The organism is Streptomyces sp. NPDC049541 (genome assembly GCF_044465725.1).
Classification (GTDB): Bacteria; Actinomycetota; Actinomycetes; order Streptomycetales; family Streptomycetaceae; genus Streptomyces.
The window spans coordinates 1-55891 of record NZ_JBITLY010000002.1 but is presented as its reverse complement, the minus strand read 5'-3'; the positions used below and the strand labels follow the sequence as shown (position 1 = coordinate 55891).

Genomic DNA, 55891 nt, shown 5'->3' with positions numbered 1-55891 from the left:
GCGCTCGGCGTAGCCCTTGTAGGTGTCGTTCCTGACGAGCTCGGCCTTCTTGCCGTCCTGGTACGACTGGAGGGTGTACGGCCCGGAGCCGTCGATGCTGTCGCCCTTGCGCAGGGATCTCTCGGGGTACTCCGCGGGGTCGACGATCGACATGGCGGGGGTGGCGAGCACGAACGGGAAGGTGGCGTCGGGCTTGTTGAGGTGGAAGACGATCTCCCGGTCGCCCAGCGCCTGCACCCGGGCGAGGCTGCCGAGCAGTCCGGCGGGCCCGCCGTTGACGTTGATCTTCAGGATCCGGTCGATGGAGTACTTGACGGCCTTGGCGTCGAGCGAGTGCCCGTTGGAGAACTTCAGGCCCTCGCGCAGCTCACAGGTGTACGTCGTGTTCGAGCTGTCGGAGAAGCGGCAGCTGTCCGCCGCGTCCGGCTGCGGGGTGGTCGCTCCGGAGGGGTAGCTGAGCAGCGTCTGGTAAATGTTGCGGAACAGTTCCCAGGACTGGTCCCAGGAGGCGGCGGGATCCAGTGTGCTGGGCGCGCTGGTCGTCCCGACCACGATGGGGCCCTTGCCGTCGGAGGAGTCCGCCGAGAGGACTCCGCATCCCGCCACCAGCGACGATATGGACGCGATGGCCGCCGCCTGCCACAGGCCTCGGTTCCGGTTGAACACGCGCTCGCTCCTCGATCTGCCGTACCAAGGGTCGGCAGACCATACCGCAGTGTCACGAGGGTTGAACCCGGTCGGTACAAGGGCCTTGATCAGCTTCTTTATGACGACGTTGTCATTCCGCCGTACCTCTCCTGTGCGACGACAAGGGCGCCGTTTCCGTCAAGGAAACGGCGCCCTTGTGCGCCCGATCGTTACGAATGCAACCGCTTGCCTCAGGCGACGCCGGCGTTGAGGAAGATGCCGCCGTCGACGACGAGCGTCTGCCCGGTGACCCAGGCGGACTGCTCGGAGGTGAGGAACGCGGCGGCGCCGCCGATGTCGGAGGGCACGCCGAGCCGGGCCAGCGGGTAGGCCGCGGCCGCCTCCGCCTCCCGGCCCTCGTACAGGGCCTTGGCGAACTGGGTCTTCACCACGGCCGGGGCGATCGCGTTGACCCGCACCTTGGGCGCGAACTCGTGCGCCAGCTGCTGGGTCAGGTTGATCAGCGCGGCCTTGCTGACGCCGTACGCGGCGATGAAGGGCGAGGGCGCGAGGCCCGCGACGGAGGCGATGTTGACGATCGCGCCGCCGTTGTCCTTCTGCCAGGCGTGCCAGGTCTTCTGCGCGAAACCGAGCGCGGAGATCACGTTGGTCTCGAAGACCTTGCGGGCCACGTCCAGGTCGAGGTCGGCGATGGGGCCGAACACCGGGTTGGTGCCGGCGTTGTTCACCAGGTAGTCGACGCGGCCGAAGGCCTCCATCGTGCGCTCGACGGCCTCGGACTGGTGCTCCAGGTCGTGCGCCTTGCCGGCGATGCCGATGACGCGCTCGGCGCCCAGCTTGTCGACGGCCTCCTTGAGGGCGTCCTCGTTGCGGCCGGTGATGGCGACGCGGTCACCACGGGCGACGAGCGCCTCGGCGACGCCGTAGCCGATGCCTCGGCTGGCGCCCGTGACGAGGGCGACCTTGCCGGAGAGGGCGGGCAGTTCAGTCATGGTGCGTGATCTCCTAGTCGAGCGGTCCGCCGGCGACGTACAGCACCTGGCCGGAGACGAAACCGGCCGCCTCGCCCGTGAAGAAGGCGATGGCGTTGGCGATGTCGTCCGGCTCGCCGACCCGGGCCACGGGGATCTGGGTGGCGGCAGCGGCCTTGAAGTCCTCGAAGCCCATGCCCACGCGCGCGGCGGTGGCGGCGGTCATGTCGGTGGCGATGAAGCCGGGGGCGACGGCGTTGGCGGTGATGCCGAACTTGCCGAGCTCCTTGGCGAGGGTCTTGGTGAAGCCCTGCAGGCCGGCCTTGGCAGCGGAGTAGTTCACCTGGCCGCGGTTGCCGAGCGCCGAGGACGAGGACAGGTTGACGATCCGGCCGAAGCCCGCGTCCACCATGTGCTTCTGGACGGCCTTCGACATCAGGAAGGCGCCGCGCAGATGGACGTTCATGACGGTGTCCCAGTCGGAGACGCTCATCTTGAACAGCAGGTTGTCGCGCAGCACGCCCGCGTTGTTGACGAGGATCGTCGGCGCGCCCAGCTCCTCCACGACCCGCGCGATCGCGGCCTCGACCTGCGCCTCGTCGGAGACGTCCGCGCCGACCGCGAGGGCCTTGCCGCCCGCCGCGGTGATCTTCTCCACGGTGTCCTTGCAGGCGGCCTCGTCGAGGTCGATCACGGCGACCGCGCGGCCCTCGGCGGCCAGTCGTACGGCGGTGGCGGCGCCGATGCCGCGCGCTCCGCCGGTGACCACAGCGACCCGCTGCTCAGTGGTGGACATTGCTGCTTCTCCTCGCCCTCGAGAAAGTACGCCCGCTTGAAAGTACGTCCGTCGTCAGTGCGCCCGCTCGGTGAGCGACCGCTTAGTACCTTCGGCAGACGTGACGCTAGAAGGCCTGGCACTCGGTGTCAACGGCACGCGGCGCGGGTGTGATCCATTACCTCACCAGCAGCTCGAGCAGGCGCTCCGTCTCGGCCGCCGGATCGGCGGTGAGCCCAGTGTGCACCGGCCCGGGCTGGAGGACCGTGGAACGCGGCGCAATCAGCCATCTGAAGCGCCGTCCGGCGTCGTCGCCCGCGGCCTGGCCGGCCGCCTCCCCGCCGCCGCACACCCGCTCGACGGCCCCGAGGGCGGCCCGGATGCCGGCCACGTCCGCCCGCGGGTCCAGGGCCAGGAGCCGCGCCTCGTCGAGGTGGGTGCGGGCGCCGACGTAGGCCTTGGCGCGGCAGTAGACGAGCACTCCGGCGTTGATGCACTCGCCGCGCTCCACCCGCGGTACGACGCGCAGCAGCGCGTACTCGAAGACGTCCCGGCCGCCGCCCTGGCCGCCGCGGATGATGTGCCGCTCGACCACCGAGCCGGCCATGTGGATGTGGCGCTCGCTCACTTGCCCCCCTCGATTCCGGTGACGCGCTCGTGGACGACGGCGGCCCGGGCCAGCAACGGCCGCGCGTAGGCCCGCCGGAGGTCGTCCGGGGTGTCGAAGCCGGGTTCACCGGCCAGCCAGACGTCCGGGATCTCGGCGGTGACCTCGGCGAGGAGTTCCTCGGTGACGCGGGGCGCCAACTCGGCGGCGGCGCCCGCGAGATCGGGGGCGAAGCGGGCGAGGGCGTGGTCCGAGGCGTCGTAGGAACGGCCCGCGGAGGCATCGGCGCCCGGCCAGTTGTGGTGCCAGATCATGGTGGCCCCGTGGTCGATGAGCCACGGATCGCCGTGCCACATCAGCAGGTTGGGGTTGCGCCAGGAGCGGTCGACGTTGTTGACCAGGGCGTCGAACCAGACGATCCGGCCGGCCTCTTCGCGGCTCACCGTGAAGGCGAGCGGGTCGAAGCCGAGGGCGCCGGAGAGGAAGTCCATCCCGAGGTTGGTGCCGCCGCTGGACCGCAGCAGGTCCTGCACCTGCTGCTCGGGTTCGCCGAGTCCCAGCACCGGGTCCAGGTCGACCGTCACGAGCCGCGGTACCCGCAGGCCGAGTCGGCGGGCGAGTTCGCCGCAGACGACCTCGGCGACCAGGGTCTTGCGGCCCTGTCCCGCGCCGGTGAACTTCAGGACGTAGGTCCCGAAGTCGTCGGCCTCGACGAGTGCGGGCAGCGATCCGCCCTCCCGCAGGGGCGTGATGTAGCGGGTCGCGATCACTTCCTTGAGCATCGCCCCAGGTTACTGGCCGACAGCGAAACGACAGCTCTGGCTTACCGCCCCCTGATCCCGAACCCGTCAAGCTCTCGACGTCGTCTGAACAACCCTTGCTCGGCGACCGTACCCCTGGACAGATCTTCGAAGCCTGCATGGAAGGGAACGTCAGCATGACCAGCGAACCGCTCCATCCCGTTCCGGCACCCGGCCGCCGTACCGTCGTGGCGGCGGTGGGCGCGACGGGGCTCGCCGTCGCGCTGACCGCGTGCGGATCGGACAACGGGTCCTCGGACTCCTCGTCCTCCAACACCGAGGCGGGCGCCGACGCGAGCGGCGGTGGCTCCGGCGCGAGCAGCAGCGCCTCGTCCGGCTCCGGCGGCGGCACCGCGCTGGCCAAGACGGCTGACATCCCGGCGGGCGGCGGCAAGATCTTCAAGGAGCAGGGCGTGGTGGTCACCCAGCCGACGGCCGGCACGTACAAGGCGTTCTCGTCGAAGTGCACGCACCAGGGCTGCGCGGTGTCCGAGATCTCCAACGGCGTGATCATCTGTCCGTGCCACAAGAGCGAGTTCTCCGTGACCGACGGCAGTGTGAAGAAGGGTCCCGCGACCCAGCCGCTGCCCGCCGAGAAGATCACCGTGAGCGGGGACTCGATCACGCTGGCGTGATCCGCCTGCGCGGGGGCCGCTTGAAGCAGCCCAGGACCTCGTCGGTGGTCACGACCGTGGCGACCAGTGCGAGGGTGTGGCGGATCATCGCGGAGGTGTACTCCGAGGGCACTCCCGCGATGGCGTCGGACGGCACGACGGCGGTGTAGCCGCGGTTCACCGCGTCGAACACGGCGTTCGGGATCGCCACATTGGCCGAGACCCCGGTCACGACCAGGGTGCGGCAGCCCAGGTTGCGCAGCAGCGCGTCGACGTCGGTGCCCTGGACCGGGGACAGTCCGTGGAGCCGTCGTACGATCAGGTCCGCCTCGGTGACCTCGATCGGGGCGGCGACGCGCACCGCCTTCGTACCGGACAGCTGCTGCACGGGAAGGCGTTCGGCGGCGCGGAAGAGGCGGGCGTTGCGGCTCGCCCCGCGGCCGTCGGGGCGGCGCTCGGCGATGGCGTGGACGACCTGGATCCCGCTCTCGTGCGCGGCCGCCACCAGCCGGGCGACGTTGGCGAGGGTCCCCGAGGAGCGTGCTTCGCGGGCGAGTTGGGGCAGCGCGCCGTCCGGGCCGACGACCCCCTGCTGGCACTCGACGGTCAGCAGCACGGTGGTCGCCGGGTCGAGGAGTTCGCTGAGCTGTTCGTACGACGGCACGGTTCCCCCTGGTCGGCGGCGGTCCGGAGCGGGCGAGCGTAACGGCCATTGCGTACGGGCGGAAGACGTCCCATCCTTTTCAGACCGTCCTTTTCTGACGTGATGTCAGAGGATCACTGGAGTTCCTCTGACACGACGTGAGAGAAGAGGGGGCCGCATGACCGTCACTCAGCGTCGGGGCCGGAAGATCATGATGACGCCCGGTGAGCTGGACGAGTTCCTCGTCACCCAGCGCACCTGCCGGGTCGCCACGGTGTCCGCGGGTGGAGCGCCGCACGTCAGCACGTTGTGGTTCGCCTGGGACGGCACCTCGATGTGGCTGTACTCCGTCGTGCGCAGCAAGCGCTGGACCGATCTGCGGCGCGATCCGCGGGTCGCGATCGTGGTCGACACCGGCGAGGAGTACGACGAGCTGCGCGGCGTCGAGCTGTCCGGAACGGTGGAGTTCGTGGGCGAGTTCCCCCGCATCGGGGAACTGTGCGCCGAACTCGACGTCCCGGAGACCCTGTTCGCGCGCAAGAACTTCAACCTGGAGGAGATGCCGCACGACGGCCGGCACGCCTGGGTGCGGTTGACCCCGGAGAAGATCGTGTCCTGGGACTTCCGCAAGCTGGGTCCGGCCTAGGCCACCTCGCGCCCTGCGTCCTGAAGCGCCTCCACCGCCGCCCGGATCGACGGGCGGCGGTCGGCGTCCGCACGCCAGACGGCGTAGACCTGGCGCCGCACCGACTGCCGCACGGGGACGGCCCGCACCCCCTCCGGAAGCGGTCCGCGCCCCAGCCTCGGTGCCACGCACACCCCCAAACCCGCAGCGGCCAGCGCGAGTTGAGTGGGGTGCTCCTCGGCGCGGTGGGCGACGCGCGGCTCGATGCCCTTGGAGCGCAGGGTGTGGATCAGCCACTCGTGGCAGAACTCGTTCTCACCCCAGGTGATCCACTCGTCGTCGGCGAAGTCCTCCAGGTCCACCTCGGTGCGGTCCGCGCAAGGGTGGTCGACGGGCATCGCGATGTCCGCGGTGTCGTCGAGGATGACGGCCTTGACCAGCCCGTCGGGCATGGGCAGCGGTCTGTTGTACCAGTCCAGGACGACGGCGACGTCGAAGTCGCCGCGCATCACGGCGAGGACGGCGGGTTCGGGCTCCGTCTCCCGCGAGGTGACGCGCAGTCCGGGATGCGCCTTGCGCAGCTGGGACAGCGCGGTCGGGAACAGACCCCGTGCGGCGGTCGGGAACGCCGCCAGCCGCAGCTCCCCCACCGCCTCCCCGCGGTGCGCCTCCAGGTCGGACTGGGCGAGCTCGACCTGCGACAGGATGCGGGCCGCGTGCTCGGCGAGCAGCCGGCCCGCGTCCGTGAGCCGCACGCCCCGCCCGTTCTTGGCCAGCAGCGGCTGCCCGACCTCCCGCTCCAGCTTGGCCAGTTGCTGGGAGACGGCCGAGGTCGTGACATGCAGCCCCTCGGCGGCACCGCTGACGGAGCCATGCCGGGCGAGGGCGTCGAGGGTGCGCAGACGCTCCAGATTCAACATGTAAGCAATGCTACGAGGTACCGCATGCAAATTCTCGATTGTGCTACGAGATGGCGTGCATCATCGTTGCGCCCATGAGCCTCACCGCACCCCACAGCCGCCCGGCCCTCGACTGGCGTCTGCGCTTCGGCGCCCTCTCGCTGATCTGGGGATTCAGCTTTCTGCTCATCAAGGTGGGCACCGAGGGTTACGCCCCCTTCCAGGTCACGCTCGGACGGCTGGTGTTCGGTACGACAGTGCTCGCGGCAGCCATGGCGGTGAAGCGGGAGCGTCTGCCGCGCGGGGCACGCACCTGGGGGCATCTGGCGGTGGCCGCGTTCCTGCTCAATGCGCTGCCCTTCTCCCTGTTCGCGTACTCGGAGCTGACCATCCCGTCCACCCTGGCCGGCATCTGCAACGCCACCTCACCGCTGTGGGGCATGGTGCTCTCCCTGGTCGCGCTGTCCGAGGACCGGCCGACCCGCGTGCGGGTGGCGGGGCTCGGCCTCGGTTTCCTGGGCGTTCTGACGGTCCTCGGTGCCTGGCAGGGCTTCCACGGGCTGGACGCCACCGGCACGGCGATGGCGCTGCTGGCCTCGCTCAGCTACCCCGTCGGCTGGATCTACGTCCGCCGTACCCTGGCCGGGGCGGGCCACTCCCATCTGTCCATGACGGGGGCTCAGTTGCTGCTGGCCGCGGTGCAACTGGGTGTCGTCACGCCGCTGTTCACCTCGCTTCCGGCGCGGTTTCCGCTGGTGCCGCTGATTGCCGTCGCCGCGTTGGGGGTGCTGGGGACGGGGCTGGCGATCCTCATCCAGTACGGACTGGTGGCCGAAGTCGGGCCCACCACGGCCCAGATGGTCACGTACTTCATTCCGGTGATCGCCACGGCTGCGGGGGTTGTTGTTCTCGGGGAGTCGTTGCGGTGGTCCACTCCCGTGGGGGCGGTGATTGTTCTGGCGGGGGCTGCACTCACGCAGGCGCGGACTCGTGGGGGTTCAGGTGCGCCTCATGGGAAGGAGGTTGAGGAGGGTGTGCGGGTGCGGGCCGTCGGTGGCTGGTCGCGCCCACGCGGCGGAGCCGCACATTGATACAGCCCCGCGCCCCTGAAGGGCGCGCCCCCGCCTAGACGTAGCTTCGGGTCGGCGAGGGGCCCAGGGCCCTGGCGATCGCGTCCGCCAGGAGGTTGACCTCCTCCGGCGCCAGGGTCGCGACCGTGACGCGGATGCCCGGTGGGGCGCTCATGCGGAAGCGGGCGCCCGGGGCGACCGCCCAGCCGGCGTGGAGGAGGGCGGCCACCGCGGTGGTTTCGTCGGGGACGGGGATCCAGACGTTCAGGCCGGTGCGGCCGTGGGCCTCGACGCCGCGTCGGGCGAGGGCGTCGATCAGGAGGTCGCGGCGGGTGCGGTAGGCCGCCGCGACCGCGCGGGTGTCCAGCGCTTCGTCGGCCCACAGCCGTACCACCGCCCGCTGGATGAGGTGGCTGACCCAGCCGGGGCCGAGGCTGTGCCGGCCGCTCACCCGGTCGACCGTGGTGGTGTCGCCGGTGAGGACGGCGAGGCGCAGGTCGGGGCCGTACGCCTTGGCGACCGAGCGCACGAAGGCCCAGTGCCGGGTGTGGCCGGCCAGGGGGTGCAGCGGGAGGTCGACGATGCCGTGGCCGTGGTCGTCCTCGACGAGGAGGATCTCCGGGTGGTCGCGGAGCACGGCGCGCAGGGCACGCGCGCGCGTGGCGGTCACCGCGGCGCCGGTCGGGTTCTGGGCGCGGTCGGTGACGATCAGGGCGCGGGCGCCGGCCCTCAGGGCCCGTTGCACGTCATCGGGGAGTGGACCCTCGTCGTCGACTCCCACCGGGGCCGTGCGCAGGCCGAGCGCCGGGACGAGGTCGAGCAGACTGCCCCAGCCGGGGTCCTCCACGGCGACGGTGTCGCCCGGTTTGAGATGCGCCGCGAGCACGCGCTCGATGGCGTCCAGGGAGCCGGAGGCGACCGTCAGCGGTCCCTCCGGCACCCCGTCGGCGTCCAGGTCCGCGCGCGCGATCCGCTCCAGCTCCGGTTCGACCAGGTCGTGTCCGTACAGCACGGGCTCGCGGTCGCCCCGCTCGCCCACGGCCGCGAACACCTTCGCCAGCGAGGGCAGCAGCACCGGGTCGGGGTTGCCGTTCGCCACGTCCCGCACACCGGCGGGCACATCCATCCGGACGTGGTCGCGTCCCGTGGTGGCGGGCTTGGGCCGCACCCTGCTGCCGCGCCGCCCGGACGTCTCGATGACCCCACGCTCCCGCAGGATCCGGTACGCGGACGCGACCGTGTTCGCGTTCACGCCCAGCTCGGCCGCCAACTCCCGCATGGGAGGCAGAAGTTGCCCCGGCTCCAGCTCGCCGGACCCCACCGTTCGCTCGACGCTCGCCGCAATCTCCGCTGCGCGTCGCCCTTCGATCCGATATCCTTCTAGCACAAAACTTATTTTGCACTAGTGCAATGGAGAGCGCAATGCAGGGGACCCAGCAGCAGCCGACGTCGCACCCCGCCGCCTACACGCCGACCGACCGCACCGTCCCCACCCGCTCCGCGGACCGGGCTTCGTACGACAAGGAGCTGGTGCACGCGATACTCGACGAGGGTTACGTCTGCCATCTGGGCTTCGTGCGGGACGGGGCACCGGTGGTGCTCCCCACGCTCTACGGGCGGGTCGGCGACCGGCTGTATGTGCACGGCTCGACGGGTTCGCGCCCACTGCGCATGACCGGCAAGGCCGACCCGGGGCTCGCCGTGTGCCTGACCGTCACGCATGTGGACGCCCTGATCCTGGCCCGCTCGGCCTTTCACCACTCGATCAACTACCGGTCCGTGGTGGTGCACGGCATCGCGCACGACGTGACCGATCCCGAGGAGAAGCGGGCCGCCCTGGACGCCCTGGTCGACCACGTCGTACCGGGCCGGGCGGCCGACTCCCGGCCGGCGAACAAGAAGGAGCTGGCCGCCACCGCCGTGATCCGCCTCGACCTGAACGAGGTCTCCGCCAAGCTCCGCACGGGCGGGGTGAACGACGAGCCCGAGGACCTGGCCCTGCCGCACTGGGCCGGCGTCGTCCCGCTGCGGAAGGGGTACGAAACCCCGGTGCCGGACGCCGACCTGATCCCCGGCATCACGCTCCCCGAGTACCTGGCGGTGCCGTGATGCTGATCCACCCGTGGGACGCGGCTCGTGACGACGCCGAGTGGCAGCAGTGGCTGGGCTCGCACGACTTCGGGCAACTCGCCGTCAACGGTCTGCCGGGAGAGCCGCCGCACGTGCAGCCGCTGCACTTCGCCTACGACGCCGAGCGCGGCGAGGCCGTCACGCACCTCGCCCGCCCCAACCCCCTGTGGCCGGCGCTGGAGGCGAACCCGGACGTCCTGCTGAGCGTGGTCGACGACTACGTGTACGTGCCCGGCCCCTGGCAGGCCCCACCGGACGCCCCGCCCGAGCACGGCGTCCCGACGAGTTTCTACACCGCGGTCCAACTCCGCTGCACGGCCCATGTCGTGGACGATCCGGCCGAGAAGGCCGCCCTGCTCAACCGCCAGGTCGGCCACTTCCAGCCCGAGAGCGGTTCCGCGTCGGCGGCGGTGGACGAGGAGCCGTACGGCAGGTTTCTCTCCGGCATCCGCGGTCTGCGGCTCGAAGTGGTCTCCGTACGGGCGAAGTTCAAGTACGCGAGTCACAAGCCGGAGCAGGTCCAGGACCGGCTGGTGGCGGAGCTCGCCGCGCGGGGCGGCTCCCGCGACGCGGCTGCCCGGGAGCACCAGCTGCGGCGGCGAGGGGTGTGGTCGGGGGCCCGGTGACGCGCCTGCTCGACGACCGTGGAAGGGGGCGGGGTCCGGTTACCGGCCCGCCCCCTCGGCCTCACACCGGCACCGGATCCTCCGCCACCGTGCCGCGTGCCTCCGCCAGTGCCAGCCCGGCCACCGAGCCCAGCATCAGCAGCGTGCCCGCGAGGGTGGCCGGAGTGAGCCGCTCGCCGAGCAGCGCGACCGCCAGGACCGCCGCGCCGACCGGTTCCAGAAGCATGATCACGGATACGGTGGCCGACCGGACGGCCGCCGCACCCGCGAAGTAGAGGCCGTAGGCGAGAGCTGTGGGGACGGTGGCGAGGTAGGCCAGCAGCCACACCGTCAGGGCGGGGTGGGCCGTGTGCGGGACGATCCCCTCGGCCAGGGCGAACGGCAGCAGACAGAGGCTGGTGACCGCGAACGCCTCCACCGACGTACTGGACGCGTCGACCTCACCGCCCCTGCCCCACCAGCGTGTGAACAGCGTCAGCGCGCTGTACCCGGCCGCGGACAGCAGGGCGAACAGCACACCCGACAGGCGCACGGTCGCTCCGCCTCCACCGAGGACGAGCACGCCCAGCCCCGCGAGGGCCCCGGCGACGGCGGTCAGACCGCCGCGGCCCAGCCGCTCCCCCATCGTCAGCCGGGCACCCAGCGCGATGAGCACCGGGCCGGTGCCGAGCGTGACGACGGTGGCGACGGCGAGGCCGGTGGCGGACACGGCCGCGAAGTAGGCGGTCTGGAACACGGCGAGCCCGACGCCGCAGACACCGGCCCGAAGCGCCCTGCGACGAAGCGGTTCGCATACGGCGGCCCGTCCGCGCGGACGCAGCAGACGGGCGACGAGCAGCAGGACGAGGCCGGCCGCGCAGCGCCAGAAGGAGAGCGCGGCACTGCCCATGTCACTGGCCCGGTAGACCAGGGAGGCGGTCGCGCCCGCGGTGCCCCAGGCGGCACCGGCGACGATCAGATAGCACAGGCCTCGCCCGACGGGCAGGCCGGAAGCAGCATTCGACGACACGAAGGTCTCCGCAGAAGTTTCGGAAGGGACCCGGCATCGGCCGGGCCGTGGACTTCTTCTGCGGGCAGCACCGTTCAGCCCGGCACCGGGCCGGGCGTTGACTCCGGAGGGCCCGCCTCAGGCGGCCGGAGGCGGAAGAACGAGTGCGTTCGAATGCATGATCACTACCCTAGGCGGCGCTTTCGCGAGAGGACAACCGCCTTTACGGGCGCCCCCTCGCCACCGGCCGCCAGGGGCCTCTTCGCAGGCGTCGACGACTGGGCGATGAACGCGCCCACCAGCACGACCACACCACCGACGATCTGCGGTGCCGACAGGTGCTCGCCCAGCAGCACCCAGGCCAGGACCGTGGCGACGACCGCTTCGAGAGAGGCCACGACGCCCGCCACCTGCGGGGAGAGCAGGCGCACGGACACCACGCCGGTGACGTAGGCGAGGACGGTGGAGATCAGGACGATCCAGGCCAGCAGGGCGACAGCGGCGACCGGGGTGCCGTTCATCCGCACGGTGCCGGTCAGCACGGACCAGTGCATGGTCCAGGGGCGGACCAGGACGCTCAGGACGAGCGCGCCGATCAGCAGGCCGTAGGCGATGACGCCGAGCGGGTCGGGCGCGTCGTCGCCGGCGTCGCTGTCCTGGTCGGACAGGACGAAGTAGCCGACCTGACAGCAGGCGGCGCCGAGCGCGAGCACCAGGCCGACGGCGTCGAAGCTCAGACCCGACCAGACCTCGACCACACAGGCGAGCCCGCCGACCGCGAGGACCACGCCGAACACGGCGGCGCGGGTCACCGGCCGCCGCTGCACGAACCGCACCCAGCCCAGGATCAGGGCGGGCGCGAGGTACTCGATGAGCAGTGCGACGCCGACGGGTATCCGGGAGAGCGCCCCGAAGTAGCAGGCCTGCACACCGGCCACCGCGAGCAGTCCGAAGCCGGCGAGCAGCGCCGGGCGGCGGCGCAGCAGTGGGCGGTGGCGCACGGCGACCGGCAGCATCACCAAGGCAGCGCCCGCCACCCGCAGCCACACCACGTGAAGCGGGTCCAGTCCCGCCTCGATCAGGGGCTTCGCCGCGACCCCGGATCCTCCGAAGGCGACCGCGGAGCCGAGGGCGAGTCCGAGTCCGACACGTTTGCCGGGGCCGGCCTGGCTGCTTTCCGAGGTGTGCACGGGCCCATGATGACAGGCGAGGACATGAGCGTCACACCAGATGACACCTGTCTCAGCGGTTGGACCACCTCGGCCGCGCCAGCCGGTTGTCGATGCGTGCGAGCACGGTGGCCGTTGCGATGCCGGCTCGGTCGAGTACCTCCACGGCCCGTGACTGCGGGTCGACGACGATCGCCGCGAGGAGGTCGATGCCGCGGGCCGGTTCGGCGCCGCGGGCGGCGGCACATTCACGGGCGTGGTCCATCGCGCCCGCGGCCAGCGGCGAGAAGCCCTCGGCCGCCGCGACCACAGGTACGGCGCCGGAGTCCTCGACGGAGCCCTGCCAGCGCAGGCCGTAACCGATGCTGCGCTGCACCAGGTAGCCGAGCAGCCGGGCGATCTCGGGCCCGTCGTCGAAGACGGCCCGCACCTCGGGGTCCTGCTCCAGGAGCGAGTGCAGCAGATGGGCCGTGTCGATCTGCCGGTCCCCGTCACGCACCGCACGGCGGCGGGCACCGGAGACCACCGCTGCCAGTTCGGCGCTGAGCCTGGCATCGTTGTCCACGCGGGGGCCGACTGCCTGCTCGCCGACCGACTGCCGGGGGATACGGGGTTGCACAACCCCCACCCCATCAATCTCCTCGCCTCCGGTCATCCCCGAGGGGGAGCATTTTCGCGTCCCACAGAGAGTGGACCCGACGGTGAGGAATCTCCTCCTTACGGATGAGATCTGGCCGTTCTGCCGACAGGGGCGCGCGCCGCCTTGCCATGCGCCCGGCGTGCAACCACAGCGCCCCGTCGCACGTCCAGGAAGTGCGTGGAGTGCGGGTGCTGGCTGGTGTCCCTGCCGGCCGTCGACGGCAAGCAGTACGTGTACCGGGTGGACGCCCCGGAGGACGCGCTGCCCGCCGACCTGTTCTGGGACGCCTGGCACTGCCACGACGAGAGCGCCCTCCCGCGCGCCTGGGATCTCTTCGACGCCGCGGTGATCCGCCGGGTCGGCTGACCGCTCGGGGGCGCACCGGAAACGCCCACATTTTCTGACGGTTCATCAGTATTGAATGTTCCAGGCCCTGCGGCTACGTTCCGCGACACCACAGCCCGACACGAAGAGGTGGTCGCATGCCCGAAATCAACGCGGAGGCACGGATCGAGGCGCCGGCCGAGAAGGTGTGGGCACAGCTGATGGACTGGCCCGCGTACGGCGAGTGGAACGCCACCCACACCAGCTTCCCGCAGGGCGGTCCGGCGGCGCTCGAAGTGGGCGGGACCTTCCAGGAGAACATGAAGCTGATGGGGTTCCCGGCCGAGGTCGAGTGGACCATCTCGGAACTGGAACCGGCCCGGGTGTTCGCCATCGAGGGCAAGGGCCCGATGGCGGTGAACGTGGCCACGCGCTACACCCTGACCCCCGACGGCGAGGCCACGAAGGTCCGTATCGACGGTGAGTTCACGGGCGCCGCGGTCACTTTGATGGCGGGCAGGCTGAAGGACTCGGGGACTGCGGCGTTGAACGAGTCGCTGCGCAAGCTGGCCGGGCTGGTGTCCTGACCGCCGGACACGGGAAGGCGCCCCGCGGAGTGCTCCGCGGGACGCCTTCGTCGCCGTAGGGACTGTCAGCCCTCGTCGGCGAGGATCAGATACAGCTTCTTGCGGGCTTCGTTGATGACCGTCAGCGCCTTCTCACGCTGCTCCTTGTCGCCGGTCTTCCAGACCTGGCCGAAGGCCTCCATCAGACCGAAGCCGGCCTGGCGGATCTCACCGAGCGCCTCGAAGTCGATACCGCGGGAGGCCTCCTCCCAGGGCGCATCCGGGCCCTCGTCGGCCGCGGCGCGGCCGGACTCGGTGAGCGAGAAGAGCTTCTTGCCACCCTCGCTCGCGCTGGTGATCAGGCCCTCGTCCTCCAGCAGCTGGAGAGTGGGGTACACCGAACCGGGGCTGGGCTTCCACGCCCCGCCGCTGCGCTCGGCGATCTCCTGGATCATCTCGTAACCGTGCATGGGCCGGTCCTTCAGCAGGGCCAGGATCGATGCCCGTACGTCACCGCGCCGCGCCCTGCCCCTCGGTCCGCCGCGCCCTCGTGGCCCCCAGGGGCCAGGGCCGAAGCCGGGTCCGCCGAAGCCGAAGCCGCCCGGACCGCCGCCGGGTCCACCCGGCCCGAAGGGGCCGAAGGCACCGCGCCGACCCTCGAAACCACCCCGCCCGCGAGGGCCGGGTCCACCGTGTCCACGTTCGTATCCATGGGAACGCATCACAATCACTCCATTCCATCGTTGATCTGTCGCGATGCTTCAACGATATATCGGAACCCTTCGCATGGCAAGACCCGTCGAAACACCTTGGTGGGCGCAAATCTCAGTTGAGCCCTGGATCCTGGCGCGTGAAGACTGTGCTGTCATGGCCATGCATGTCGACCAAGTGGACGTGACCACCGAGATCGTCGCGACCTTGATCCACGAACAGTTCCCTCAGTGGGGCGACAAGGCGGTCCGGCCCCTGTCGTCGACCGGGACGGTCAACGCCGTCTTCCGCATCGGGAACGACCTGGCCGCGCGTTTCCCCCTGCGGGTGACCGATGCCGCGGAGGCGTCGGCGGTTCTGGAACAGGAAGCCCGGGCGAGCGCTGAGCTGGCTCGGGTGTCCCGGTTCCCCGCCCCGCACCCCGTCGCCCTGGGAAAGCCGGGAGCGGGTTACCCCATGCCGTGGTCGGTACAGACCTGGCTGCCGGGAACGGTCGCCTCCGATGCAGACCCGAGCGGGTCGGACGCTTTCGCCGAGGACCTCGCGTTCTTCATCGCGGCCCTGCGGGAGGCCGACACGCAGGGCCGGCTCTTCAGCGGCGACAACCGCGGCGGCGTTCTCAGCCACCACGACGACTGGATGGCGAAGTGCTTCGAGGAGAGTGAGGGGCTGCTCGACGTGCCCCGGCTGCGCCGGCTGTGGAGCCACTTCCGGGAGTTGCCACGCACGGGTGCGGACGTGATGAGCCATGGCGACTTGATTCCCGGCAACGTACTGGTCGCGGGAGACCGGCTCGGCGGCGTACTCGACACCGGCGGCTTCGGCCCTGCCGACCCCGCGCTGGATCTCGTCAGCGCCTGGCACCTGTTGCAGCCGGGCCCGCGGGAAGTGCTGCGCCGGACACTGGGCTGCGACGACCTGGAGTGGGAACGCGGCAAGGCATGGGCGTTCGAGCAGGCGGTGGGTCTGGTCTGGTACTACGTCGAGAGCAATCCGGCGATGAGCAGACTGGGGCGCCGGACACTCGACCGCATTCTGGACTCGATGGAGTGATGACGCCCCAGTCGTAGGCCCGGCCCGGGTGAGGGCCGGGACCATGCGGCGCTCAATGGCCGCGGAACGCCTCCTCCAGCCACCAGGAACCGTGCTCGCGGGTCACCTTGGCGTCGATCAGCAGGGGTGCCGAGCGCGGTCCGGCGACCCAGTCCTGTACGGCCTTGAGGTCGGCGGGCGTGCGGACGGTGACCGCCTCGAAGCCGTAGCCGCGGGCCACGGCGGCGATGTCCGTCTCCGGGAAGGTGACCGTGTCCAGCGGGTAGCCGTCGGGGCCGAAGTGGTGCACCTCCGCTCCGTAGGCCTCGTCGTTGTGGACGACGACCACCATCGGCAGCCCGAGCCGGCGCACGGTGTCGAGTTCCACCGCGCTCATCAGCGCGCCGCCGTCGCCGAGAGCGGCCACCGGGAGCCGTCCCGGTTGGGCGAGGGCCGCGCCGATCGTGGTCGCGAGGCCCAGGCCGATCGACTGGAAGGCCTGGGTGAAGCAGAACCCCTGGTGGTCCGGCACCGAGAGATACGCGCTCGGGTAGCCCATGAAGTTGCCGGAGTCGACGCCGACGACCCGCTCGGCGGGGAGGATGTCGTCGAGCGCGATGCTCAGCGTGCGCGGGTCGATCCGCTCGCGGGTGCCCTCGTCCTCGTAGGGCACGTCCCGCCACCGGAGCCGTGCGCCGAGGGCCTCGGTGACGTCGGGCGTGCGGTAGCCGGTGCGGCTCTCGCCGCCGGCCTCCAGTGCCCGGCGGGCGGTGCGTTCCACGTCGCCGGTGACGCCCAGCGTGACCTCCCTGTGCGCGCCGAGCGCCGCCGGATCGTCGTCGACCTGGACGACGGTCGCGTCCGAGCCGATCAGACTGCCGTGCCGCATGGTCCACATGTTCAGCGCGCAGCCCCAGCCGACGATCAGGTCGGCGCCCCGGATCAGTTCGACCGCGAGGGGCGAGGCGAAGCCGCCGGAGACGTCGAGCGAGTAGGGGCTCGCGTGGAACAGGCCGCGGGCAACCGCGGAGGTCGCCAGGAGCGCGCCGTACCGGGCGGCCAGGGCGAGGAGCGCGTCGCGGCTGCCGGTGGTGCGCGCGCCCCGGCCGGCGACGAAGACCGGCCGCCGGGCCCCTTCCAGGGCCCGCACCAACTCCGCCACCCCGGACTCGGACGGCTCGACCGGTTCTCGTACGGGCATGGGGTGGGCGTCCAGGAGGGCCGCGTCGGGCACGTCGAGGGACTGCACCTCCAGCGGCAGGTTCAGCAGAACCGTGCGTCGCTCGTGCCGGGCCCGCTGGAGGGCCGCGCGGGCCTGTTCGACGGCGTCGTGCGCGGTCGTCACGCGCGCGGTGACGGCTCCGACGGAGTGCGCCAACAGCGCTTGGTCGATACGGAAGTTGGAGCGCTGCGCGGTCGCCTCGGCGGCCAGCACCAGCAGCGGGGTACGGCTCTTGGCGGCCTCGGTGATGCCGGTCAGGGCGTTGGTCAGGCCGGGGCCCTGGTGGACACTGAGCGCGGCGGCCGTCCCGCTCGTGCGCGCGTACGCGTCGGCCATGGTCGCCGCGCCGCCCTCGTGCCGTGCGGCGACGAACCGCGCGCCCGCCGCCACCATGGCGTTGGTCAGATGGAAGTTCCCCGAGCCGACCACGCCGAAGACCTGGTCGATCCCCGACGCGACCAGGGCCCGCCCGACGGCTTCGGCGACCTTCACGACCGCTCCACCAGGGCGAGGACGCGTGCGGGCGATCCGGAGCCGGAGACGATGGGCAGTGGTCCCGCGATGACGACGGCGCCGGTCGGGGGCAGGGAGGCGAGGTTCTGCAGCTGGGTCAGCCCGTACTTGTCGGCGCCCAGGAAGTAGGAGTGGCAGGGGAAGGCCGGATCGAAGGAGTGCGCCCGTCCCGCGTCCGTGCCCACCGTCTCCGTGCCGAGGCCGAGCACCGGGGTCTCCTCGGCGACCCAGCGGGCGCACTCCGCGGACAGGCCGGGGGTGTGCGGGCCGTTCTCGTCGGCGTTGAGGAACGCCTCCTGCGACTGCGAGCGGGCGTCCCAGCCGGTGCGCAGCAGCAGCCAACCCCCTTCAGGCAAGGGCCCGTTGTCGGCCTCCCAGGCCTTGACGTGGTCCACCTCGACCAGGAAGTCGGGGTCCTTGGCGGCGTGCTCGGAGAAGTCGAGTACGACCGCCGGGGCGATCAGCCGGCCCACCGGTACCGAGGCGACATCGGCGAGGTCCTTCCCGGTGACCCAGTGGACGGGTGCGTCGAAGTGGGTGCCGGTGTGTTCGCCGCTGCGGAAGTTGTTCCAGTACCAGGCCGGTCCCCGGTCGTCGTACCTGCTGATCTCTTCCAGCTCGAAGACCTGGGTCTGGCCGAACTGGGGCGGCAGTTGGATCACCGGTGTGGTCGACGACAGCGGCGAGGTGAGGTCGACGACTTCGATCGATCCCCCCTGGAGCCCGGCGAGCAGGGCGGAGAGCACGGACGGCTGTGGCATGACGGCCTCCTGGGCAAGGGCTGGACGGTCAACGACAGGGTGTCAGCCGAGGGCCGCTTCGCTAAGGCACGCGGCCCGGAAATCGGTCCACCGGCCCCGAATTGGCCTTGGTGGAAGACTCCACTCCGCCCTAGCGTCGAAGCCATGCGAATCCGAATCGTCGACGCCTTCACCGACCGCCCCTTCGCCGGCAACCCCGCCGGCGTCCTGCTCCTCGACGACTTCCCCGACGACGACCGGCTCCAGAAGATCGCCCTGGAGGTCAACCACGCCGAGACCGCGTTCGCACACCGGCTGCCCGAGGGCGGGGACGCCGACTGGGCGCTGCGCTGGTTCACGCCCGCGACCGAGGTCAACATGTGCGGGCACGCGACGCTGGCCACCGCCCATGTGCTGCACACGACCGGCGCTCACGAGGGCACGGTGCGGTTCGCCACCCGCAGCGGCGTCCTCGTCGCCACACCCCGGGAGGACGGCTCGATCACCCTGGACTTCCCGACGGCGCCGCTCACACCGGTCGAGGTCCCGGACGGCGTCGCCGAAGCGCTGGGCGCGGAGCCGCGCGCCGCCTTCGACACCGGCCCGAACGTCGGCGACCTGCTCCTCGAACTCGCCGCAGAGAAGACGGTCCACGCCCTCACCCCGGACCACAAGGCACTCGGCGCCTACTCCGAGCGCGGCATCATCGCCACCGCCCGCGCCGAGGACCTCACCCGGGGCTACGACTTCGTCTCCCGCTGCTTCTTCCCGAACGCCGGCATCGACGAGGACCCGGTCACCGGAAGCGCCCACACCGCCCTCGCGCCCTTCTGGTCCGAGCGGCTCGGCCGCACCGACCTCACCGGCCTGCAGGCCTCGCCCCGCTCCGGCCGTGTCCACACACAGCTGCGCGGCGACCGCACACTGCTGAGCGGACGCGCGGTCACGGTGATCGAGGGCGAGCTGCTCGCCTAGCGTGCCGGGCTGCCGGCGCTCAGGCCGTCGGCAGCCAGCCCACCTTCCCGGCCAGCAGCGCGTACCCCACGAACGCCCCGATGTCGAGCAGGGAATGCGCCACCACCAGGGGGCCGACGCGCCCCCAGCGCCGGTACAGGTACACGAACACCACACCCATCACCATGTTGCCGACGAAGCCGCCGATGCCCTGGTAGAGGTGGTACGAGCCGCGCAGTACGGAACTGGCCACCAGCGCGGTCCCCGGTGTCCAGCCCAACTGTCCGAGCCGGCGCAGCAGATAGCCGACGACGATGACCTCTTCGAGGATCGCGTTCTGCATCGCCGAGAGGACCAGCACGGGGTACTTCCACCACACGTCGGGCAGCGCCTCCGGCACCACCGTGAGGTTGGCGCCGAACCCGCGTGCGGCCAGGTAGAAGGCGATTCCGGTGCTGCCGATCACCGCCGCGACGCCGGCGCCCCGGCCGAGGTCGGGCCACGGCCGGGTGCGGTCGAAGCCGAGGGTGCGCAGGCCCTTGCCCTCGCGCAGCAGGAGGTGTGCGACGAGCGCGACGGGCACCAGGGCCGTGGCGATCCCGAACAGCTGCCAGGCCAGATCCAGCCAGGGGCGGCCCGGCGCGGCCGAGGCGTTGAGGGTGGCCGCCTGTTCCTTGAGCCCTCCTGGTTTCGTGACCGATCCGACAAAGCTGATCAGGGCGGACACACCACTCGCACCGAGCGAAAGCCCCAGAACGAGCAGCGTCTCGTCACGGAGGATCCGTCGCGAGGGCCGTTCCGGCGGAAAGGAATCGGCCACCGGGCCCGCCTCTGCCTGCACACCTGCCTCCAGTTGAGTAATCCAGCCTCATCCCCACCGCCACCCCGCTAAGGTCTCGAAAGAACTTACGAGGATCGTGCGCTGGGCCAGGGAGGGGCACCACCGTCATGGGACGTCACAGCTTGCCCGATCAGTATGGGGCGGGCGGCAGCGACCCCCGTCCACGGGCGCGGCGCCGCACGGTGGCGGTGGCCACGGTGCTCGTCCTCGCCGTCGCCGGCGGCACTGCGGGCGCGGTCAAGAGCGGCCTGCTGTCGTTCGGCTCTTCCTGCCAGGACAACCCGGTGCGCCTGAAGCTCACCGCCTCGCCCGACATCGCCCCTGCCCTCACGGACGCGGCCGAGCAGGCCCGGCGCAGCGACATCACCTCCGACGGACGCTGTCTCGCCGTCACGGTGACCGCGCGCGACTCGTACAAGGTCGCGGACGCGATCGCCGCGGGCAAGAAGCCGGACGCGCAGCTGTGGGTGCCGGACTCTCAGCTGTGGATCGACCGGATCACGGCGGACAACGGCCCGATCGACGTGACTCCGGTGGGCGCGGTCGCCTCGACGCCGATCGGGGTGGCCATGATGCCGGCGGCCGCCAAGTCGCTGGGGTGGCCGAAGAAGACGTACAGCTGGGTCGACCTGGTCGGCGCCGCCCTGCAGGACAAGTCGCTCAGGCTGGGCGCGGCCGACCCCGCGCGCAGCGCCACCGGGCTGCTCGCGCTCACCCAGCTCAGCACGGCCGCCGCCGGAATCAAGGGTGGCGACACCCAGGCGGCAGCCATGATGAAGACGCTGTCGCAGCGCACCTCGGACAGCGACAGCCAGGTCGTGGACACCCTGCCCCGCGACACCTCGGGCACCGAGCTGGGCAACCCGAAGCGCAACCAGGCGCTGGTGCTGTCCGAGCAGGCGGCGTACGCCTACAACTCCGCGGCCGGCGGCGGCAGCCTGGACATGTTCTACCCGAAGGACGGCTCGCCGCGGCTCGACTACCCGTTCGCGACGGTCGACGAGCTGACGACCGACGAGAGCCGGGCCGCGCTGCGGTTCGTCAACTACCTGCGGCAGCCGGCGCAGCTGCGGCTGCTGCAGAAGTACGGCTTCCGCACCTCCGACGAGGAGGCGCCCGAGGCGGTGGTCGCCGAGGCGGGCGGCAGCAGCCCCCAGCCGTACACCGAGCCCACGCCCCAGCCGGCCTCGGCCGCGGCTCTCCAGGAGACCCTCGGTACCTGGACGATCACCGTGCAGAGCGCCCGGCTCACCACGGTCGTGGACGCCTCCTCGTCCATGGCGCAGCCGGTGCCGGGAACCGGGCAGTCCCGCATGGACGTCACCAAGGGCTCGCTGCTGCGGGCCCTGGCCACCTTCACGCCCGAGGACGAGATCGGCCTGTGGGAGTTCTCCACGAAGCTGGACGGCGCCAGGGACTACCGCGTCCTGGTGCCGACCGAGCGCCTGGGCGACCAGAAGGGCGACGGAACCCAGCGCGACCGCCTCTCGGCGGCCTTCAACGCCCTCGAGCCGGTCCCGCACGGGGCGACCGGGCTCTACGACACCACGCTCGCCGCCTACAGGGCGGCGACCTCGTCCTACGCCATGGGAAAGTTCAACGCACTGGTCGTCCTGACCGACGGCGTCAACCAGGACCCGGGCAGCATCTCCCGCTCCGCACTCATCACCCAGCTGCAGAAACTCACCGACCCCGCCCGCCCGGTACCCCTCATCATGATCGCGGTGGGCCCCGACGCGGACCGCCAGGAGGCCGAACAGATAGCAGAGGCGACAGGCGGCTCGGGCCAGTCGGTGAGCAACCCGTCCCAGATCCAGTCGGTGATGCTGAAGGCGATCGTCGCAGCAGGTTCCAGGGGGGACGACTAGCGCCCCGAAGAGCTAGCCGAGCGGCACGGGCTCCGGCAGCCCGACGGGCCAGGTGTGCACCGGCTCCCCCACCCGCATCAGCTCGCTGTACCTCCGAGTCGTCGCCGCCAGCGCGGCATCCCGCGACAACCCGGCCTCCAGGGCCCGGTGGAACGTCGCCGCCTGCCACGTCGCACCGTTCACCCGGCGTCGGCAGCGCTCGTCGATGACGCCCAAGTAGAGGTCGCGGTCGGCGGGTTCGACCCCCCACGCGTCCAGCCCCGCCTCGGCGAGCGGCAGCAGTTCGTCGCGTACCAGGCTCACCGCGTCGACCTGCACGGTGCCGCCGTACCGGCCCCGCCGCGGCCACTCCAGGCGCGCGTCGATGCCATGCTTGCAGGCTGCGTCGAAGTTCGCGGCGGCCGCCTCGAAGGGCAGCCGGGTCCACACGGGCCGCGACTCCTCGGCGAGGGCGCGCACGAGACCGTAGTAGAAGGCCGCGTTGGCGATGACGTCGGTGACGGTGGGCCCGGCGGGCAGGACGCGGTTCTCGACGCGCAGATGCGGGACGCCGTCGGCGATGCCGTAGACCGGGCGGTTCCAGCGGTACACCGTGCCGTTGTGCAGGACGAGTTCGGCGAGTTTGGGGACGCCGCCTTCGTCGAGGACCCGCAGCGGGTCCTCCTCGTCCGAGATCGGCAGCAGGGCCGGGAAGAACCGCACGTTCTCCTCGAACAGGTCGTACGCCGAGGAGATCCAGCGCTCCCCGAACCAGGTGCGCGGGCGCACGCCCTGCGCCTGCAGCTCCGGCGGCCGGGTGTCGGTGGACTGCTGGAACAGCGGGGGCCTGGACTCGCGCCACAGTTCACGGCCGAACAGGAAGGGCGAGTTGGCGCCCACGGCGATCTGCGCGGCGGCGACGGCCTGCGCGGCGTTCCAGACGTCGGCGAAGCGGCCCGGAGTGACCTGGAGGTGCAGTTGTACGGAGGTGCAGGCGGCCTCTGGTGCTATCGACTTCGAGGTGCAGGTGAGGCGCTCCACGCCGTCGATGTCGAGGACGAAGTCCTCGCCTCGGGCGGCCACGATCTGGTCGTTGAGCAGCGCGTAGCGGTCCACGTCGGAGAGGTTGGAGGAGACCAGGTCGTCCCGGTCGAGGGTCGGCAGAATGCCGATCATCACGATTCCCGCGTCGAGTTCACCCGCTTTTCGGTGGGCATATGCCAGCGAGGTCGTGAGTTCCTCGGCGAGCCGGTCGAATACCCGGCCACCCAATCGATGTGGGGCAATGTTGACTTCCAGATTGAACATGGCGAGTTCTGTTTGGAAATCACGGCTTGCGATCCGCTCCAGAACCTGTGCATTGAGCATTTTCGGCATGCCGTCACCACCGGCGAGATTCAGTTCGATCTCCAGCCCCATGAGGTTCTTCGGGCGATCGAACCGCTTCTCGTCCAGGAGTCGCTCCAGCCCCGTCAGACACCTGCGGAGCTTGTCGCGGTAGTGCTGCCGATCGGACAGGTCGAACCGGCCTGCCACGACCTTCTCCCCCATCGAACGTCCCTCCTCGCGTGGGCGGCCCGAAGGACCGGCCGCCCGGTGTCGGGGTCACGTGGGATGATGCCCCGCCTCGGCGATCGATAACGTCCCCGCGGACGGACGTCGCCCGCTACTCTGATGCGCGTGACCGTTGGCACATTCACCGGGCATGGGGCACAGCGCAGTTTCGGGCCGGCGACGAACTCGTGAAAAACGCCGACGAGAATTGGCCGACCGCTCCCCGGCTATTTCACGAGGTCATCGGCGTAGGGCGGGACCGGAATCGGGATGATTCCTACGTATCGCCGACCGGATATGCCCTTGCCGAGTGCACCGGAAACGGCTAGACGAAACACGGTCTGAACACATGTCGTATAAACTCCGCGAACAAGACAGAGGGTCGGCGCCCGCGGTCATGGAACCTGCCGTCGAGGTGACGTGCGGCAGGCCTCAGCCACACTCCTCGTTCCCACGCCCCGGCCCCCGCCCCTCTGGCCACGTGAGCAGACAGCGCCGTCCGCCCCCGCCCTCGCGCCACCGTGCCTGTCGAATGAGAGGCGACCCACCATGCCGCTGCATGTCCCCCCGGCTCCCGCGCCCGCCCTTCGTACCGTCCTGACCGCGCTCGGTTCCCCCACCGCGGTCCGCGAGGCCCGAACTCCCTCCCTGCTGCGCTCCCAGGGCCCCGCCACCCCCGAACTCCCGCTGCCCGTACACGTACTGGACGAACTCAGCCCCGCGGGCGTGTCCGCCACCAGGCTGGCCGGGTGGCGCTTCCTGATCCGCTGCGGCGAGCGCTCGGTGGCCGCCGCCGACACCATGCTGACCCCCGACGGCTGGGCCTTCTCGCACTTCTTCGAGGGCCCCTACATCGCCTCCACCGAGCGCGCCCTGCGCCAGGCCGAGACGATGAGCCAGGCCTACCAGCCACGCCTTCTGTCGGTACCGAGCCTGTACATGCTCACCCTGTGGCTGCACGGCGACTGCACCGCGGACGGCGCCACCGGCCACCCCGCCGCCACGGATCTGCTGGTGCCGCTGGCGCCGGCGCCGCCCGGCATCGCCGCCCACCGCCCGCACCGCGTCGCCGAACTGCTCCCGGTGCTGACCCATCGGGCGACTCCCGTCCCGCTCTTGGGCTCGCCCGCCTGACCGCCTCTTGTCGCCACACCTTTCGTACCCCGCCCCGGAATTCCGGGGCGGGGTACGACGCTTTTCCGTCCGGAGATTCGCTCTTACGAGCAGTCAATTGCTCGTAAGAGCCCCACAGGGTGCTTGACCTGGAAGGACTAGCCCCATCCGGCCACCGAGAACCACCCGAAGTGACAGTACGGTTGGGCTGAACCGTCCGCACGGGGAATGCGTCCTCAACCTGTGAGAAGCGGTGCTGCGAAATCCCTGCGGATCGACGTCCGTGGGGCAACACTGGGACTGGACCGACTTATCACTACGGGGGGCGGCCATGAACGGAGCTTCAAGCCGCGGGACAGACAAGACAGCCATTTCACCCATCACGACAGAGCGAAAGATCCCATCAATGTGCCAGCACCAGCCACCGTGTCCGACAGCCCACTCCGCCGACCGGGAATCCGCCCGACTCGTGGCGCACCACCCGGAGCAGGGATGGAGCCTGCTGTGCAACGGCGTTCTGCTCTTCGAGGACACCGGTGAGCTCCTGCCCGACGGCCAGATCATCGCGCCGCACCGCCCGCTGGGCGCCGGCCAGGTGATGACGGCCGCCTGAGCGGCACCGGGCGGCGCGCCACACCGCCCGGAGACCTGAGGGGCCGGTCGCAAGGACACCCTGCGAACCGGCCCCGACGCATGTGCGGGGGCGATCACTGCGCGTAGTGGCGTGTGCCGGTCACGTCGACGGAGTGGGGAATTGACGACGGACGAGGCCAGGACCGAGGCACCGATCGAGGTTCGCGGCAGGGTCACGATCACGGAGATCGCCCGACGGGCCGGGGTCTCGTTGCCGACCGTGTCCCGGGTCGTCGACGGCCGCTCCGACGTCTCGCCGCGGACCCGCGCCCGTTCGAGGATCTGCTGCTGCGGCACGGCCACCGCAGGCGCGCCGTCGGCCGCGCACGCGGCGGGGTCGGCACCGTAGTGGCGCTGGTGGTGCGGCTGCAACGCACTCCTCGCCCTGCCCGAAACGCCGACGTCGACGACCGCCCGGAGGTGCGGTGGTCGGCCCCGCCGCTGGCCGGCATGGGCAAGCCGGCCGTCGGCACGGTGCTGTGCCCGGCCCGCGGTGAACAGCCCGGGGCTCACCACAGGTGGCGCTGGTGGTGCGGTCGAGCACGGCACCCCCGGCGCCCTGAGCCGGGGGTGCCGGACCCCGGCGGTGCTCCCCACTGCACCGCCGGGGCGGTCTCTACTTGCCGCCCAGCGCCCCTCTGATCGCGAAGTACGCGGGCTTGGGCTGCAGTTGCTCGTCCCACGGCAGCGCGGCGCCCTCACCGGGGAAGAACGCCGGGATCCAGGAGTACTTGTCGGTGTAGTCCCACACGGTGATGCCCACGCACCGCCGCACCGCGAGGCACGCCTCGGTCAGGTCCCGGTACCACTGGGCCTGCTGCGTCAGCTTCTCGTCGGTCGCGGGCAGGATCATCCGTACGTCGACCTCGGTGAGCGCGGTGTCGAGGCCGAGCCGCGAGAAGCGGCGCAGGTTGTCCTCCAGGGTCGTCGGATAGCCGTACTGGAGGGCCAGATGGGCCTGGAGTCCGATGCCGTCGAGCGGGACCTTCCGGGCCTTGAGGTCCTTCGCCAGCTGGTAGTAGGCGTCGCTCTTCGGGCCGACCGCCTCGATGTTGTAGTCGTTGAGGTAGAGCTTGGCGTGCGGGTCGGCCTGGTGGGCCCAGCGCAGGGCGTCGGCGATGTAGCCGGGGCCGAGCGTCTTGTACCAGAGGGTCTCGCGGTAGGTGCCGTCCTCGTTGAACGCCTCGTTGACGACGTCCCAGGAGTAGACCTTGCCGCGGTAGTGCCGTACCTCCGTCTGGATGTGCTTCTTCAGTACGGCCCTGAGCTCGTCCGCGGTCCATTGGCGGCCGGTGAGCCAGTCGGGCAGCTGGCTGTGCCAGACCAGGGTGTGGGCGCGGACCCGCTGGTGGTTCTTGCGGGCCAGGTCGACGATCTGGTCGCCGTTCGTCCAGTCGAAGACGCCCTGCTGGGGCTCGGTGGCGTACCACTTCATGCCGTTGCCGGGGGTGATCATGTCGAACTCGCTGCCGAGCAGGGCCGTGTAGGCGGTGTCGGTGAGCTCGGGGTTGTCGGTGGCGCTGCCGAAGTAGCGGCCGTGGCGCTGGGCCAGTTCCGCGAGCGTCGGCTGCTTGGGGCTCGCCTGGGCCGCGGGGCCGGTGGCGATCCCGGCGGCGACCAGGACGGCGGCGAGGCCGCCGGCGAGTCTGAGACGGGTGGTCTTGCGCATGGTGCGACTCCTCACGGTGTGGGGTGCGGGGCCGTACGGACGCCGGTGCGCCTCATCCCTTGGTGGCACCGGCGGTGAGGCCGCCGACGAGCTGCCGCTCGGCGACCGAGTAGAAGGCGAGGGCGGGAACCATCGCGAGGACGAGGTAGGCGAAGACGCGCGCGTACTCCGACGAGTACTGCCCCTGGAACTGCGCGACGCCGAGGGGCAGCGTCCACCACTTGGAGTCGGTGAACACCAGCAGCGGCAGCATGAAGTTGTTCCAGCTGGCGACCACGGCGAGGACCGAGACCGTGCCGAGCGCCGGCCGTGCCATCGGCAGCAGCACCCGCCAGAAGAACCCGAAGGCACTGCACCCGTCGAGGGTGGCCGCCTCCTCCAGCTCGCCCGGGATCTGCCGGAAGAAGCCGCGCAGGATGATGATCGTCATCGGCAGCGCGAAGGCCGCCTGCGGGAGGATCACACCGAGCGGGTTGTCCAGCAGGCCGAGATAACGCAGGAGGAGGAACAGCGGCAGGGCGGCCACCGCGAAGGGGAACATCAGCCCCATCGTGAAGAGGGTGAACAGCACCTCCCGGCCGCGGAAGGCGAACCGCGCGAAGGAGAAGGCCGCGAGCGCGGACACCGTGACCACCAGCAGCGTCGTCGCCACCGCGACCAGGGTGCTGTTGCCCAGCAGCCGCCAGAAGTCACCGCCGCCGAGGATGTCGGTGTAGTTGCCGGTCAGCCAGTGCTCGGGCAGCCCGAACGGGTTGCGGGACAGCTCGGCGGTCGATTTGAAGCCGGACAGCACGGCGTACAGCAGAGGTACGACCATCACCGCGCCGACGGCGACCAGGACGACGTGCAGCGGCAGCTTGCGCAGGGTCTTCACCTGCCGTCTCCCCTCATGTTCGTGGTGGCCCCTTCCAGGTCGCGGCGGAGCACGAACCGCTGGTAGCCGAGGGCGAAGACGAGGCAGATGCCGAACATGACCACGCTGATCGCGCTGGCGTAGCCGACCTGATAGCGCTTGAAGCCGTACTGGAACATGGTCACGGCCATCGTCTCGGAGTGGTGGTCGGGGCCGCCCTGGGTGATCACCCACACCAGGTCGAAGAGCTGGATGGCCCCGATGACGGAGAGGAAGACGCTGATGCGCAGGGTGGGCGCGAGCAGCGGCAGGGTGACGTTGCGGAACCGCTGCCAGGGCCCGGCGCCGTCGATCAGCGCCGCCTCCGTCAACTCCGCCGGGATGGACTGGAGTCCGGCCAGGTAGAGCATCATGTGGAAGCCGAAGTACTTCCAGGTCATGACCAGGAACAGGGTCGCCATGACGTAGGAGGGATCGGCGAACCACTCCCCGCCGAGGCCGTCGAGGCCCACGGCGCCCAGGACGTGGTCGGCGAGTCCGTCGCCCGGCGCGAAGACCATGCTGAACAGCACGCCGGTGATGGCCTCGGACAGGACGTAGGGCGCGAAGAACAGCATCCGGTACACGGCCCGGCCGCGCAGCCGCTGGTTGAGCGCCACGGCCATGGCGAGCGCGAACGGCAGCTGCAGCGCGAGCGACAGCACAACCAGGAGCAGGCAGCGCCACAGGTCGCCCAGGAAGACGTCGTCCTGGAAGAGCCGGGTGAAGTTGTCCGTGCCCGCGTAGTCGGAGGGCATTCCGAAGCCGCCCCACCGGAAGAAGGCCGTGTACAGGGCGAACAGCATGGGCAGCAGGACCAGCCCGATGAACAGCACCAGGGCGGGCACCTGGAAGCCGACCGCGGTCAGCCAGTTGAGCAGGCGCCGCCGGGCCCGCCCCCGCGCGAAGTCCGCGGCGGGAGGCGGGAGTTCGACGCTCGGTCCGCTCCGCTTGTCCGGAAGGAACGTGGAGGACGTGGAGGTCATCGCCGGTTACTGCTCTTCCTTCGCGGTCTTCGTGATCGACTGCGTGACCTGCTCGGGGGACTTGGAGCCCGCGATGAGCGCGGCGACGCTGTCGTTGACCTCCTGGCCGACGGCGGGGGCGTACGCCTGGTCGAGGAAGAGCTGGAAGCCGGTGGCGGACTTCAACTGCGCCTCCACGGCCTTGATGTTGGGGTCGGACAGGGCGCTCTCCGCAGCCGGGACGACCGGGATGGTGTTGGTCTTCTTGACCAGTTCGATGTCGGTGGCGTTGGAGGCGAAGAACTTCAGGAAGTCGACGGCCGCCTGCGGTGCGCCCTTGCGCAGGGCGTGTCCGCCGCCCCCGCCGAACACCTCGGTGATGGTGCCCTTTCCGCCCTCGACCGCGGGGAACGGGAAGAAGCCGAGGTCCTTGCCGAGTCCCTTGCCCTGGTCCGCCTGCACGCTCGGGGCCCACTGGCCCATCAGCTCCATGGCCGCCTTGCCGTTGCCGACGGTCGCGGCCTCTCCGGTGGGCGTGGAGTAGGCCGCGCCGAGGAACCCCTTCTGGAACGGCTGGAGTTGGACCAGGTCCTTCAGGTGCTGCCCCGCCTGGACGAACCCCGGCCCGGTGAAGTCCTTGGTGTCGCTGGCCTTCTGCAGCGCGTCGATGCCGGCGGTGCGCATCGAGAGATAGGCCCAGTAGTACATGCCGGGCCACTTCTCCTTGCCCGCGAGGGCGAGCGGCGTGATGCCCTTGTCCTTCAGCTTGCGCACCGCGTCGAGGAAGCCGCTCCAGGTGGTCGGAGGCGTGCTGATGCCTGCCTGCTTGAAGAGCGCCTTGTTGTACCAGAAGCCGACCATGCCGATGTCGAACGGGATCGCGTACGTCTTGTCGTCGAGGATGTACGGCTTCTTGGCGACCGGCAGCATGCCGTCGGCCCAGGGCTTGGTCTTGTCGGTGAGGTCCTCGACGAGCCCGGCGTCGACCTGCTGCTTGAGGACGCCGCCGCCCCAGGTGTGGAAGATGTCGGGGAGCTTCCCGGAGGCGGTCAGCGCCGTCATCTTCGACTTGTATGCGTCGTTCTCCAGTTGGACGATCTTCACCTTGACCTTGGGGTTCTGGGCCTCGAACTTCTTGGCCAGAGCGGCCCAGACGGTCTTCGCCGGCTCGGTGGTGGAGATGTTCCACCACTCGATGGTGGTCGTCCCGTCCGACGACCCTCCGTCCGAGTCTCCGCCGCATCCGCTCAGTGCCGTCATGCCCAGACCGGCCGCGGCGGAGGCCGCCAGGAAGCCGCGGCGGGACAGTGCCCGGTCGCCCATCATGCGCTCCTTGGGTAGGGACGGCGCGTCCACGACCGTCCGCTGGGACCGAAAGTTTCGGAGATGATCCAGAAAGCTGCGTTGTTGCCGCACCCTAGAGACAGCTCCCAAACGGTGGCAACCCCTTGTACGCGGTGAATCTGCGGGCAAGTCCTTTGACACTGCGCTGCATTGATCTCCGCCGCATGCGCTCCGTGCCCAGGAGGCACGAAACATTCGGCGCGCACGGCGAACCTTACGAAGCAACCGGGACCGTTCAGCGCGCGGTGCGGGCCGTTCCTGAATACATGCGTCCACCGACCACCGAAGGGGTAATCGCGAGGCGCTACTGATCACGCGTCCCTGTGATCCATATCACAGGGGAAGCGAAAGATGAGCACACCCACCTCGAACCCGGAACCCGTCGCCGAGTGTTCAACGCGGACCTGATCACCGACAAGCAGCCGGCCGCCGTGATCCTTCCCCTCGCCCTCTTCTACGGCGGGCTCGCCCAGCTGCTCGCCGGCATGGAGGAGTTCCGCAAGGGCAGCACCTTCGCCGCCCCCGCATGCGCCTCCTTCGACTCCTTCTGGCTGGCGTACGCGGCCTACGCGAAGTTCGTCGCGGGCACCCTGCCGGTCTCCACCGCGACATCCGCGATCGGCTGCCGTCGGCGGGGGTGGTCGCCGGAGCGGTTCATGGCGCCGGAAAGGATCAGTCGGTACTGGGTGTGACGGGACCCTTGCGGCCGTGCGAACGCCCGGGTCGCAGCCCACGCCGGTCAGAACAGGCGGAAGCGCAGACGGCAGATCACCGCGTCGGTCTCCTTGCGCACGGCATGGGCGACGACCGCGCCCCGCTGGTTCTGCAGCAGCCGCTGCCACAAAGGATCAGTCGGTACTGGGTGTGACGGGACCCTTGCGGCCGTGCGAACGCCCGGGTCGCAGCCCACGCCGGTCAGAACAGGCGGAAGCGCAGACGGCAGATCACCGCGTCGGTCTCCTTGCGCACGGCATGGGCGACGACCGCGCCCCGCTGGTTCTGCAGCAGCCGCTGCCACAGCCGCTCGGGCTCCGCCTCCGGGATCAGCACGGTGACCCGCGTGGCCGGCTCCGCCGCCGACACCTCGCGGACGTAGGCGGCGATGGGGCGGCCCAGACTGCGCCGCCCGCAGGTCAGCCGGACCAGGGGCACGCCAGGGTCCCACTGCGCCCAGGCCCGCTCCAGGGCGTGCAACTGCGCCCGGTCCTCGGGGTCGGGGTAGCAGACGGTGACCGCGCGGACCTCGTCGCCGAGGGAGGCCGCCGCCGTCAGGGCCTCCGAGGTGAGACGGGAGAGGGAGGACACCGGCACGATCACGACCGATCGGTCGCGGTGCGGGTGCTCGGGGATGCGGCCGAGGCCGAGCCGCTCGCCGATGCGGGCGTAGGCGCGGTGCACGGTCTCGAAGGCCGCGACCAGCAGGGGCAGGGCGATCACGATCAGCCAGGCGCCCTCCTCGAACTTCGACGCCGTGACGACGACCGCGGCGAGGCCGGTGAGGACGGCGCCGAACCCGTTGAGCAGCGCCTTGCCCCGCCGGCCCGGCCCGCGCTCCAGCCGCCAGTGCCGGACCATGCCGACCTGCGCGACGGTGAAGCCCACGAAGACGCCGATCGCGAACAGCGGCACCAGCGTGTTGGTGTCGCCGCCGGAGAAGACCAGCAGCGCGCCGGAGACGGCGGCCAGAGCCAGCACGCCGTGCCGGTGCACCTGGCGGTCGGCCCGCAGCGCGAAGACGTGCGGCGCGTAGTTGTCCCGGGCCAGCAGCTTCAGCAGCACCGGCAGACCGCCGAACGACGTGTTCGCGGACAGCGCCAGCAGGATCATCGTGGCGAACTGGATGACGTAGAACGCCCCGTTGTGGCCGAGCGAGGCGTCCGCGAGCTGGGCGAGGACGGTGACGCCCGCGACCGGCTGGAGGTGGAAGCGGGAGATCAGCGCCGCAAGCCCGATCAGCATCAGGCCGAGTACCGCGCCGAGGGCGACCTCCGCCCGCTGGGCGCGCCTGACGCGCGGGACACGGAAGGAGGGCACGGCGTTGGCGATGGCCTCGACACCGGTCAGGGCGCTGCAACCGGAAGCGAAGGCCTTCAGCAGCAGGAGGGCGCCCACGGTGGTGCCGTTGTCGGCGAGAGCCGAGGCGTGACCGGCCGCGGCGGCCGTGCTCACCGGCCCGGAGCGGAACAGGCCGACGACGATCAGCACGAGGATCGAGCCGACGAACACGACGGTCGGCACGATGAACGCCTTCGCGGACTCGACGATGCCACGCAGGTTGACCGCGGTGATGAGCAGGAGGACCAGCAGGCACAGCCACAGCCGGTCGCCGTACAGCGCGGGGAAGGCCGACGTCAGCGCCGCAACTCCCGCTGTGACGGCGACGGCGACGTTGAGCACGTAGTCCAGGACCAGCGAGGCCGCCGCCACCAGGCTGGTGCGCGCACCCAGATGCCTCTTGGCGACGCCGTACGAACCACCGCCGTCCGGGAAGGCCGCGATCACCTGCCGGTACGAGGCGACCAGCACCGCGAGCAGACCCGCGATGGCCAGCGTCACCGGCACGGTGAACCCCAGCCCGTGGGCGCCCGCCGCGGCCAGCACCAGCACGATCGCCTCCGGCCCGTACGCCACCGAAGCCACGGCGTCCAGTGAGAGGGCGGCGAGGCCGGTGACGGCGGTGAGCCGGTGCCGCTCGCCGGTATCGGGCGGCTCCTCACCGGCGGGAACGGCGCCGGATTCGGTGGTCAGTACGGACATGGGTGCGTGCTCCTCGGTGCGACCTGCGGGCGGGGCGGACGGCCGTGCGCGACCGTCGCCTCCGATGCACCAAGCCTGTGTCCCGGAGCGCCGGCCGCTGAGCCTCCCTTGCGCGTTCTTCGCGGCGAACACACCGTCTTTGACGCCTCCTTGATGCAGGTGTGACCCGGGCCACGGCAGACTCACGTTGCTGGGCCGTCAAGAAAGCCCGCGAGGCGTATGCGTCCCGTCAAGACCCGTTCCTCCGCGTGGCGGGGACTCCTACCGTCAGGCGTATGGGACACCACGACGACGCGCGAGGACACGGATCGAGCGCCTCCGAACCGGAGTCCGGCGCCGTGCTCCACGATCGCCGCTGGACAGGGGATCTGATCAGCGCGAGCCGCTGCGCCGTCGTACTCCTCGGCCTGCTGCTCCTGACCGACTGGAGTGCGGACACGCTGTCCCTGGGGCGCGCCGCGCTGTGGTCCGCGCTCGCGGTGCTGCTCTTCCTCCTGCTCTGCCCCGACCGCATCCGCGCCGGCGAGGGCTGGCTGACCTCACGGCGGCTGCTGCGCACCCGAAGGATCCGCACCGACCTGCTGGTCTCGGTGCGCTGCCTCGACGGGATCACCCGGCGGCTCGAGCTCCGGGACGCCCTCGGTGAGCGCGTCGAGCTCGATCCCCAGGTCCTGGTGGACAATCCCGACCTCTGGTACCGGCTCCACGAGGACGCCCGCGCGTCACTGGCCCTCGGCACCCTGCTGTGCGGGCCCGCCGCACTGGAGCGGATCTCGGAGCGGGTGGAGCGCGAGACGGCGGAGAGGGTGTTCAGGGTCTCCGACCTGAGGTGACGGTGTGCCGAGCGGGTCGGGTCGATGTGCGGCTTCGCCGCGGAGCGCGACCATCCGTGGCGATGCCCTCCACGAGAGCCGGCGCATCGCACAGCGCTCGGCCGGATCACCGCCGCCGGTCCGCGGGATGCGGCCGTACCCCCGTCATCAGGATGTCCAGGCCGCGCCGCGTCGTCGCCAGGACGACGCGGTCACCCGCCCGCAGGAGCCGTCCCTGCGCGGGACGCCAGTCGAAGCCCGTCCGGCCGGGATGCGGTCCGGTGAGGCCGTCCACGGCCTCCGCCGCGGGAAGCGGCCCGGCGGCGGCCCCGACGGCCAGCACCCGCCATGCGTTCTCCCGGAACGCCTCGTGGACGGAGCGTCCCTCCAGCTCGGGGTGCCCGGCCACGTCCACGCAGGTGAACAGCAGCGAGCCCCGCTCCACCGGCATCACCCCCAGCACATGGCGCCCCATCATCGCGGCGGCGAACGAGGGCGCAGCCAGCGCCGAAACGCTTCTGCTCCGGGTGAGGGCGTCCGGGTAGGAGGCGCGCAGGGTGCGCTGGACGGTGGCCGCGAAGGCGTCGTCGTACAGGCGGGTCACCACCCGCACGGCGGGGTTGGTCTCGCGCACGGCCATGACGATGTCGAGGTTCTGGCCGTCGTCACGGGTGAGGACGAGCAGCGAGCCGCTGTGCCGGACGCGGGCCAGTTCGAGCACACCGGGGGCCGTGGCGTCGTCCAGGATCAGCGGGATGCCGAGTTGGCGGGCTAGGGGGACGCCGCGGGCGCGCGGGTCGCGTTCGATGGCCACCACCTGGTGGTCGGTGGCGCGCAGCCGGTCCAGCACCCGGGTGCCGACCATCCCCAGACCGACCAGCACGATGTGGCCGTGCACGCCGTCGTCGGGCGGATGGCTCGCCGAGGCGGTGCGGAAGGCCTCGGTGGCGTTCATGGTCGCGGCGACCACGAGCGGGAGGACGGCCAACCCCACGAAGCCGGCCAGGAGTTGGAGCACCCGCCGGGCGACCGACTCCTCGGTGGCCGGGTCTCCCATGGTGAAGATGTCCAGCAGCGGCAGATAGAAGTTCTTCCACCACGGATGCTCGTCGGCGAAGAGCGCGGTGGCGGTCGCCAGCGCGAGGACGACCGCCGTCAACGCTCCGTAGACGGCGGCGAGTTGGTGCGAGAGGAACACGGCAGATGCGCGAGCCGTGCCCGAAGCCACCGCCGGGGATGCAGGCGCCGGGGGCGGGCGGTCGCCTCGGAGGCGTGGTGGGTGACCTCCTCCAGCATCAGCCGGCCGTGCGTGGACTGCCGGTGGTGGGCGGTCCGGCTGTCGGGCAGCAACTGGGTGCCCTCCTCACCGGGCGTCTCGGCGCTGTCCTGGCTGGCCGGGTCGTCCTGGTGGGCCCCGGACAGGACGGCCAGGGTGGCCAGGTCGGTGACGTTCGACGGGGACCCCGCGGGCCGTACGACACCGCGGAACACCTTGCCCTCGACCTGGAGGGTGTGCCCGTGGCCGACGGCGGCCGCCGCCACCAGCTCCGGTACGGCGGTGTCGGCGTCGGAGAGCACCGTGGTGGAGGTGTCCTGGGCGGGGTCCTCGCACAGCCCCGCCGCCCGGTCCAGCAGCCGCTCCAGATGGCGGCCGCGCTCGCGGTCGAACATGCGGATGACCAGCCGCACCGAGGGGTTGATGGTCCGGGCGAGCAGCGCCGCGGTCATGTTGACCTGGTCGTCCCGGTAGGTCAGGGCGAGCGCGGCGGCCCGCTCGACACCCGCCGCCAGCAGGGCCCGCTCGTCGGGGCGGACGGAGAGGTGCAGCTCGACCGGGGAGTGCGGGTCGTCGTGCAGCGCCGCGATCTCCGCGCCGCGCTCGTCGCTCGCGGAGGGCAGCACGACGGTGACGATCTCGCCGCACACGGCGTCCAGTTCGACGGCGAGCCGGTGCGCAAGAGCGTCGTCGCCGCAGATCACCATGTGCTGCGATCTCTGGCCGGGTGGTGTGCGGAGAGGGGGAGTCGACGTCACACCAGGCAGAACGCCGCAGCTCGCGAGGGCAGTTCCGGCGGGGTGGCGTCCAGGACCCAAGATTTCGCCAAGAACATGCCAATGCCATCGGCCCCCCGACCCGCCGCACCGGCCCGGTCACCCCCCTCGGTGCACTTCAAGAGCGTGGGCACTGTCTTGACGTGCGGGGGACGGATAGGGTGAAAGCGGTGTGCCGGGAAGTCTGGTCGGCCGGGAGCCACGGTCGTTCCCGTGAAGGCCCCAGGGGGAAGGCATGCGCAGCGTAGGGACGGTACTCGCACTGGTCGTACTGGCCACCGTCGTGGCCACCTTCGCTCACCGCCGGCGCATCCCCGCACCGTCCCTCCTGGTCGTCGCCGGCCTCGTCGTGGCCCTGCTGCCGGGCACTCCCGAGATCCGGACCAGCCCCGAGATCATCGGCCTGGTCGTGCTGCCGCCGCTGCTGTACGCGAGTGCGGAGGATTTGTCCTGGCGTGAGCTGCGGGCGGTGTGGAAGCCGGTCGGAATCCTCGCGATCGGGCTGGTCCTGGCGTCGGCGGCGGCGGTCGGCGCGGTGGCTTCGCTGGTGACGCCGCTCTCGTGGCGGATGGCGTTCGTGCTGGGCGCGGTCCTGGCCAGCACCGACCCGGTGGCGGTCACGGCGCTCGGCAGACGCCTGGCCCTGCCGCCCCGGGTCCAGGTCCTGGTCCAGGCGGAGAGCCTGTTCAACGACGCCACCTCGCTGGTCCTGTTCCGGGTCGCGGTGAGCGTGGCCGTGGCGTCCGCGGCGGCGAACTGGGGCGCGGCGGGCGGCGAGTTCGCCGTGCTGGCGGGCGGCGGCACGCTGATCGGCGCGGCCGTCGCCCACGTCGTCACACTGATCCGGCGGCGCACCGAGGACCCGGTCCTGGAAACGGTGATCGCCCTGGTCACGCCGTACGCCGCCTACGTCCTGGCCGAAGCGGCCCACACCTCCGGCGTCACCTCGGTCGTGGTCGCCGGAGTCGTCCTGGGCGGACGCGGCGAAAAGCTCACCAACGCACACATCCGGCTCCAGCTGCACGCGGTGTACGGCACCGTGGTGTTCCTGCTGGAGAGCGTGGTGTTCTCGCTCATCGGCCTGGCCCTGCCCGCCCAGGTGCGGGCGCTGTCCCCCGGCGACCGGGCCTGGCCGCTGTACGCGCTCGCGGTCGCCGGCACCCTGATCGCCGTACGGCTGCTGTGGCTGGCCCCACTGTCGTCGGTGGTACAGCGCAAGGGCGGCATCCGCCCCGTGAACTGGCGGGTCCCCATGGTGCTGACCTGGGCGGGCACCCGGGGCGTCGTCCCCTTGGCCGCGGCCCTGTCCATCCCGGAGACCACCAAGAGCGGCGCGACGCTCGCGGACCGCGCCCTGGTGCTGGTCCTGACCACCTCGGTCGTGGTCGTCACCCTGGTCGTGCAGGGCTTCAGCCTGGCCCCCGTGGTCCGCCGCTCCGGCATCGCCCTCGAACCCGACCACACCGAGCGTGAGGAGGCCGCGGCCCGCTGCCGCCTGGCCGACGCGGGCATCCGCCGCCTGGAGGAACTCTCCGAACTGCAGGCCGTCCCCGAGGTCGTTCTCGACCGCCTCCGCCGCGGGCTCACCGCCCGTCTCGACGACGCCCGCGACCGCCTAACCGACCACACCGGCCAAAGCGCCCCCGCCGAATCCGCCGACCTGGTCTACCGCCAGCTCCGCCGCGACGTCATCGCCTTCGAGGCTTTGGAACTGCAGCGCCTGTACGACGAACACGCAATAAGCGACACGACGCGCAGGAGGCTGCAGCGGTCCTTGGACCTGGAGGAAGCCCGCCTGACGGACATCTGAGCCACGGCAGCCGCGCGATCGACCAGTGGCACCGGTGTCGTCATCCCACGCGCCATGACGCTGGGTGTCCGGCCCCGATCGTCGAACCCCATCCCCCGGACGGCCCAAACAGCCGCGAACCGCTACAGAAGCTGACTTCCTGGGCGCCGCTTCCGTCGAGCAGCGAGTCTTAACGGAAGCTTGACGCCGTCACGGCCCTCATCCGTGGGCCCATGCGTCACTCTCCGCTTACGCTGGTGCCGCCGTCCGCGTGATGGCCGGAATCCACACGCTGAGCCGCACCTCAGGAGCACGCCGATGGCCACGACCGAGCACCCGCCTCCCAGTCGCCTGCGCGCCTGGATGCTGGAGGGCCTGGCCGACATGGGCAAGGGCATCCAGCAGGCGCCGCACGCCCAGCCGGAGCCCGCGCACAAGGGGCAGCGCTGGTACCGCGTGATGTGCCTGACCGGCGTCGACTACTTCTCGACCCTCGGCTACCAGCCCGGCATCGCGGCTCTGGCCGCCGGCCTGCTGTCGCCGGTGGCGACCATCGTCCTCGTGATCGTGACGCTCGCCGGTGCGCTGCCGGTCTACCGCCGGGTGGCCGAGGAGAGCCCGCGCGGCGAGGGCTCGATCGCGATGCTGGAGCGGCTGCTGTCGTTCTGGAAGGGCAAGCTGTTCGTCCTGACCCTGCTCGGCTTCGCCGCCACCGACTTCCTGATCACCATCACCCTGTCGGCCGCGGACGCCTCGACCCACCTGGTCGAGAACCCCCACCTGACCAGCACCCTGCACGACCAGCAGATGCTGATCACGCTCATCCTGGTGGCCCTGCTCGGCGCGGTGTTCCTCAAGGGCTTCCTGGAGGCGATCGGCGTCGCGGTCGCGCTGGTGGTGGTGTACCTCGGTCTCAACGTCGTCGTCGTGGCCGTGGGGATGTACCACGTGATCACCGCGGGCCATCTGGTCACCGACTGGACGAGCGCGCTGACCACGGAACACGGCAACATCTTCGCCATGATCGGCGTCTCCCTGCTGGTCTTCCCCAAGCTCGCGCTCGGTCTCTCCGGCTTCGAGACCGGCGTCGCGGTCATGCCGCACGTCCAGGGCGACCCGGGCGACACCGAGGAGAACCCGCAGGGCCGCATCCGCGACACGAAGAAGCTCCTCACGGCCGCCGCGCTGATCATGAGCGTGTTCCTGATCGCGACGAGCTTCATCACCACGGTGCTGATCCCGGAGAAGGAGTTCAAGTCCGGCGGCCAGGCCAACGGACGCGCCCTCGCCTACCTCTCGCACGAGTACCTGGGCAACGCCTTCGGCACGGTCTACGACATCTCGACCATCGCCATCCTGTGGTTCGCCGGCGCCTCGGCCATGGCCGGCCTGCTCAACCTGATGCCCCGCTATCTGCCCCGCTACGGCATGGCACCGCACTGGGCCCGCGCCGTGCGCCCCATGGTGATCGTCTTCACCCTGATCGGCTTCCTGGTCACCTGGATCTTCAACGCCGACGTCGACGCCCAGGGCGGCGCCTACGCCACCGGTGTGCTGGTCCTGATGTCCTCGGCCGCGATCGCGGTGACCATCGCCGCCCGCCGTGCCCAGCAGCGGGGCTGGACCATCGGCTTCGGAGTCGTCTCGGCGGTCCTCCTCTACGTCACCGTGGCCAACGTCATCGAGCGCCCGGACGGCGTCAAGATCGGCGCCTGCTTCATCGCCGGCATCATCCTGGTCTCCCTGCTCTCCCGGCTGGCCCGCGCCTTCGAGCTGCGCGTCACCAGCGTGACGCTGGACGACATGGCGGAACGTTTCATCCGGGACATGGCCAGCCGCAAGATCCGCTTCATCGCCAACGAGCCGGACCAGCGGGACAAGGCCGAGTACCGCGACAAGATCGAGCAGATCCGGAACGACAACGACATCCCCGGCGAGGACTTCGTCTTCGTCGAGGTCACGGTCGTCGACCCCTCCGAGTTCGAAGCGAGTCTCACGGTGCGCGGCGAGGTCCTGCACGGCCGCTACCGGGTGCTGACACTGGAGTCCTCCTCCATCCCGAACGCACTGGCCGCCCTGCTCCTGCACGTCCGCGACACCACCGGGTGCACCCCGCACATCTACTTCGAGTGGACCGAGGGCAACCCCTTCGCCAACTTCCTGCGCTTCTTCCTCTTCGGCCAGGGCGAGGTCGCCCCGGTCACCCGAGAGGTCCTACGCGAAGCAGAACCGGACCGCGTCCGCAGGCCTCGCGTTCACACGGGCTGAGGCCCCGCCGCGAAGGGGCGCGGAGCTGTGTCGATCTGCGGCTCCGCCGCGCAGGCGCGGGCAACACGACGACGGCGCGGATGATCACGGACCCGGTACTCAGCACCTCGGGCCCCTTCTGAGGAACCCACGCCGCTGCGGACGCACCGACACCTGCCCGAAGTTCATACGGCCGTGAATCTCGACGCGCAGTTCCGCCGGCACACCCGAGCCGCCCGCCGAACGGTTCTTGACGCCCTCGTACTCGATCACCAGCGAGTCGGTGTCCACCACCACGCCCGGCCGGGTCGGCAGCTTCAATGCGCCTCCGCGCAGGTCCACTTCGATGTGCAGGGGGTCGTGCCTGATCACCGCCTCGGTGAAGTCGAGCGTCACCTCGCCCACTCCGAGTCGATCTCCAGCCGCCGCGGTACCACCCAGCCGCCACGGCGCCGAGCGGAAGCGCCGCGTTGCTCGATGCGGTCGACGTCCTTGCCGGTGACCTCCGCGACCGATCCCGGCAGGTCCACCGTCAGAACGGCGAGTTCGCCCAGCGTCCGGGCAGTCAAGGCGGCCTCGACCCGCTCGTCCAGCTCCTCCGCGGTCAGCCGACCGTCCCCGGCCGCCACCCGCGGCACCTCCACGACCCGGTCCCGGTCCGCATGCGAGGCCCGCGGATCCAGCGCCGCCACGCCACTGCCCGAAATCTCAGCCGCCATACCCGCACCCCCGAATCCCGGTCACCCAACTGACGCTGTATCGCGTTACATGCCACGCTCAAGCCCCCGTCCACCCTGGCCCGTTCCCGGCCCTATCGTGACCGCATGCAGAGCTACACCATCGGCCAGGCCGCACGACTGCTCGGCGTGAGTCCGGACACCGCACGCCGCTGGGCCGACGCCGGCCGGGTGGCGACCCATCGCGACGAGGGCGGCCGACGGCTCATCGACGGCCGGGACCTGGCCGCCTTCTCCGTGGAACTCGCCAAGGCGGGCAGCGCCGAGGAGGAGACCTCCTACACCTCGGTCCGCAACGCCTTCCCGGGCATCGTCACCGCGATCAAGCTCGGCGACGTGGCGGCCCAGGTCGAGATCCAGGCCGGCCCGCACCGCCTGGTCTCACTGCTGACCCGCGAGGCCGTGGAGGAGCTCGGCCTCGAGGTCGGCATGGAGGCCACCGCCCGCGTGAAGTCGACCAACGTGCACATCGACCGCACGTGACCCAGGAACAACTCCCCCTACGGCAGGCCCGGCTCATGCGATTCCGCAGCCGGGCGCCGGGTCCGGGCAACGGCCACGGCGACGCAAACACGAGCGTACCCGGCATAACACCCGGCCGGGGCTACGGTGGGCCCGGGCACAAAGCCCTCAACCCGCCACCCCCTGCGAGGCGTTCCCCATGAGCCCCATGAGCCTGAGCATCCGCAACCAGATCCCCGGCACGGTCACCGCCATCACCTCCGGAGAGGTCATGTCCACCGTCAAGGTCCGTCTCACCGGCGGCCAGGAGATCACCGCGGCGATCACCCTCGAGTCCGCCGAGGAACTCGGCCTCGCCGCGGGCGCCGCCGTACGCGCCCTGGTGAAGGCGACGGAGGTCTCCCTGGCCACGGCCCCGGTCGAGGGCCTGTCCATCCGCAACCAGCTGCCCGGTACGGTCACCGACGTGACCACCGGCGGTGCGATGGCCTCCGTGAAGGTCGCCGTCGAGGGCGGCGAGCTGACCTCCGCGATCACCAAGGACGCCGTCACGGACCTCGCCCTGGCCACCGGCACTCCCGTCGTGGCCCTGATCAAGGCGACGGAGATCTCACTCGCCACGGCGTAACGGGAAAGGGCCCCGCCGAAGCGGGGCCCTCCTCCACGACCACTGCCTCAGTCGTCGTACGCGTCCAGCGGCGGGCACGAGCAGACCAGGTTCCGGTCACCGAAGGCCTGGTCGATCCGGCGCACCGGCGGCCAGTACTTGTCGGCGGCCGACACCCCGGCCGGGAAGACGGCCTCCTCACGCGAGTACGCGTGCTCCCACTCCCCGCCGAGCGCGGCGGCGGTGTGCGGCGCACCCCGGAGCGGGTTGTCCTCGGCCGGCCACTCGCCCGCCCCGACCTTCTCGATCTCCGCACGGATGGCGATCATCGCCTCGCAGAACCGGTCCAGCTCGATCAGGTCCTCGGACTCGGTCGGCTCGATCATCAGGGTGCCGGCCACCGGGAACGACATCGTGGGCGCGTGGAAGCCGTAGTCGATGAGCCGCTTGGCGACGTCGTCCACGCTCACGCCGGTCGCCTTGGTCAGCGGCCGCAGGTCGATGATGCACTCGTGCGCGACCAGCCCGCCCGGGCCGGTGTAGAGCACGGGGTAGTGCGGCTCCAGCCGCTTGGCGATGTAGTTGGCGCTCAGCACGGCCACCTGCGTGGCCCGCTTCAGCCCCTCGCCGCCCATGAGCCGGACGTACGCCCACGAGATCGGCAGGATGCCCGCGGAACCCCAGGGAGCCGCGGAGATCGGCCCGACGCCCGTCGCCGGTCCCGCGGCCGGCTGCATCGGGTGGTTCGGCAGATACGGCGCGAGGTGCGCGCGTACGCCGACCGGGCCGACGCCCGGCCCGCCGCCGCCGTGCGGGATGCAGAAGGTCTTGTGCAGGTTGAGGTGCGAGACGTCACCGCCGAAGTGGCCCGGCTTGGCAAGCCCCACGAGGGCGTTGAGGTTGGCACCGTCGACGTACACCTGCCCGCCGGCCTCGTGCACCTGGGCGCAGATGTCGGCGACATGCTCCTCGAACACACCGTGCGTGGAGGGGTACGTGATCATCAGCACGGCCAGCTCGTCGCGGTACTGCTCGATCTTCGCCCGCAGGTCCTCGACGTCGATCTCACCGTCCTCGGCGGTCTTCACGACGACGACCTTCATCCCGGCCATCACGGCGCTGGCGGCGTTCGTACCGTGCGCGGACGACGGGATCAGACACACGGTCCGCTGCTCGTCCCCGTTGGCCCGGTGATACCCGCGTACGGCGAGCAGTCCGGCCAGCTCGCCCTGCGATCCGGCGTTGGGCTGCAGGGACACCTTGTCGTACCCGGTGACCTCGGCGAGCCGCTCCTCGAGTTCACGGATGAGGGTGAGGTAGCCCTGCGCCTGCTCGGCGGGCGCGAAGGGGTGCAGCTGCCCGAACTCGGGCCAGGTGACCGGCTCCATCTCGGTGGTGGCGTTGAGCTTCATGGTGCAGGAGCCCAGCGGGATCATGCCCCGGTCGAGCGCGTAGTCACGGTCGGCGAGCCGGCGCAGGTAGCGCAGCATCGCGGTCTCGGAGCGGTGCTGCTGGAAGACCGGGTGGGTCAGGTAGTCGTCGGTGCGCAGCAGTCCTGCGGGCAGGGAGTCCTCGGTCGCCGCGTCCAGCGCCTCGATGTCGCCCTCGACCCCGAACGCGGTCCACACGGCGCCCAGTTGGGCCCGCGCGGTGGTCTCGTCGCAGGCGATCGACACATGGTCGGCGTCGACCAGGTGAAGGTTGACTCCGTTCTCCCGCGCGGCGGCCACCACCTCGCCGGCGCGGCCCGGCACCCGCACGGTGAGCGTGTCGAAGTAGGAGCCGTGCACGACCTCGACACCACCGGCCTCAAGGCCCGCGGCGAGGATCGTGGCGTACCGGTGGGTGCGCCGCGCGATCGCCTTGAGCCCCTCCGGCCCGTGGTACACCGCGTACATCCCCGCCATCACGGCGAGCAGCACCTGGGCCGTGCAGATGTTGCTGGTGGCCTTCTCCCGCCGGATGTGCTGCTCACGCGTCTGCAGCGCGAGCCGGTAGGCCTTGTGCCCGTCCGCGTCCACGGACACGCCCACCAGCCGGCCGGGCAGGCTGCGCGCGAACTTCTCGTGCACCGCCATGTAGCCCGCGTGCGGCCCGCCGAAGCCCATCGGCACACCGAAGCGCTGCGTGGTCCCGACCGCGATGTCAGCACCGAGCTCCCCGGGCGACTTCAGCAGCGTCAGCGCCAGCAGATCGGCGGCGACGGTGACGAGCGCACCGAGCTCGTGCGCCTGGTCGATGAGCGGCTTGAGGTCGCGTACGGAACCGGAGGCGCCGGGGTACTGGACGAGCACGCCGTTGATCTCACGCCCGGCGACCTCGGCGGGTATGCCGTCGCTGAGGTCGGCGACCACGACCTCCGCACCGGTCGGCTCGGCACGCGTCTCGATCACGGCGATGGTCTGCGGCAGCACGTCCGCGTCGATCAGGAACAGGCCCTTCTTGTTCCTGCCCATGCGCCGGGACAGCGCCATCGCCTCGGCGGCGGCCGTGCCCTCGTCGAGCAGCGAGGCACCGGAGGTGGGCAGCCCGGTCAGATCGGCGACCATGGTCTGGAAGTTGAGCAGGGCCTCGAGCCGCCCCTGAGAGATCTCGGGCTGGTAGGGCGTGTAGGCCGTGTACCAGGCGGGATTCTCCATCACGTTGCGCAGGATGACGGGCGGGGTGAAGGTCCCGTAGTACCCGAGCCCGATCATGGAGTCGAGCACCTGGTTCCGGTCGGCGAGCGACCGAAGCTCGGCCAGCACCTCGGCCTCGGTACGCGCACCCGGCAGCTCCAGCTCATCCGAGTTCTTGATCACATCGGGCACCGCGGCGGCGGTCAGCTCGTCCAGCGAGCCGTATCCGACCTGCGCGAGCATCTTGGCCCGCGCCTCGTGATCAGGCCCGATGTGGCGCTGCTCGAACGGGATTCCCTGTTCGAGCGCGGAGAGCGGAATGCGATGGGCGGTCATTGCGGAGGCCTCCTGGTCTGACACGACCTTCGAGGGGCACCACGGCACGGGTACCCGGACGGCCTCCCCCTCTGTCATCTCAACCTGAGAGCTTCACCGGAACACCCGAGGGCGCCCGGCTTTCACCGTCGGTGAGAGCGGAAGCCATCGATACCCGCCCTGCTTTCCAGAGTGACCTCGTCCGCGCGGTACGTGAGCCTGAGAGATTCCGGGGAGGATTTGCTCCTTCGGCGCCTCCGATGGTGTCTGGAGGACTCTCCCGCACGGGGTCAGCAGCCGCTGTCAGCCTACCAGCGAGCACACCATCCGATCCTTCGAGTGGCCGTCATCACCAATCTGCTCTTTTGTAGTGCTTACGGATGAGGTGCGACCAAGTGGAGGGCCCGTGCAGACCGACATCGATCCGCGCAACCTGATCGGCCGCAAGGCGTTCGACCGCAACGGCACCAAGCTCGGCACCATCGACGAGGTCTACCTCGACGACGCGACCGGCGTGCCGGAGTGGGCGGCCATACGCACCGGCTTGTTCTCCCGAGACGCCTTCGTCCCCCTGGAACCCAGCGAACTGATCGAGGGCACCCTCCACGTCCCCTTCGACCGTTCCCTCATCAAGGACGCCCCCGACTTCGGCGTCGGCCGCCATCTCTCCCCCGAACAGGAGCTCCAGCTCTACCACCACTACGGGCTGGACGTCCCCGCTTCTTCCCCCTTCCCGGACCACGACTTCGGCAAGCTCGCGGGCACGGAGGACGCGGACGCCTAGACCCGTCGCCTGGATCCATGACCCCGCTCGGGACGGCTGCAAGGCGCACCTCCCGGCAGCGGTTCCAAACGGCAGGCCCTGACCCACTCCCACGGTGCCCGGCCCCCGCGCGGACCAGCGCCCTCCCCGGTCAGGCGCCGACCCCCTGCACGGAGGCCCCGGGTCTCCGCGCCACCAACGGCAACGGATCCGCCGGCTCCAGCTCAGGGTCATCGGTGCGAAACGTCCGCACCCGCCCCGGCTCCGAGTCCGGCGTCTCGAACCGCACGGTCACCCGCCCGAGCCCGCTTCCCTGCACCCACCCATGCCCGAACTCGGCATGCCGCACATCGTGCCCGGCGGGCCACCGCCGTTCGACAGCGACCTTCTGTTCCTCGGCGGGTTCCTCGTCCGCTTCGTCCGCCAAAGGCTCCGCACCGTCCCCCGCTGCCTGCGCGAACAGGTCCTCCTGCGTGTAGTCGGCCAGCCCGCTCACCCCGACCCCCAGCAACCGCACACCCCCCGTCGTGTCCACCGAGTCCAGCAGCCGTGCGGCAGCCTCCCGCACCACCGCCGGATCGTCCGTCGGCCCGCGCAGCGTCTCGGAACGAGTCAGCGTCGAGAAGTCGTAGCGCCGCACCTTCAGGACGATGGTCCGCCCCGAAAGACCCGCACCCCGCAGCCGCCGCACACAGCGGTCGGCCAGCCGCTGCACCTCGAGCCCCACCCTCACCCGGTCGTGGATGTCCACGTCGTACGTGTCCTCGACCGACACCGACTTGGCCTCCCGCTCGGCCACCACGGGCCGGTCGTCCTGCGCCAGCGCCATGGCGTACAACGCGTGTCCATGGGCCTTGCCCAGCAACCGGACGAGCTCGTCCTCACCGGCCTCGGCGATCTCGTCGACCGTGGTGATGCCGGCCCGCCGCAGATGGTCCCCGGTGGCCGGCCCCACCCCGGGCAGCATCCGCACCGACATCGGTCCCAGCTTGGCCCGCTCGGTCCCGGGCTCGACCAGCACCAGCCCGTTCGGCTTGGCCTCCTCGGAGGCGATCTTCGCGAGCATCTTGCAGGCGGCGAGGCCCACGGACCCGGTGAGCCCCGTATCCGCCCGTATGTCGGCGCGCAGCTTCTCCCCCACCAGCCGCGCCGACGCCGCGTCCCAGGCCGCCTCCCCGGCCTCCAGGTCCACGAAGGCCTCGTCCAGGCTCAGGGGCTCCACCAGCGGCGACAGCGAGTGCAGCAGCCCCATGACCTGCTCGCTGATCGACCGGTAGAACCCGAAGCGCGGCACCAGATACGCGGCGTTCGGTGCCAGCCGCCGCGCCTGCGCCATCGGCATCGCCGACCGCACCCCGAAGACCCGCGCCTCGTACGAAGCGGTGGCGACCACCCCACGCGGCCCGAGCCCACCCACGATCACGGCCTTCCCGCGCAGACTCGGCTTGGATGCCTGCTCCGCCGAGGCGTAGAAGGCATCCATGTCGAGATGCAGGATCGTGGGCGCGTTTCTCACATCTCCGATGCTGCCCTACGCCACTGACAATGCCGCCCTACGACCGCCGAAGGGCCCCGAGAAGCCGCTGAGAACGCCGTCAGACCGCCCGGTTCCGCCGTCGTGCCAGCTCGTCCGCCGGGTTGTGCCCGACCAGGGTCTCACCGGTGTCGATCCGCTCACCGTGCAACTGCGAGAGCGCACTGTCGACGTCCCGCCACACCACACCGACGGCGATCCCGAAGATCCCCTGGCCGCCCTGGAGCAGCGCATGGACCTCGTCGGGCGAGGTGCACTCGTAGACCGTGGCGCCGTCGCTCATCAGCGTCATGCGCTCCAGGTCCCGGAAGCCGCGCTCCCGCAGGTGCATCACCGCGGTACGGATGTTCTGCAGCGACACCCCGGTGTCCAGGAACCGCTTGACGATCTTCAGGACGACGACGTCCCGAAAGCTGTACAGCCGCTGCGTGCCCGACCCGTAGGCGGGCCGCACGCTCGGCTCGACGAGCCCGGTACGGGCCCAGTAGTCCAGTTGCCGGTAGGTGATGCCGGCGGCCGCACAGGCCGTCGGACCGCGATAGCCGATCTGCTCGGACGCCATGGATGCCGCCCCTCCGCTGCTCGGCACGGCCGCCGGCCGCTGCGAAGCGTGATCGGCCGCGCTGCCAGGATGGGGGTCCCCCCAACTCGAACGAAGTTGAGAGCTCGGGGGAGGGTACGGACCGCTCTCCCCGAGACTGCGTCCGGGGCCACCCCCAGCCGTACCGTCGCCGCTGCTTCTCACGCCGACCTCCGTCCTTGACCTGCCATCTCGACGGTAGGCAGTCACTAGGGGTGCGTCAACGATCGCCACACTCGGCACGCCGAGTGATAATCACCCTAAGAGTGGTTTCCCGCACCCCACCGCGGGGAAAGGCTAGCCGAATGCGCTCGCAGGGGGCCGCAGGACGCTCTCACTCGCCGTTGGCACTTGCCGGAGTTCGAGACTCACTGGCTGCTCGTCCCGAAGTCCTCCGGGGAGATCTGGTCGAGGAACTCGCGGAACTTCTCCACCTCGTCCTCCTGCTCATCCGGAATCGCGATGCCTGCGTCGTCGAGCACACCGTCGCTGCCGTAGATCGGCGTTCCGGTGCGCAGGGCCAGCGCTATGGCGTCGGACGGACGGGCACTGACTTCGACCCCGCTGGCGAAGACCAGCTCCGCGTAGAAGACGCCCTCCCGCAGATCCGTGATGCGCACTTCGGTCAGCTCCTGACCGACGGCCTCCAGCACGTCCTTGAACAGGTCGTGGGTCAGCGGCCTGGCGGGGGCCATGCCCTGCTGAGCGAAGGCAATGGCAGTCGCCTCCCCCGGCCCGATCCAGATGGGGAGGTAACGGTCGCCTCCCACTTCACGCAGGAGCACGATCGGTTGGTTGGAGGGCATTTCGACCCGGACACCTACGACATCGAGCTCGTTCACACAGCAACCCTAGGACCTGCCCGGGACGTTTGGGTAGTCGAGCCGGGAACGGGGGGTCGATCCGGCCTCCGCAAAGCGCCGGACTCAGGGCAGTCTCACACCGAGAGCGATCTGCACGAGGGCGGCGTGCAGCTTCACCGTGAGCGCCGCCAGCTCCTTTGTCCGCGCCTCGGCATGCGCCCTGGTCTGCGGATTACGGTGGCGCTTCAGCGGGGCCACCACCTGGTCCACCAGCCCGGCCTCACGCTCGGCGGCGGCCTTCATGGCCCGGAGGTGCCGCGGCTCGATCCCGAACTGCCCGAGCTCCACGACGAGCGACGCCACGGTCACCGTCTCCGCGTCGTACGCCCCGTCCGGCAGCGGCGCGACCAGGCCGTACGACTCCCACTCCTCGAGTTCCTGCTCGCCGATCCCGGCGGCCGCGAGCAGCTCGGCCCGCCCGATCCGAGCCGCAGTGGGCCCCTCGGGTGCCTCCAGGAGGGACTCGCCGTCCCGCTGGCGTCCCACCACGGGCAGTGGGACTGCCTCACCGCGCTCCAAGGCGTCCAGATGCTCCCGGATCACCTTGAGGGGCAGATAGTGGTCGCGCTGCATCCTCAGCACATGGCCGAGGCGCTCGACGTCGTCCGCGCTGAACTTGCGATACCCCGACGGGGTGCGCTGCGGCTCGATGAGCCCCTCCGACTCCAGGAAACGGATCTTGGAGATGGTGACTTCGGGGAACTCGTCGCGCAGCACGTTCAGCACCGTGCCGATGCTCATCAGACCACTGTCCGGGCCGGCGGTGCCGTGCCCGGCACCGCCGCTCGGTGTTCGAAGCATGGACATTCCCTTGGGGTCCCCCCGGACGGGGTCTGGGGGAATGGTCAGTAGCCCCGCTGGCTTGCGTAGAAGACCAGCCGGTACTTTCCGATCTGCACCTCGTCACCGTTGTTCAGGGCGACCTGGTCGATCCGCTCGCGGTTGACGTAGGTGCCGTTCAGACTGCCCACGTCTGCCACCGTGAACGAGCCGTCCGCACCACGGCGGAACTCCACGTGTCGGCGCGAGACCGTCACGTCGTCCAGGAAGATGTCGCTCTGCGGATGACGCCCGGCCGTGGTCAGGTCGCCGTCCAGCAGAAAGCGGCTGCCCGAGTTCGGCCCGCGGCGCACCACCAGAAGCGCGGAGCCCAGCGGCAGCGCGTCGACGGCCGCCTGTGCCTCGGGAGAGAGCGCCGGCATCTGCGTCTGACCGGTGACCTCGGCGTCGTAGGCCTCGATGCCGGAGATCGAGATCGTCGACGTCGTCTCGGACGGCCGCTCGGACGCGCCGCCGGCCCGCAGCGGGGCGCCACAGTTGGAGCAGAAGCGGCTGTTCTCCGCGTTGCGGTTACCGCACCTCGTACACACCAGGGCCGACATAGGGGAAAACCCTCCACCCGTACTTGAGGTTGACGGTTGCCCGAAACCTATGCCGCCGGACTGCGCAGGGTCAACAGACGGCGCGCCCTGACCTCCGGGAATGTCACCACCCGGCCCAGGGACCTGGTCCCGGAACAGTGGGCGCTGGCCCTCTGCATCGGGCTGTGCGCGATGACGAGCGGTCGCGTTGTCGCTACCCTCTCGCGCGCTCTTGCCGAACAACTTCGCAAACAACTTCACGGGCGATTCCCCTTGACCGAAACAGACCCGCCCGTGGGGCAGGACGAACCCTGATTGCATACACCGGCCGACCCGGACATCCTCACAACGTCCGTATCCACCAGACAGTTTCCACCACGCACCACCCATTCGGTGCGCCGACCCCCCGCAACCTCATGCCCCCGCCGGACGTCGCCCATGCACCGCCTGTTCACTGGGAGGACGACCGAGCGTAGTCAGGCCGCTTCGCTGCTCGCAAGGCATTCACAACGATCTTGTTCGACCGCTCGACGGCAACGGTGGCCTGCTCCTTCTCCAGAGTCTGCACCACGCCCCCAGGGATGTTGAGCGCCGGTTCGAGGTCCGCCGGCTTGCCGATGACCTTGAAACGGAAGGGAGCGTTGATCTTGTTCCCGTCGACGCTCACGCTCTTGCCCGAGTCGGTGAGGTAGGTGTTGGCGACGACACGTACGTCGTTCACCTGGATCGCCTCCGCCCCGGCCGCACGCAGCTCCTGGATCGCATCGAGCAGCATGTCCGCCTGGACCGACCCCTTCGTGTCCTCGATGGTCATCGTGATGCCGGGCCCCTGCGCGGCCACCGTGCCCGCCAGAATGCCGAGTTGCTTCTCCTTCTCGACCGTCTGCTTGCGTGCCTCCTCGGCCTGGTTGGAGCTGTTCTCCAGCTCGTCGCGCTGCTTCTCCAGTCCCTGCTTCTCGTCCTCAAGACGCTGGGTACGGTCGTCGAGTTCATCCAGGATGCGAACGAGATCTTCCTGACGCGCGCCGCGCAGGGCGCTGTCGCTGTTGCTGTTCGAGGCCACCTGGACGGCCAGACCGAAGCCGAGGCCGAACAGCAGGACGGCGACGATGAGTTGGGCGCGGGTGAGGCGCGGCGGCCACAGGCCCTGCACCAGCCGCTGCCGCCCGGTGAGAGGCAGCTGCTTCTCCTCGGAGGACTGCTTCTCCTCGGAGGAGTGCCTTTCCTCAGAGGGCTGCTTCTCCTCGGGAGCCGCCGCCGTCACGTCGGGCTCCGTCGTGGGAACCTCCTCCGGAAGTTCCTTGCGCAGCCTGTTCTCCGGCGTCTCTTCGTTGTCGCTCATCGGCCTCACGCCCGGAACACGTGCCGGCGGATGGCCGCGGCGTTCGAGAAGATGCGGATCCCGAGGACCACGACGACACCGGTGGACAGCTGAGCGCCCACACCCAGCTTGTCGCCCAGGAACACGATCAACGCGGCAACGACCACATTGGACAGGAACGACACCACGAAGACCTTGTCGTCGAAGATCCCGTCGAGCATGGCCCGCAGACCACCGAAGACGGCGTCGAGCGCCGCGACCACGGCGATCGGCAGGTAAGGCTCGACGACCGCCGGAACCTCAGGCCGGACCAACAGGCCGGCCACGACTCCCACTACGAGGCCCAGTACGGCGATCACGATGTGCCCTTCTCAGTCTTCTCGGTTGTCGGCTGTGCTGTACGTACGATCACACTCGGTGCGGCAGGCAGCCGGAGGTCGCCTTCCACGGAGATGCTGGTCCGGATGCCGTAGGTCTCCTGCAGGGCATGCAGATACAGCCCGTCGGCGCTGTTCTGGAACCTGCTGCTCAGCTGCCTGCCGTTCCCCACGGCCAGCACCGTATAGGGGGGAACCAGCGGCTTGTTGTCGACCAGTATCGCGTCCCCGGCGGCCCTGATCGCCGAAAGCGCCGTCAGCCGCTGCCCATTGATCGAAACGGCCTCGGCCCCCGACTCCCACAGCCCGTTGACCACACGCTGCATGTCGCGGTCCCGCACTCGACCGGTGTCGGAGAAGTCCGAGGTCTCACGCGGATTGCCGTTGCCGCCGCTGGTTGCTTCCTTGGCGTCGTTCACGACCAGTTTCACGCCGGGACCGTGTACTTCGACGGCGCCCGACAAAATCCCCACCAGCTCCGACTGATCTCCACTGCCGCTCTTCTTGAGAGCCTCCCGCTGGCGCGCGCTCACATCGTCGCGCAGCTTGTCGACGGAGCCCTCCAGCTTGTCCGCCGTCGTGGTCTCCCGGTCGATGCGGTGGATCAGTTCCTCGCGCTCCTTGGCGACGACGGGAGCCGCCACCCGGGCCTGCGCCGCACCCACGGTCACGACCAGGGCCGCGAGCACCAGCCCGGCGGCCAGGCCGAGCCTGGCCCGAAGGGTCTTGGGCAGAGCGCCGTCGCCCGCGGCCTTCTTCCTGGCGGCCGCCTCGGCGTAGCCGTCGTCCAGGCTGTGGTCCATGACGTTGGTGAGCAGCGACATGGAGGCGTCCGGACGCGAGGGTCGCGTGGGTGTGCTCCGAACGGGGGGCTGCTGCGGCATGCCGCACATCGTCGCATGTCGCGACCACTACCTCCGAATGGCCCCACCGGCGTGCCGGACGGGCCCCCTTGGGGACACCTGTCCGGCACGCGCGTGTGCTGCGTTTTTCAGCGGCCGGCGCTGTCCACGACCGCCGACCACTCGTCGAGCAGGGCCTGCGCCGAGGCGTCGTCCGGCCCCTCAGCCCACAGGTGAGTGACCGCCTCGGCCGGGTCGGGCAGCACCATCACCCAGCGCCCGTCCGTCTCCACGACCCGCACACCGTCGGTGGTGTCCACGAAGCGGTCTCCGGCCGCCTCGACCACACGCCGCATCACAAGTCCCTTGACGGCCCAGGGAGTCGCAAGATCCCGCTTGAGGACGTGTGCCCGCGGAATCCGGGCGTCGATCTGGCTGAGGGTGAGCTGCGTCCGCGCAACAAGCCCGATCAACCGTACAAAGGCCGCCGTGCCGTCGAAGACACTGCTGAATTCCGGGACGATGAAGCCGCCCTTGCCGTCACCACCGAAGATGGTCGAGTCGTCGCCGCCGACCCTCGTCAGGTCGTCGGGCGAGGTCGTCGTCCACTCGACCTGTGTCCCGTGGTACGCCGCCACCTGCTCGGCGATCCTCGTCGTGGTCACCGGCAGCGCCACCCGCCCACTGCGCCGCTCCGCGGCCACCAGATCCAGCATGACGAGCAGCGCCCGGTCGTCCTCGACGATCCGCCCCTTCTCGTCGACCAGCGACAACCGCTCGCCAACGGGGTCGAACCGCACCCCGAAGGCGGCCCGCGACGACGCGACGATCTCACCGAGCCGCACCAGCCCCGACCGCCGCACCTCGGCGGACTCCGTGGGCCGCGACTCGTCGAGCCCGGGATTGATGGTCAGCGAGTCCACGCCGAGCTTGCCCAGCAGGCTGGGCAGCACAAGCCCGGCGCTGCCGTTCGACGCGTCGACGACGACCTTCAGTCCGGACTCGCTGATCCCGGTCGTGTCGACATTGCGCAACAGCGAGCCGGTGTACGAATCGAAGACGCTGGCAGGGAAGTGCAGATCTCCGATCTCCCCGGGGAACGCACGCCGGTACTCCTGCCGCGCGAACACCCGGTCCAGCTTTCGCTGACTGCCCTGCGAGAGATCGGCACCGTTCCCGTCGAAGAACATGATGTCCACGGAGTCCGGCACCCCGGGCGTGGTCCGGATCATGATCCCGCCGGCGCTGCCCCGCGCCGTCTGCTGCCGGGCAACGGGCAGCGGTACGTTCTCCAGGTCCCGTACGTCGATGGCGCTGGCCTGCAGGGCGGAGATGACCGCCCTCTTCAGCGCACGGGCACCACGGGAGTGGTCGCGGGCGGTGGTGACAGTGGAGCCCTTCTTCAGAGTCGTCGCATAGGCGCCGGCCAGGCGCACGGCGAGCTCAGGCGTGATCTCCACGTTCAGGATGCCGGACACCCCGCGAGCACCGAACAGATGCGCCTGGCCCCTCGACTCCCAGATGACCGAGGTGTTGACGAAGGCGCCGGCCTCGATGGTCTTGAACGGGTAGACCCGCACATTGCCCTGAACGATCGATTCTTCACCGATGAGGCACTCGTCGCCGATGACCGCGCCGTCCTCGATCCGCGCGGCCCGCATGATGTCGGTGTTCTTTCCGACGACACAGCCACGCAGATTGCTGTGCTGCCCCACGTAGACGTTGTCGTGCACAACGGCCTTGTGCAGAAACGCACCGCTCTTCACCACGACGTTCGAGCCGACTACGGTGTGCTCACGAATTTCGGCACCGGATTCGACCTTGGCGTAGTCGCCGATGTAGAGCGGGCCGCGCAGCACTGCGTCGGGATGCACCTCGGCACCCTCGGCCACCCACACTCCCGGGGACATCTCGAAGCCGTCGATATCGACGTCGACCCTGCCCTCCAGAACGTCGGCCTGCGCCTTCACATAGCTCTCGTGCGTACCGACGTCCTCCCAGTACCCTTCGGCGACATAGCCGTAGATCGGCTTGCCCTCCTTCATCAACTGCGGGAAGACATCCCCGGACCAGTCCACGGGCACATCGGGCTCGACATAGTCGAAGACTTCGGGCTCCATCACATAGATGCCCGTGTTCACCGTGTCGGAGAAGACCTGGCCCCAGGTGGGCTTCTCGAGGAAGCGCTCGACCTTTCCTTCTTCGTCGACGATCGTGATCCCGAATTCCAGCGGATTCGGCACACGCGTCAGGCAGACCGTGACGAGCGCACCCTTTTCCTTGTGGAAATTGATCAGCTCGGTGAGGTCGAAGTCAGTCAGGGCATCACCGGAGATGACGAGGAAGGCATCGTCCTTCAACGCCTCTTCGGCGTTCTTGACGCTTCCTGCGGTACCGAGTGGCTTCTCCTCGTTGGCATAGGAGAGCTCCATTCCGAGCTCTTCGCCGTCACCGAAGTAGTTCTTGACCAATGAGGCCAGGAACTGGACAGTTACGACGGTCTCGTTCAGCCCATGCCTTTTGAGCAGCCGCAGCACATGCTCCATGATCGGGCGGTTGGCCACGGGCAGGAGCGGCTTGGGCATGCTTGAGGTCATGGGGCGAAGGCGTGTGCCTTCACCTCCGGCCATCACGACGGCCTTCATGTCGGAAGCGTCCTCCTCAAAAAGACGACGGTCTAGCCGACTTCACCCGCCCAGATTGTCCCGCACTTTTCCGCCGAGGGCCATCCAGGCACTGCGGCCGCAGCAATCGGCGAGGTTCAATCGGCCATGGCGTCCGCGCGGACGAGGCGGCGGACTTGTACCACGTAGAGGACTCCTGCCCACCAATAGAGCGTTGTACCCCATCCAGCGAACGCCCATCCGAAAATAGCAGCGAGTGACGAGATCCATCCAGTTCCGTCACTGAGCAGGAGCAAGGGGAAGGCGTACATCAGGTTGAAGGTGGCCGCCTTCCCCAGGAAGTTCACCTGCGGCGGCGGATAGCCGTGGCGCCGGAGGATGCCCACCATCACCAGCAGGACGAGCTCGCGCGCCAGAAGTACAGCGGTCAACCAGATTGGCAGAATCTCGCGCCAGGTGAGGCCGACCAGCGTCGAGAGAATGTAGAGCCGGTCGGCGGCGGGGTCGAGCAGCCGGCCGAGACTGCTGATCTGGTTCCAACGCCGTGCAAGCTTGCCGTCCAGGTAGTCACTGACTCCGCTCAGAGCCAGCACCAGGAGCGCCCACCCGTCACTCTTGGGGCCTCCGAACTCAGGCCTGAGGATCAGCCACAGAAAGACCGGCACGCCGACGAGACGCGCCATGCTGAGGATGTTGGGGATGGTGAGGACCCGGTCCGTCTGAACGCGGGTCTCCTGGACCTCCACCCGGGGGCCTCCTGTGAGAAACGTGCCAACGATGCCCCCTGACCTTACCTCAACGCAAAAAAGCTCCGGCTCTTGGGCTGTTGCCCAAGAGCCGGAGCTCTAAAAGGAGTTCGGCGGCGTCCTACTCTCCCACAGGGTCCCCCCTGCAGTACCATCGGCGCTGTAAGGCTTAGCTTCCGGGTTCGGAATGTAACCGGGCGTTTCCCTCACGCTATAACCACCGAAACACTATGAAGTTACGACCGGACGAAACACAGTCGTTGCCTCAGAACTAACACAGTGGACGCGAGCAACTGAGGACAAGCCCTCGGCCTATTAGTACCGGTCACCTCCACACCTTGCGGTGCTTCCAGATCCGG

The 55891-nt window shown here is 70.1% G+C and carries 55 protein-coding genes, 1 rRNA gene, 1 pseudogene and 1 riboswitch (1 of these 58 cut by a window edge); of the genes and pseudogenes, 20 read left to right on the top strand and 37 right to left on the bottom strand.

Annotated features, from left to right (window positions below; all coding sequences use genetic code 11):
* The 5 genes from ACIBW9_RS07480 to ACIBW9_RS07460 form a co-directional block, all read right to left on the bottom strand.
* On the bottom strand, positions 1-666 hold the start of the coding sequence (locus tag ACIBW9_RS07480; protein WP_398952241.1) for an ABC transporter substrate-binding protein. It extends 918 nt beyond the left edge of the window; only the first 666 of its 1584 coding nucleotides appear in the window; the start codon lies at positions 664-666; the stop codon falls past the left edge of the window.
* Between the two features lie 212 nt (positions 667-878).
* Entirely contained in the window at positions 879-1640 is a 762-nt protein-coding gene (locus ACIBW9_RS07475) for an SDR family oxidoreductase (RefSeq protein ID WP_398952239.1), read from the bottom strand.
* A 13-nt stretch (positions 1641-1653) separates the two neighbouring features.
* Positions 1654-2415, bottom strand: a complete 762-nt coding sequence (fabG, locus tag ACIBW9_RS07470) for a 3-oxoacyl-ACP reductase FabG (RefSeq protein WP_344399191.1) — start codon at positions 2413-2415, stop codon at positions 1654-1656.
* 157 nt (positions 2416-2572) lie between these two features.
* Positions 2573-3022 carry a DUF3037 domain-containing protein gene (locus tag ACIBW9_RS07465; RefSeq protein WP_398952237.1) on the bottom strand — a complete coding sequence of 150 codons (450 nt, stop codon included), beginning with the start codon at positions 3020-3022 and terminating at the stop codon, positions 2573-2575.
* Complete coding sequence (locus tag ACIBW9_RS07460; RefSeq protein ID WP_398952235.1) at positions 3019-3783, bottom strand: HipA family kinase; 765 nt, start codon at positions 3781-3783, stop codon at positions 3019-3021. Before ACIBW9_RS07460 ends, ACIBW9_RS07465 begins: the two co-directional genes overlap by 4 nt.
* 155 nt (positions 3784-3938) lie before the next feature.
* Between ACIBW9_RS07460 and ACIBW9_RS07455 the strand changes: the two genes are divergently transcribed.
* A complete protein-coding gene (locus ACIBW9_RS07455) occupies positions 3939-4436 on the top strand; it encodes a Rieske (2Fe-2S) protein (protein ID WP_398952233.1) in 498 nt (165 codons plus the stop codon).
* Here ACIBW9_RS07455 and ACIBW9_RS07450 read toward each other — a convergent pair.
* Complete coding sequence (locus tag ACIBW9_RS07450; protein WP_398952231.1) at positions 4423-5079, bottom strand: cysteine hydrolase; 657 nt, start codon at positions 5077-5079, stop codon at positions 4423-4425. The genes ACIBW9_RS07455 and ACIBW9_RS07450 overlap by 14 nt on opposite strands.
* 157 nt (positions 5080-5236) lie before the next feature.
* Here ACIBW9_RS07450 and ACIBW9_RS07445 point away from each other — a divergent pair, with 157 nt between their 5' ends.
* The gene (locus ACIBW9_RS07445) at positions 5237-5704 is read left to right on the top strand and encodes a pyridoxamine 5'-phosphate oxidase family protein (protein WP_398952229.1); all 468 of its coding nucleotides are present in this window, start codon (positions 5237-5239) and stop codon (positions 5702-5704) included.
* Here ACIBW9_RS07445 and ACIBW9_RS07440 read toward each other — a convergent pair.
* Positions 5701-6603, bottom strand: coding sequence for a LysR family transcriptional regulator (locus ACIBW9_RS07440; protein WP_398952227.1), 903 nt, complete (start codon positions 6601-6603; stop codon positions 5701-5703). The genes ACIBW9_RS07445 and ACIBW9_RS07440 overlap by 4 nt on opposite strands.
* Before the next feature lie 74 nt (positions 6604-6677).
* On the opposite strand from ACIBW9_RS07440, the gene ACIBW9_RS07435 reads away from it, so the two are divergent.
* Complete coding sequence (locus tag ACIBW9_RS07435) at positions 6678-7673, top strand: DMT family transporter (protein ID WP_398952226.1); 996 nt, start codon at positions 6678-6680, stop codon at positions 7671-7673.
* A 34-nt stretch (positions 7674-7707) separates the two neighbouring features.
* On the opposite strand, the gene ACIBW9_RS07430 is transcribed toward ACIBW9_RS07435, so the two are convergent.
* Positions 7708-9039 (bottom strand): aminotransferase class I/II-fold pyridoxal phosphate-dependent enzyme, encoded by a 1332-nt coding sequence (locus tag ACIBW9_RS07430; protein WP_398952224.1) that lies wholly within the window; start codon positions 9037-9039, stop codon positions 7708-7710.
* Between the two features lie 35 nt (positions 9040-9074).
* On the opposite strand from ACIBW9_RS07430, the gene ACIBW9_RS07425 reads away from it, so the two are divergent.
* Together ACIBW9_RS07425 and ACIBW9_RS07420 are read left to right on the top strand one after the other, a co-directional pair.
* Positions 9075-9761 carry a pyridoxamine 5'-phosphate oxidase family protein gene (locus tag ACIBW9_RS07425; RefSeq protein ID WP_398952223.1) on the top strand — a complete coding sequence of 229 codons (687 nt, stop codon included), beginning with the start codon at positions 9075-9077 and terminating at the stop codon, positions 9759-9761.
* Positions 9761-10408 carry an FMN-binding negative transcriptional regulator gene (locus tag ACIBW9_RS07420; protein ID WP_398952221.1) on the top strand — a complete coding sequence of 216 codons (648 nt, stop codon included), beginning with the start codon at positions 9761-9763 and terminating at the stop codon, positions 10406-10408. Before ACIBW9_RS07425 ends, ACIBW9_RS07420 begins: the two co-directional genes overlap by 1 nt.
* A 61-nt stretch (positions 10409-10469) precedes the next feature.
* Here ACIBW9_RS07420 and ACIBW9_RS07415 read toward each other — a convergent pair whose 3' ends face one another.
* The 3 genes from ACIBW9_RS07415 to ACIBW9_RS07405 form a co-directional block, all read right to left on the bottom strand.
* On the bottom strand, positions 10470-11417 hold the full coding sequence (locus ACIBW9_RS07415) for a DMT family transporter (RefSeq protein ID WP_398952219.1): 948 nt from the start codon (positions 11415-11417) through the stop codon (positions 10470-10472).
* Between the two features lie 164 nt (positions 11418-11581).
* Positions 11582-12586 (bottom strand): EamA family transporter, encoded by a 1005-nt coding sequence (locus ACIBW9_RS07410; RefSeq protein WP_398952217.1) that lies wholly within the window; start codon positions 12584-12586, stop codon positions 11582-11584.
* 52 nt (positions 12587-12638) lie between these two features.
* Entirely contained in the window at positions 12639-13184 is a 546-nt protein-coding gene (locus tag ACIBW9_RS07405; RefSeq protein ID WP_398953925.1) for a Clp protease N-terminal domain-containing protein, read from the bottom strand.
* 219 nt (positions 13185-13403) lie between these two features.
* Here ACIBW9_RS07405 and ACIBW9_RS07400 point away from each other — a divergent pair, with 219 nt between their 5' ends.
* Entirely contained in the window at positions 13404-13571 is a 168-nt protein-coding gene (locus ACIBW9_RS07400) for a hypothetical protein (RefSeq protein WP_398952215.1), read from the top strand.
* Positions 13572-13687: 116 nt separating this feature from the next.
* Positions 13688-14116 (top strand): SRPBCC family protein, encoded by a 429-nt coding sequence (locus ACIBW9_RS07395; protein ID WP_398952213.1) that lies wholly within the window; start codon positions 13688-13690, stop codon positions 14114-14116.
* Positions 14117-14181: 65 nt separating this feature from the next.
* On the opposite strand, the gene ACIBW9_RS07390 is transcribed toward ACIBW9_RS07395, so the two are convergent.
* The gene (locus ACIBW9_RS07390) at positions 14182-14817 is read right to left on the bottom strand and encodes a PadR family transcriptional regulator (protein ID WP_398952211.1); all 636 of its coding nucleotides are present in this window, start codon (positions 14815-14817) and stop codon (positions 14182-14184) included.
* Positions 14818-14962: 145 nt separating this feature from the next.
* Between ACIBW9_RS07390 and ACIBW9_RS07385 the strand changes: the two genes are divergently transcribed.
* Complete coding sequence (locus ACIBW9_RS07385; protein WP_398952209.1) at positions 14963-15859, top strand: aminoglycoside phosphotransferase family protein; 897 nt, start codon at positions 14963-14965, stop codon at positions 15857-15859.
* Positions 15860-15911: 52 nt separating this feature from the next.
* Here ACIBW9_RS07385 and ACIBW9_RS07380 read toward each other — a convergent pair whose 3' ends face one another.
* Together ACIBW9_RS07380 and ACIBW9_RS07375 are read right to left on the bottom strand one after the other, a co-directional pair.
* A complete protein-coding gene (locus ACIBW9_RS07380; RefSeq protein ID WP_398952207.1) occupies positions 15912-17552 on the bottom strand; it encodes a thiamine pyrophosphate-binding protein in 1641 nt (546 codons plus the stop codon).
* On the bottom strand, positions 17549-18334 hold the full coding sequence (locus tag ACIBW9_RS07375; RefSeq protein WP_398952205.1) for a cyclase family protein: 786 nt from the start codon (positions 18332-18334) through the stop codon (positions 17549-17551). The genes ACIBW9_RS07380 and ACIBW9_RS07375 overlap by 4 nt, the downstream gene beginning before the upstream one ends.
* Before the next feature lie 144 nt (positions 18335-18478).
* Between ACIBW9_RS07375 and ACIBW9_RS07370 the strand changes: the two genes are divergently transcribed.
* Entirely contained in the window at positions 18479-19288 is an 810-nt protein-coding gene (locus tag ACIBW9_RS07370; protein ID WP_398952203.1) for a PhzF family phenazine biosynthesis protein, read from the top strand.
* Between the two features lie 19 nt (positions 19289-19307).
* On the opposite strand, the gene ACIBW9_RS07365 is transcribed toward ACIBW9_RS07370, so the two are convergent.
* Positions 19308-20108 carry a CPBP family intramembrane glutamic endopeptidase gene (locus ACIBW9_RS07365; RefSeq protein ID WP_398952201.1) on the bottom strand — a complete coding sequence of 267 codons (801 nt, stop codon included), beginning with the start codon at positions 20106-20108 and terminating at the stop codon, positions 19308-19310.
* A 107-nt stretch (positions 20109-20215) separates the two neighbouring features.
* Between ACIBW9_RS07365 and ACIBW9_RS07360 the strand changes: the two genes are divergently transcribed.
* The gene (locus ACIBW9_RS07360; RefSeq protein ID WP_398952199.1) at positions 20216-21976 is read left to right on the top strand and encodes a substrate-binding and VWA domain-containing protein; all 1761 of its coding nucleotides are present in this window, start codon (positions 20216-20218) and stop codon (positions 21974-21976) included.
* A gap of 12 nt (positions 21977-21988) precedes the next feature.
* Here the strand turns inward: ACIBW9_RS07360 and ACIBW9_RS07355 are convergent, their stop codons facing one another.
* Positions 21989-23506, bottom strand: coding sequence for a glutamate-cysteine ligase family protein (locus tag ACIBW9_RS07355; protein WP_398952197.1), 1518 nt, complete (start codon positions 23504-23506; stop codon positions 21989-21991).
* 552 nt (positions 23507-24058) lie between these two features.
* On the opposite strand from ACIBW9_RS07355, the gene ACIBW9_RS07350 reads away from it, so the two are divergent.
* The 3 genes and pseudogenes from ACIBW9_RS07350 to ACIBW9_RS07340 form a co-directional block, all read left to right on the top strand.
* A complete protein-coding gene (locus tag ACIBW9_RS07350; RefSeq protein ID WP_398952195.1) occupies positions 24059-24643 on the top strand; it encodes a hypothetical protein in 585 nt (194 codons plus the stop codon).
* 385 nt (positions 24644-25028) lie between these two features.
* A complete protein-coding gene (locus tag ACIBW9_RS07345; RefSeq protein ID WP_115913979.1) occupies positions 25029-25235 on the top strand; it encodes a DUF5999 family protein in 207 nt (68 codons plus the stop codon).
* Positions 25236-25376: 141 nt separating this feature from the next.
* Positions 25377-25570 (top strand): annotated as a pseudogene (locus tag ACIBW9_RS07340) (LacI family DNA-binding transcriptional regulator); the annotation flags it as partial.
* A gap of 301 nt (positions 25571-25871) precedes the next feature.
* On the opposite strand, the gene ACIBW9_RS07335 reads toward ACIBW9_RS07340, so the two are convergent.
* The 4 genes from ACIBW9_RS07335 to ACIBW9_RS07320 are packed head-to-tail and all read right to left on the bottom strand — an operon-like array spanning position 25872 to position 30104.
* Positions 25872-26924, bottom strand: a complete 1053-nt coding sequence (locus ACIBW9_RS07335; protein ID WP_398952193.1) for an endo-1,4-beta-xylanase — start codon at positions 26922-26924, stop codon at positions 25872-25874.
* 52 nt (positions 26925-26976) lie between these two features.
* A complete protein-coding gene (locus ACIBW9_RS07330) occupies positions 26977-27741 on the bottom strand; it encodes a carbohydrate ABC transporter permease (protein WP_398953923.1) in 765 nt (254 codons plus the stop codon).
* Between the two features lie 53 nt (positions 27742-27794).
* On the bottom strand, positions 27795-28802 hold the full coding sequence (locus tag ACIBW9_RS07325) for a carbohydrate ABC transporter permease (protein ID WP_398952191.1): 1008 nt from the start codon (positions 28800-28802) through the stop codon (positions 27795-27797).
* A 6-nt stretch (positions 28803-28808) separates the two neighbouring features.
* Positions 28809-30104 (bottom strand): extracellular solute-binding protein, encoded by a 1296-nt coding sequence (locus tag ACIBW9_RS07320; RefSeq protein WP_398952189.1) that lies wholly within the window; start codon positions 30102-30104, stop codon positions 28809-28811.
* A gap of 410 nt (positions 30105-30514) precedes the next feature.
* Between ACIBW9_RS07320 and ACIBW9_RS07315 the strand changes: the two genes are divergently transcribed.
* On the top strand, positions 30515-30817 hold the full coding sequence (locus ACIBW9_RS07315) for a GPR1/FUN34/YaaH family transporter (RefSeq protein ID WP_398952187.1): 303 nt from the start codon (positions 30515-30517) through the stop codon (positions 30815-30817).
* 223 nt (positions 30818-31040) lie between these two features.
* Here ACIBW9_RS07315 and ACIBW9_RS07310 read toward each other — a convergent pair whose 3' ends face one another.
* Entirely contained in the window at positions 31041-32882 is a 1842-nt protein-coding gene (locus tag ACIBW9_RS07310) for an APC family permease (protein ID WP_398952185.1), read from the bottom strand.
* A 275-nt stretch (positions 32883-33157) separates the two neighbouring features.
* Between ACIBW9_RS07310 and ACIBW9_RS07305 the strand changes: the two genes are divergently transcribed.
* On the top strand, positions 33158-33715 hold the full coding sequence (locus ACIBW9_RS07305; protein ID WP_398952183.1) for a hypothetical protein: 558 nt from the start codon (positions 33158-33160) through the stop codon (positions 33713-33715).
* 106 nt (positions 33716-33821) lie between these two features.
* On the opposite strand, the gene ACIBW9_RS07300 is transcribed toward ACIBW9_RS07305, so the two are convergent.
* Together ACIBW9_RS07300 and ACIBW9_RS07295 are read right to left on the bottom strand one after the other, a co-directional pair.
* A complete protein-coding gene (locus ACIBW9_RS07300; RefSeq protein ID WP_398952182.1) occupies positions 33822-34892 on the bottom strand; it encodes an NAD-binding protein in 1071 nt (356 codons plus the stop codon).
* A complete protein-coding gene (locus ACIBW9_RS07295) occupies positions 34850-35677 on the bottom strand; it encodes an NAD-binding protein (RefSeq protein WP_398952180.1) in 828 nt (275 codons plus the stop codon). The genes ACIBW9_RS07300 and ACIBW9_RS07295 overlap by 43 nt, the downstream gene beginning before the upstream one ends.
* Positions 35678-35981: 304 nt before the next feature.
* Here ACIBW9_RS07295 and ACIBW9_RS07290 point away from each other — a divergent pair, with 304 nt between their 5' ends.
* Both ACIBW9_RS07290 and ACIBW9_RS07285 read left to right on the top strand, forming a co-directional pair.
* On the top strand, positions 35982-37556 hold the full coding sequence (locus ACIBW9_RS07290) for a Na+/H+ antiporter (protein WP_398952178.1): 1575 nt from the start codon (positions 35982-35984) through the stop codon (positions 37554-37556).
* Positions 37557-37853: 297 nt separating this feature from the next.
* Positions 37854-39803 (top strand): amino acid transporter, encoded by a 1950-nt coding sequence (locus tag ACIBW9_RS07285; RefSeq protein WP_398952176.1) that lies wholly within the window; start codon positions 37854-37856, stop codon positions 39801-39803.
* Between the two features lie 99 nt (positions 39804-39902).
* Here ACIBW9_RS07285 and ACIBW9_RS07280 read toward each other — a convergent pair whose 3' ends face one another.
* Positions 39903-40187, bottom strand: a complete 285-nt coding sequence (locus ACIBW9_RS07280; protein WP_398952174.1) for a hypothetical protein — start codon at positions 40185-40187, stop codon at positions 39903-39905.
* Complete coding sequence (locus ACIBW9_RS07275; protein ID WP_398952172.1) at positions 40175-40501, bottom strand: DUF1707 domain-containing protein; 327 nt, start codon at positions 40499-40501, stop codon at positions 40175-40177. The genes ACIBW9_RS07280 and ACIBW9_RS07275 overlap by 13 nt, the downstream gene beginning before the upstream one ends.
* A 105-nt stretch (positions 40502-40606) precedes the next feature.
* On the opposite strand from ACIBW9_RS07275, the gene ACIBW9_RS07270 reads away from it, so the two are divergent.
* On the top strand, positions 40607-41002 hold the full coding sequence (locus tag ACIBW9_RS07270) for a molybdopterin-binding protein (protein ID WP_123963776.1): 396 nt from the start codon (positions 40607-40609) through the stop codon (positions 41000-41002).
* Between the two features lie 187 nt (positions 41003-41189).
* Positions 41190-41609: a molybdopterin-binding protein gene (locus ACIBW9_RS07265; protein WP_398953921.1), complete on the top strand. Its 420-nt coding sequence runs from the start codon at positions 41190-41192 to the stop codon at positions 41607-41609.
* A gap of 47 nt (positions 41610-41656) precedes the next feature.
* On the opposite strand, the gene gcvP is transcribed toward ACIBW9_RS07265, so the two are convergent.
* Positions 41657-44542, bottom strand: a complete 2886-nt coding sequence (gene gcvP, locus ACIBW9_RS07260) for an aminomethyl-transferring glycine dehydrogenase (protein ID WP_398952170.1) — start codon at positions 44540-44542, stop codon at positions 41657-41659.
* A gap of 176 nt (positions 44543-44718) precedes the next feature.
* A riboswitch (glycine riboswitch) is annotated at positions 44719-44814 on the bottom strand.
* A gap of 113 nt (positions 44815-44927) precedes the next feature.
* On the opposite strand from gcvP, the gene ACIBW9_RS07255 reads away from it, so the two are divergent.
* Positions 44928-45305, top strand: coding sequence for a PRC-barrel domain-containing protein (locus ACIBW9_RS07255; RefSeq protein ID WP_398952168.1), 378 nt, complete (start codon positions 44928-44930; stop codon positions 45303-45305).
* A gap of 130 nt (positions 45306-45435) precedes the next feature.
* Here ACIBW9_RS07255 and ACIBW9_RS07250 read toward each other — a convergent pair whose 3' ends face one another.
* The 11 genes from ACIBW9_RS07250 to rrf all read right to left on the bottom strand — a co-directional run bounded on the left by ACIBW9_RS07250 (position 45436) and on the right by rrf (position 55757).
* Positions 45436-46800 (bottom strand): DNA polymerase IV, encoded by a 1365-nt coding sequence (locus ACIBW9_RS07250; RefSeq protein WP_398952166.1) that lies wholly within the window; start codon positions 46798-46800, stop codon positions 45436-45438.
* Positions 46801-46879: 79 nt separating this feature from the next.
* Positions 46880-47563 carry a MerR family transcriptional regulator gene (locus tag ACIBW9_RS07245; protein ID WP_398952164.1) on the bottom strand — a complete coding sequence of 228 codons (684 nt, stop codon included), beginning with the start codon at positions 47561-47563 and terminating at the stop codon, positions 46880-46882.
* 203 nt (positions 47564-47766) lie between these two features.
* Positions 47767-48240 (bottom strand): bifunctional nuclease family protein, encoded by a 474-nt coding sequence (locus ACIBW9_RS07240; RefSeq protein WP_004002801.1) that lies wholly within the window; start codon positions 48238-48240, stop codon positions 47767-47769.
* Positions 48241-48324: 84 nt separating this feature from the next.
* Positions 48325-49062, bottom strand: coding sequence for a MerR family transcriptional regulator (locus ACIBW9_RS07235; protein WP_398952162.1), 738 nt, complete (start codon positions 49060-49062; stop codon positions 48325-48327).
* Positions 49063-49106: 44 nt separating this feature from the next.
* Positions 49107-50012, bottom strand: a complete 906-nt coding sequence (locus ACIBW9_RS07230; RefSeq protein WP_398952160.1) for an FHA domain-containing protein — start codon at positions 50010-50012, stop codon at positions 49107-49109.
* 61 nt (positions 50013-50073) lie between these two features.
* Complete coding sequence (locus ACIBW9_RS07225) at positions 50074-50964, bottom strand: DUF881 domain-containing protein (RefSeq protein WP_398952158.1); 891 nt, start codon at positions 50962-50964, stop codon at positions 50074-50076.
* Positions 50965-50969: 5 nt separating this feature from the next.
* Entirely contained in the window at positions 50970-51302 is a 333-nt protein-coding gene (locus ACIBW9_RS07220) for a small basic family protein (RefSeq protein ID WP_003988855.1), read from the bottom strand.
* The gene (locus ACIBW9_RS07215) at positions 51299-52204 is read right to left on the bottom strand and encodes a DUF881 domain-containing protein (RefSeq protein WP_398952156.1); all 906 of its coding nucleotides are present in this window, start codon (positions 52202-52204) and stop codon (positions 51299-51301) included. The genes ACIBW9_RS07220 and ACIBW9_RS07215 overlap by 4 nt, the downstream gene beginning before the upstream one ends.
* Positions 52205-52311: 107 nt before the next feature.
* Positions 52312-54807, bottom strand: coding sequence for a sugar phosphate nucleotidyltransferase (locus ACIBW9_RS07210; RefSeq protein ID WP_398952154.1), 2496 nt, complete (start codon positions 54805-54807; stop codon positions 52312-52314).
* 116 nt (positions 54808-54923) lie between these two features.
* Positions 54924-55532 (bottom strand): CDP-alcohol phosphatidyltransferase family protein, encoded by a 609-nt coding sequence (locus ACIBW9_RS07205; RefSeq protein WP_390671356.1) that lies wholly within the window; start codon positions 55530-55532, stop codon positions 54924-54926.
* 108 nt (positions 55533-55640) lie between these two features.
* Positions 55641-55757: ribosomal RNA gene (gene rrf, locus ACIBW9_RS07200) — 5S ribosomal RNA — on the bottom strand.
* Positions 55758-55891 lie beyond the last annotated feature (134 nt).

Excerpts from the sequence above, each read along its gene's own strand:
- ACIBW9_RS07475 (WP_398952239.1), bottom strand. The coding sequence starts at position 1,640 with ATGACTGAACTGCCCGCCCTCTCCGGCAAGGTCGCCCTCGTCACGGGC.
- fabG (WP_344399191.1), bottom strand. The coding sequence starts at position 2,415 with ATGTCCACCACTGAGCAGCGGGTCGCTGTGGTCACCGGCGGAGCGCGC.
- ACIBW9_RS07460 (WP_398952235.1), bottom strand. The coding sequence starts at position 3,783 with ATGCTCAAGGAAGTGATCGCGACCCGCTACATCACGCCCCTGCGGGAG.
- ACIBW9_RS07455 (WP_398952233.1), top strand. The coding sequence starts at position 3,939 with ATGACCAGCGAACCGCTCCATCCCGTTCCGGCACCCGGCCGCCGTACC.
- ACIBW9_RS07445 (WP_398952229.1), top strand. The coding sequence starts at position 5,237 with ATGACCGTCACTCAGCGTCGGGGCCGGAAGATCATGATGACGCCCGGT.
- ACIBW9_RS07440 (WP_398952227.1), bottom strand. The coding sequence starts at position 6,603 with ATGTTGAATCTGGAGCGTCTGCGCACCCTCGACGCCCTCGCCCGGCAT.
- ACIBW9_RS07435 (WP_398952226.1), top strand. The coding sequence starts at position 6,678 with ATGAGCCTCACCGCACCCCACAGCCGCCCGGCCCTCGACTGGCGTCTG.
- ACIBW9_RS07425 (WP_398952223.1), top strand. The coding sequence starts at position 9,075 with ATGCAGGGGACCCAGCAGCAGCCGACGTCGCACCCCGCCGCCTACACG.
- ACIBW9_RS07420 (WP_398952221.1), top strand. The coding sequence starts at position 9,761 with ATGCTGATCCACCCGTGGGACGCGGCTCGTGACGACGCCGAGTGGCAG.
- ACIBW9_RS07395 (WP_398952213.1), top strand. The coding sequence starts at position 13,688 with ATGCCCGAAATCAACGCGGAGGCACGGATCGAGGCGCCGGCCGAGAAG.
- ACIBW9_RS07390 (WP_398952211.1), bottom strand. The coding sequence starts at position 14,817 with ATGCGTTCCCATGGATACGAACGTGGACACGGTGGACCCGGCCCTCGC.
- ACIBW9_RS07385 (WP_398952209.1), top strand. The coding sequence starts at position 14,963 with ATGGCCATGCATGTCGACCAAGTGGACGTGACCACCGAGATCGTCGCG.
- ACIBW9_RS07375 (WP_398952205.1), bottom strand. The coding sequence starts at position 18,334 with ATGCCACAGCCGTCCGTGCTCTCCGCCCTGCTCGCCGGGCTCCAGGGG.
- ACIBW9_RS07370 (WP_398952203.1), top strand. The coding sequence starts at position 18,479 with ATGCGAATCCGAATCGTCGACGCCTTCACCGACCGCCCCTTCGCCGGC.
- ACIBW9_RS07360 (WP_398952199.1), top strand. The coding sequence starts at position 20,216 with ATGGGACGTCACAGCTTGCCCGATCAGTATGGGGCGGGCGGCAGCGAC.
- ACIBW9_RS07355 (WP_398952197.1), bottom strand. The coding sequence starts at position 23,506 with ATGGGGGAGAAGGTCGTGGCAGGCCGGTTCGACCTGTCCGATCGGCAG.
- ACIBW9_RS07350 (WP_398952195.1), top strand. The coding sequence starts at position 24,059 with ATGCCGCTGCATGTCCCCCCGGCTCCCGCGCCCGCCCTTCGTACCGTC.
- ACIBW9_RS07345 (WP_115913979.1), top strand. The coding sequence starts at position 25,029 with ATGTGCCAGCACCAGCCACCGTGTCCGACAGCCCACTCCGCCGACCGG.
- ACIBW9_RS07335 (WP_398952193.1), bottom strand. The coding sequence starts at position 26,924 with ATGCGCAAGACCACCCGTCTCAGACTCGCCGGCGGCCTCGCCGCCGTC.
- ACIBW9_RS07330 (WP_398953923.1), bottom strand. The coding sequence starts at position 27,741 with ATGGTCGTACCTCTGCTGTACGCCGTGCTGTCCGGCTTCAAATCGACC.
- ACIBW9_RS07325 (WP_398952191.1), bottom strand. The coding sequence starts at position 28,802 with ATGACCTCCACGTCCTCCACGTTCCTTCCGGACAAGCGGAGCGGACCG.
- ACIBW9_RS07320 (WP_398952189.1), bottom strand. The coding sequence starts at position 30,104 with ATGGGCGACCGGGCACTGTCCCGCCGCGGCTTCCTGGCGGCCTCCGCC.
- ACIBW9_RS07310 (WP_398952185.1), bottom strand. The coding sequence starts at position 32,882 with ATGTCCGTACTGACCACCGAATCCGGCGCCGTTCCCGCCGGTGAGGAG.
- ACIBW9_RS07305 (WP_398952183.1), top strand. The coding sequence starts at position 33,158 with ATGGGACACCACGACGACGCGCGAGGACACGGATCGAGCGCCTCCGAA.
- ACIBW9_RS07295 (WP_398952180.1), bottom strand. The coding sequence starts at position 35,677 with ATGGTGATCTGCGGCGACGACGCTCTTGCGCACCGGCTCGCCGTCGAA.
- ACIBW9_RS07290 (WP_398952178.1), top strand. The coding sequence starts at position 35,982 with ATGCGCAGCGTAGGGACGGTACTCGCACTGGTCGTACTGGCCACCGTC.
- ACIBW9_RS07285 (WP_398952176.1), top strand. The coding sequence starts at position 37,854 with ATGGCCACGACCGAGCACCCGCCTCCCAGTCGCCTGCGCGCCTGGATG.
- ACIBW9_RS07275 (WP_398952172.1), bottom strand. The coding sequence starts at position 40,501 with ATGGCGGCTGAGATTTCGGGCAGTGGCGTGGCGGCGCTGGATCCGCGG.
- ACIBW9_RS07270 (WP_123963776.1), top strand. The coding sequence starts at position 40,607 with ATGCAGAGCTACACCATCGGCCAGGCCGCACGACTGCTCGGCGTGAGT.
- ACIBW9_RS07265 (WP_398953921.1), top strand. The coding sequence starts at position 41,190 with ATGAGCCTGAGCATCCGCAACCAGATCCCCGGCACGGTCACCGCCATC.
- gcvP (WP_398952170.1), bottom strand. The coding sequence starts at position 44,542 with ATGACCGCCCATCGCATTCCGCTCTCCGCGCTCGAACAGGGAATCCCG.
- ACIBW9_RS07235 (WP_398952162.1), bottom strand. The coding sequence starts at position 49,062 with ATGCTTCGAACACCGAGCGGCGGTGCCGGGCACGGCACCGCCGGCCCG.
- ACIBW9_RS07230 (WP_398952160.1), bottom strand. The coding sequence starts at position 50,012 with ATGGGTGGTGCGTGGTGGAAACTGTCTGGTGGATACGGACGTTGTGAG.
- ACIBW9_RS07225 (WP_398952158.1), bottom strand. The coding sequence starts at position 50,964 with ATGAGCGACAACGAAGAGACGCCGGAGAACAGGCTGCGCAAGGAACTT.
- ACIBW9_RS07215 (WP_398952156.1), bottom strand. The coding sequence starts at position 52,204 with ATGCCGCAGCAGCCCCCCGTTCGGAGCACACCCACGCGACCCTCGCGT.
- ACIBW9_RS07210 (WP_398952154.1), bottom strand. The coding sequence starts at position 54,807 with ATGAAGGCCGTCGTGATGGCCGGAGGTGAAGGCACACGCCTTCGCCCC.